Origin of the sequence: Caulobacter sp. UNC279MFTsu5.1 (assembly GCF_900114015.1) — a bacterium.
Taxonomy (GTDB): domain Bacteria; phylum Pseudomonadota; class Alphaproteobacteria; order Caulobacterales; family Caulobacteraceae; genus Caulobacter.
Genome location: NZ_FORN01000005.1, coordinates 1 through 52,954, shown reverse-complemented (window position 1 = coordinate 52,954; position 52,954 = coordinate 1). Strand labels below are relative to the sequence as shown.

At 69.4% G+C, this 52,954-nt stretch carries 62 protein-coding genes; 43 read left to right on the top strand and 19 right to left on the bottom strand.

Annotated features, from left to right (window positions below; genetic code table 11):
* Positions 1-126: 126 nt before the first annotated feature.
* The 3 genes from BM066_RS03925 to queC all read right to left on the bottom strand — a co-directional run bounded on the left by BM066_RS03925 (position 127) and on the right by queC (position 2,120).
* Complete coding sequence (locus BM066_RS03925; RefSeq protein ID WP_018062100.1) at positions 127-492, bottom strand: 6-pyruvoyl trahydropterin synthase family protein; 366 nt, start codon at positions 490-492, stop codon at positions 127-129.
* A gap of 74 nt (positions 493-566) precedes the next feature.
* Positions 567-1,199, bottom strand: coding sequence for a 7-carboxy-7-deazaguanine synthase (gene queE / locus BM066_RS03920; protein WP_018062101.1), 633 nt, complete (start codon positions 1,197-1,199; stop codon positions 567-569).
* 129 nt (positions 1,200-1,328) lie between these two features.
* Complete coding sequence (gene queC / locus BM066_RS03915) at positions 1,329-2,120, bottom strand: 7-cyano-7-deazaguanine synthase QueC (protein ID WP_026176552.1); 792 nt, start codon at positions 2,118-2,120, stop codon at positions 1,329-1,331.
* Positions 2,121-2,599: 479 nt separating this feature from the next.
* Between queC and BM066_RS03910 the strand changes: the two genes are divergently transcribed.
* From BM066_RS03910 to BM066_RS03895, 4 genes are all read left to right on the top strand, one after another.
* Positions 2,600-5,413, top strand: a complete 2,814-nt coding sequence (locus BM066_RS03910) for a TonB-dependent receptor (protein WP_026176553.1) — start codon at positions 2,600-2,602, stop codon at positions 5,411-5,413.
* 301 nt (positions 5,414-5,714) lie between these two features.
* Entirely contained in the window at positions 5,715-6,665 is a 951-nt protein-coding gene (locus BM066_RS03905; RefSeq protein WP_255367465.1) for a sensor histidine kinase, read from the top strand.
* A 150-nt stretch (positions 6,666-6,815) separates the two neighbouring features.
* On the top strand, positions 6,816-7,274 hold the full coding sequence (locus tag BM066_RS03900; RefSeq protein WP_177218371.1) for a response regulator: 459 nt from the start codon (positions 6,816-6,818) through the stop codon (positions 7,272-7,274).
* A gap of 120 nt (positions 7,275-7,394) precedes the next feature.
* On the top strand, positions 7,395-8,924 hold the full coding sequence (locus BM066_RS03895; protein ID WP_018062106.1) for a response regulator: 1,530 nt from the start codon (positions 7,395-7,397) through the stop codon (positions 8,922-8,924).
* On the opposite strand, the gene BM066_RS03890 is transcribed toward BM066_RS03895, so the two are convergent.
* Positions 8,921-10,474: a tetratricopeptide repeat protein gene (locus BM066_RS03890; protein WP_018062107.1), complete on the bottom strand. Its 1,554-nt coding sequence runs from the start codon at positions 10,472-10,474 to the stop codon at positions 8,921-8,923. The two genes, BM066_RS03895 and BM066_RS03890, sit on opposite strands and share 4 nt — an antisense overlap.
* Positions 10,475-10,602: 128 nt before the next feature.
* Here BM066_RS03890 and BM066_RS03885 point away from each other — a divergent pair, with 128 nt between their 5' ends.
* The 4 genes from BM066_RS03885 (at position 10,603) to BM066_RS03870 (ending at position 12,628) form a co-directional block, all read left to right on the top strand.
* The gene (locus BM066_RS03885; protein WP_018062108.1) at positions 10,603-10,971 is read left to right on the top strand and encodes an ArsR/SmtB family transcription factor; all 369 of its coding nucleotides are present in this window, start codon (positions 10,603-10,605) and stop codon (positions 10,969-10,971) included.
* Positions 10,968-11,642, top strand: a complete 675-nt coding sequence (locus BM066_RS03880; protein WP_018062109.1) for an aquaporin — start codon at positions 10,968-10,970, stop codon at positions 11,640-11,642. The genes BM066_RS03885 and BM066_RS03880 overlap by 4 nt, the downstream gene beginning before the upstream one ends.
* Complete coding sequence (gene arsC, locus BM066_RS03875) at positions 11,639-12,058, top strand: arsenate reductase (glutaredoxin) (RefSeq protein ID WP_018062110.1); 420 nt, start codon at positions 11,639-11,641, stop codon at positions 12,056-12,058. The genes BM066_RS03880 and arsC overlap by 4 nt, the downstream gene beginning before the upstream one ends.
* 75 nt (positions 12,059-12,133) lie before the next feature.
* Positions 12,134-12,628, top strand: coding sequence for a CPBP family glutamic-type intramembrane protease (locus tag BM066_RS03870; RefSeq protein WP_018062111.1), 495 nt, complete (start codon positions 12,134-12,136; stop codon positions 12,626-12,628).
* 243 nt (positions 12,629-12,871) lie between these two features.
* Here the strand turns inward: BM066_RS03870 and BM066_RS03865 are convergent, their stop codons facing one another.
* Positions 12,872-14,566: an acyl-CoA dehydrogenase family protein gene (locus tag BM066_RS03865; RefSeq protein ID WP_018062112.1), complete on the bottom strand. Its 1,695-nt coding sequence runs from the start codon at positions 14,564-14,566 to the stop codon at positions 12,872-12,874.
* Positions 14,567-14,670: 104 nt separating this feature from the next.
* Here BM066_RS03865 and BM066_RS03860 point away from each other — a divergent pair, with 104 nt between their 5' ends.
* The 6 genes from BM066_RS03860 to BM066_RS03835 all read left to right on the top strand — a co-directional run bounded on the left by BM066_RS03860 (position 14,671) and on the right by BM066_RS03835 (position 19,570).
* Entirely contained in the window at positions 14,671-15,297 is a 627-nt protein-coding gene (locus BM066_RS03860) for a glutathione S-transferase family protein (protein ID WP_018062113.1), read from the top strand.
* A 123-nt stretch (positions 15,298-15,420) separates the two neighbouring features.
* Positions 15,421-15,975 (top strand): hypothetical protein, encoded by a 555-nt coding sequence (locus BM066_RS03855; protein WP_018062114.1) that lies wholly within the window; start codon positions 15,421-15,423, stop codon positions 15,973-15,975.
* Between the two features lie 396 nt (positions 15,976-16,371).
* Positions 16,372-16,947 (top strand): SH3 domain-containing protein, encoded by a 576-nt coding sequence (locus tag BM066_RS03850; protein WP_018062115.1) that lies wholly within the window; start codon positions 16,372-16,374, stop codon positions 16,945-16,947.
* A gap of 191 nt (positions 16,948-17,138) precedes the next feature.
* Positions 17,139-17,588 carry a heme-copper oxidase family protein gene (locus BM066_RS03845; RefSeq protein ID WP_018062116.1) on the top strand — a complete coding sequence of 150 codons (450 nt, stop codon included), beginning with the start codon at positions 17,139-17,141 and terminating at the stop codon, positions 17,586-17,588.
* Between the two features lie 36 nt (positions 17,589-17,624).
* Positions 17,625-19,247, top strand: a complete 1,623-nt coding sequence (locus BM066_RS03840; RefSeq protein WP_018062117.1) for a serine hydrolase — start codon at positions 17,625-17,627, stop codon at positions 19,245-19,247.
* Positions 19,248-19,315: 68 nt separating this feature from the next.
* Positions 19,316-19,570 (top strand): hypothetical protein, encoded by a 255-nt coding sequence (locus BM066_RS03835; RefSeq protein WP_255367464.1) that lies wholly within the window; start codon positions 19,316-19,318, stop codon positions 19,568-19,570.
* A 175-nt stretch (positions 19,571-19,745) separates the two neighbouring features.
* Here BM066_RS03835 and BM066_RS03830 read toward each other — a convergent pair whose 3' ends face one another.
* From BM066_RS03830 to BM066_RS03820, 3 genes are all read right to left on the bottom strand, one after another.
* Entirely contained in the window at positions 19,746-20,348 is a 603-nt protein-coding gene (locus BM066_RS03830; RefSeq protein WP_018062119.1) for a TetR/AcrR family transcriptional regulator, read from the bottom strand.
* 85 nt (positions 20,349-20,433) lie between these two features.
* A complete protein-coding gene (locus tag BM066_RS03825; RefSeq protein ID WP_018062120.1) occupies positions 20,434-21,081 on the bottom strand; it encodes a TetR/AcrR family transcriptional regulator in 648 nt (215 codons plus the stop codon).
* The gene (locus tag BM066_RS03820; RefSeq protein WP_018062121.1) at positions 21,078-21,305 is read right to left on the bottom strand and encodes a CC0731 family SpdR-regulated protein; all 228 of its coding nucleotides are present in this window, start codon (positions 21,303-21,305) and stop codon (positions 21,078-21,080) included. The genes BM066_RS03825 and BM066_RS03820 overlap by 4 nt, the downstream gene beginning before the upstream one ends.
* Positions 21,306-21,653: 348 nt before the next feature.
* Between BM066_RS03820 and BM066_RS03815 the strand changes: the two genes are divergently transcribed.
* Both BM066_RS03815 and BM066_RS03810 read left to right on the top strand, forming a co-directional pair.
* Positions 21,654-21,851 (top strand): twin transmembrane helix small protein, encoded by a 198-nt coding sequence (locus BM066_RS03815; protein WP_018062122.1) that lies wholly within the window; start codon positions 21,654-21,656, stop codon positions 21,849-21,851.
* Between the two features lie 248 nt (positions 21,852-22,099).
* The gene (locus tag BM066_RS03810) at positions 22,100-22,678 is read left to right on the top strand and encodes a cob(I)yrinic acid a,c-diamide adenosyltransferase (RefSeq protein WP_018062123.1); all 579 of its coding nucleotides are present in this window, start codon (positions 22,100-22,102) and stop codon (positions 22,676-22,678) included.
* A gap of 38 nt (positions 22,679-22,716) precedes the next feature.
* Here BM066_RS03810 and BM066_RS03805 read toward each other — a convergent pair whose 3' ends face one another.
* On the bottom strand, positions 22,717-22,989 hold the full coding sequence (locus tag BM066_RS03805) for a hypothetical protein (protein ID WP_018062124.1): 273 nt from the start codon (positions 22,987-22,989) through the stop codon (positions 22,717-22,719).
* A 245-nt stretch (positions 22,990-23,234) separates the two neighbouring features.
* Between BM066_RS03805 and BM066_RS03800 the strand changes: the two genes are divergently transcribed.
* From BM066_RS03800 to BM066_RS03785, 4 genes are read left to right on the top strand one after another with little or no spacing between them, the layout of a single operon-like run.
* Entirely contained in the window at positions 23,235-23,981 is a 747-nt protein-coding gene (locus BM066_RS03800; protein WP_018062125.1) for an electron transfer flavoprotein subunit beta/FixA family protein, read from the top strand.
* The gene (locus tag BM066_RS03795; RefSeq protein WP_018062126.1) at positions 23,981-24,922 is read left to right on the top strand and encodes an electron transfer flavoprotein subunit alpha/FixB family protein; all 942 of its coding nucleotides are present in this window, start codon (positions 23,981-23,983) and stop codon (positions 24,920-24,922) included. Before BM066_RS03800 ends, BM066_RS03795 begins: the two co-directional genes overlap by 1 nt.
* A 7-nt stretch (positions 24,923-24,929) precedes the next feature.
* The gene (locus BM066_RS03790) at positions 24,930-25,271 is read left to right on the top strand and encodes a DUF6883 domain-containing protein (protein ID WP_026176555.1); all 342 of its coding nucleotides are present in this window, start codon (positions 24,930-24,932) and stop codon (positions 25,269-25,271) included.
* Entirely contained in the window at positions 25,271-25,477 is a 207-nt protein-coding gene (locus BM066_RS03785) for a DUF4926 domain-containing protein (protein ID WP_018062128.1), read from the top strand. The genes BM066_RS03790 and BM066_RS03785 overlap by 1 nt, the downstream gene beginning before the upstream one ends.
* A gap of 194 nt (positions 25,478-25,671) precedes the next feature.
* On the opposite strand, the gene BM066_RS26835 is transcribed toward BM066_RS03785, so the two are convergent.
* Entirely contained in the window at positions 25,672-25,803 is a 132-nt protein-coding gene (locus BM066_RS26835) for a hypothetical protein (RefSeq protein WP_018062129.1), read from the bottom strand.
* A 128-nt stretch (positions 25,804-25,931) separates the two neighbouring features.
* Here BM066_RS26835 and BM066_RS03780 point away from each other — a divergent pair, with 128 nt between their 5' ends.
* Complete coding sequence (locus BM066_RS03780; protein WP_018062130.1) at positions 25,932-26,810, top strand: LysR substrate-binding domain-containing protein; 879 nt, start codon at positions 25,932-25,934, stop codon at positions 26,808-26,810.
* A gap of 26 nt (positions 26,811-26,836) precedes the next feature.
* On the opposite strand, the gene BM066_RS03775 is transcribed toward BM066_RS03780, so the two are convergent.
* Both BM066_RS03775 and BM066_RS03770 read right to left on the bottom strand, forming a co-directional pair.
* Positions 26,837-27,406: a dihydrofolate reductase family protein gene (locus BM066_RS03775; protein ID WP_089924480.1), complete on the bottom strand. Its 570-nt coding sequence runs from the start codon at positions 27,404-27,406 to the stop codon at positions 26,837-26,839.
* Between the two features lie 157 nt (positions 27,407-27,563).
* Positions 27,564-28,013, bottom strand: a complete 450-nt coding sequence (locus BM066_RS03770; protein WP_018062132.1) for a MarR family winged helix-turn-helix transcriptional regulator — start codon at positions 28,011-28,013, stop codon at positions 27,564-27,566.
* Positions 28,014-28,097: 84 nt separating this feature from the next.
* Here BM066_RS03770 and BM066_RS03765 point away from each other — a divergent pair, with 84 nt between their 5' ends.
* Both BM066_RS03765 and BM066_RS03760 read left to right on the top strand, forming a co-directional pair.
* Positions 28,098-29,624, top strand: a complete 1,527-nt coding sequence (locus BM066_RS03765) for an FAD-dependent oxidoreductase (RefSeq protein ID WP_018062133.1) — start codon at positions 28,098-28,100, stop codon at positions 29,622-29,624.
* A 75-nt stretch (positions 29,625-29,699) separates the two neighbouring features.
* A complete protein-coding gene (locus BM066_RS03760; RefSeq protein ID WP_018062134.1) occupies positions 29,700-30,428 on the top strand; it encodes an alpha/beta fold hydrolase in 729 nt (242 codons plus the stop codon).
* 90 nt (positions 30,429-30,518) lie between these two features.
* Here the strand turns inward: BM066_RS03760 and BM066_RS03755 are convergent, their stop codons facing one another.
* A complete protein-coding gene (locus tag BM066_RS03755) occupies positions 30,519-31,901 on the bottom strand; it encodes a glycoside hydrolase family 47 protein (protein WP_018062135.1) in 1,383 nt (460 codons plus the stop codon).
* Positions 31,902-32,041: 140 nt separating this feature from the next.
* Between BM066_RS03755 and BM066_RS03750 the strand changes: the two genes are divergently transcribed.
* On the top strand, positions 32,042-34,147 hold the full coding sequence (locus BM066_RS03750) for a phosphocholine-specific phospholipase C (protein ID WP_089924478.1): 2,106 nt from the start codon (positions 32,042-32,044) through the stop codon (positions 34,145-34,147).
* Positions 34,148-34,288: 141 nt separating this feature from the next.
* Complete coding sequence (locus BM066_RS03745; protein ID WP_018061232.1) at positions 34,289-35,167, top strand: 3-hydroxybutyryl-CoA dehydrogenase; 879 nt, start codon at positions 34,289-34,291, stop codon at positions 35,165-35,167.
* A 284-nt stretch (positions 35,168-35,451) separates the two neighbouring features.
* On the opposite strand, the gene BM066_RS03740 is transcribed toward BM066_RS03745, so the two are convergent.
* A complete protein-coding gene (locus BM066_RS03740; RefSeq protein ID WP_018061231.1) occupies positions 35,452-35,877 on the bottom strand; it encodes a DUF1493 family protein in 426 nt (141 codons plus the stop codon).
* Between the two features lie 214 nt (positions 35,878-36,091).
* Between BM066_RS03740 and BM066_RS03735 the strand changes: the two genes are divergently transcribed.
* Entirely contained in the window at positions 36,092-36,775 is a 684-nt protein-coding gene (locus BM066_RS03735) for a hypothetical protein (RefSeq protein ID WP_018061230.1), read from the top strand.
* A 64-nt stretch (positions 36,776-36,839) separates the two neighbouring features.
* Positions 36,840-37,838, top strand: coding sequence for an alpha/beta fold hydrolase (locus BM066_RS03730; RefSeq protein ID WP_089924477.1), 999 nt, complete (start codon positions 36,840-36,842; stop codon positions 37,836-37,838).
* A 129-nt stretch (positions 37,839-37,967) separates the two neighbouring features.
* On the opposite strand, the gene feoB is transcribed toward BM066_RS03730, so the two are convergent.
* Together feoB and BM066_RS03720 are read right to left on the bottom strand one after the other, a co-directional pair.
* Positions 37,968-39,842: a ferrous iron transport protein B gene (gene feoB, locus BM066_RS03725; RefSeq protein WP_089924474.1), complete on the bottom strand. Its 1,875-nt coding sequence runs from the start codon at positions 39,840-39,842 to the stop codon at positions 37,968-37,970.
* Between the two features lie 4 nt (positions 39,843-39,846).
* On the bottom strand, positions 39,847-40,182 hold the full coding sequence (locus tag BM066_RS03720; RefSeq protein WP_018061218.1) for a FeoA family protein: 336 nt from the start codon (positions 40,180-40,182) through the stop codon (positions 39,847-39,849).
* Between the two features lie 151 nt (positions 40,183-40,333).
* Here BM066_RS03720 and BM066_RS03715 point away from each other — a divergent pair, with 151 nt between their 5' ends.
* The 8 genes from BM066_RS03715 (at position 40,334) to BM066_RS03680 (ending at position 44,516) form a co-directional block, all read left to right on the top strand.
* Positions 40,334-40,510 carry a CopG family transcriptional regulator gene (locus tag BM066_RS03715; RefSeq protein WP_018061219.1) on the top strand — a complete coding sequence of 59 codons (177 nt, stop codon included), beginning with the start codon at positions 40,334-40,336 and terminating at the stop codon, positions 40,508-40,510.
* 168 nt (positions 40,511-40,678) lie between these two features.
* Positions 40,679-40,846: a type II toxin-antitoxin system RelE/ParE family toxin gene (locus tag BM066_RS26830; protein WP_255367463.1), complete on the top strand. Its 168-nt coding sequence runs from the start codon at positions 40,679-40,681 to the stop codon at positions 40,844-40,846.
* Between the two features lie 157 nt (positions 40,847-41,003).
* Positions 41,004-42,263 (top strand): flagella assembly cyclic-di-GMP phosphodiesterase TipF, encoded by a 1,260-nt coding sequence (locus BM066_RS03705; RefSeq protein ID WP_089924472.1) that lies wholly within the window; start codon positions 41,004-41,006, stop codon positions 42,261-42,263.
* A gap of 40 nt (positions 42,264-42,303) precedes the next feature.
* A complete protein-coding gene (locus tag BM066_RS03700; protein ID WP_089924470.1) occupies positions 42,304-42,483 on the top strand; it encodes a CopG family transcriptional regulator in 180 nt (59 codons plus the stop codon).
* Entirely contained in the window at positions 42,471-42,743 is a 273-nt protein-coding gene (locus BM066_RS03695; RefSeq protein ID WP_089924467.1) for a type II toxin-antitoxin system RelE/ParE family toxin, read from the top strand. The genes BM066_RS03700 and BM066_RS03695 overlap by 13 nt, the downstream gene beginning before the upstream one ends.
* A gap of 66 nt (positions 42,744-42,809) precedes the next feature.
* The gene (locus BM066_RS03690; RefSeq protein WP_089924464.1) at positions 42,810-43,334 is read left to right on the top strand and encodes a hypothetical protein; all 525 of its coding nucleotides are present in this window, start codon (positions 42,810-42,812) and stop codon (positions 43,332-43,334) included.
* A 55-nt stretch (positions 43,335-43,389) separates the two neighbouring features.
* The gene (locus BM066_RS03685; RefSeq protein ID WP_089924463.1) at positions 43,390-43,857 is read left to right on the top strand and encodes a GNAT family N-acetyltransferase; all 468 of its coding nucleotides are present in this window, start codon (positions 43,390-43,392) and stop codon (positions 43,855-43,857) included.
* A 272-nt stretch (positions 43,858-44,129) separates the two neighbouring features.
* Positions 44,130-44,516, top strand: coding sequence for a hypothetical protein (locus BM066_RS03680; RefSeq protein ID WP_143093640.1), 387 nt, complete (start codon positions 44,130-44,132; stop codon positions 44,514-44,516).
* 86 nt (positions 44,517-44,602) lie between these two features.
* Here BM066_RS03680 and BM066_RS03675 read toward each other — a convergent pair whose 3' ends face one another.
* Positions 44,603-44,947, bottom strand: a complete 345-nt coding sequence (locus BM066_RS03675) for a CC_3452 family protein (protein WP_089924461.1) — start codon at positions 44,945-44,947, stop codon at positions 44,603-44,605.
* A gap of 102 nt (positions 44,948-45,049) precedes the next feature.
* Entirely contained in the window at positions 45,050-45,673 is a 624-nt protein-coding gene (locus tag BM066_RS03670; RefSeq protein WP_026176388.1) for a glutathione S-transferase C-terminal domain-containing protein, read from the bottom strand.
* Positions 45,674-45,777: 104 nt separating this feature from the next.
* Between BM066_RS03670 and BM066_RS03665 the strand changes: the two genes are divergently transcribed.
* The 4 genes from BM066_RS03665 to BM066_RS03650 all read left to right on the top strand — a co-directional run bounded on the left by BM066_RS03665 (position 45,778) and on the right by BM066_RS03650 (position 48,452).
* Entirely contained in the window at positions 45,778-46,419 is a 642-nt protein-coding gene (locus BM066_RS03665; RefSeq protein ID WP_018061099.1) for a TetR/AcrR family transcriptional regulator, read from the top strand.
* Between the two features lie 51 nt (positions 46,420-46,470).
* Positions 46,471-47,226 carry a methylated-DNA--[protein]-cysteine S-methyltransferase gene (locus BM066_RS03660; RefSeq protein ID WP_089924458.1) on the top strand — a complete coding sequence of 252 codons (756 nt, stop codon included), beginning with the start codon at positions 46,471-46,473 and terminating at the stop codon, positions 47,224-47,226.
* Entirely contained in the window at positions 47,223-47,909 is a 687-nt protein-coding gene (locus BM066_RS03655; protein WP_018061120.1) for a 2OG-Fe(II) oxygenase, read from the top strand. Before BM066_RS03660 ends, BM066_RS03655 begins: the two co-directional genes overlap by 4 nt.
* 102 nt (positions 47,910-48,011) lie before the next feature.
* Entirely contained in the window at positions 48,012-48,452 is a 441-nt protein-coding gene (locus BM066_RS03650) for a cupin domain-containing protein (protein WP_018061119.1), read from the top strand.
* A gap of 13 nt (positions 48,453-48,465) precedes the next feature.
* On the opposite strand, the gene BM066_RS03645 is transcribed toward BM066_RS03650, so the two are convergent.
* Positions 48,466-49,506 carry an NAD(P)-dependent alcohol dehydrogenase gene (locus BM066_RS03645; protein WP_089924456.1) on the bottom strand — a complete coding sequence of 347 codons (1,041 nt, stop codon included), beginning with the start codon at positions 49,504-49,506 and terminating at the stop codon, positions 48,466-48,468.
* A gap of 409 nt (positions 49,507-49,915) precedes the next feature.
* On the opposite strand from BM066_RS03645, the gene BM066_RS03640 reads away from it, so the two are divergent.
* The 4 genes from BM066_RS03640 (at position 49,916) to BM066_RS03625 (ending at position 52,811) form a co-directional block, all read left to right on the top strand.
* Positions 49,916-50,779, top strand: coding sequence for a TIGR01459 family HAD-type hydrolase (locus tag BM066_RS03640; protein ID WP_018061255.1), 864 nt, complete (start codon positions 49,916-49,918; stop codon positions 50,777-50,779).
* 52 nt (positions 50,780-50,831) lie between these two features.
* On the top strand, positions 50,832-51,257 hold the full coding sequence (locus BM066_RS03635) for a MaoC family dehydratase (RefSeq protein WP_018061254.1): 426 nt from the start codon (positions 50,832-50,834) through the stop codon (positions 51,255-51,257).
* 10 nt (positions 51,258-51,267) lie between these two features.
* Positions 51,268-52,209 carry a bifunctional riboflavin kinase/FAD synthetase gene (locus BM066_RS03630; protein ID WP_018061253.1) on the top strand — a complete coding sequence of 314 codons (942 nt, stop codon included), beginning with the start codon at positions 51,268-51,270 and terminating at the stop codon, positions 52,207-52,209.
* Positions 52,210-52,559: 350 nt separating this feature from the next.
* Positions 52,560-52,811 carry a hypothetical protein gene (locus tag BM066_RS03625; protein ID WP_049801037.1) on the top strand — a complete coding sequence of 84 codons (252 nt, stop codon included), beginning with the start codon at positions 52,560-52,562 and terminating at the stop codon, positions 52,809-52,811.
* Positions 52,812-52,954: the final 143 nt, after the last annotated feature.

Sequence of the window (52,954 nt, the reverse complement as noted above, 5' to 3'; positions counted from 1 at the left end):
GCGCCGCGCGCCACCTCCCCCGTTGCACGGGGGAGGAGAAGGCGCGTCCAACTCTCCTCCCCCGCATGGCGGGGGAGGTGGCGCGATGCGGATACGCATCGTGACGGAGGGGGCGTCCCGCGAGGCCTACAGGCTCAGCGCGCAGCTTTCGCCGATCGTCGGGCGCGAGATCACCACGCGCGACAGGCCGGGGAACTGCGGCGCCAGGCGCTCGGCGAAATAGAGGCAGATGCGCTCCAGGGTCGGGCTTTCCAGGCCGGGGCGGTCGTTGAGCAGGCCGTGGTCCAGCTCGGCGGCCACCGCCTTCAGAGCGCCGTCCAGGCTGTCGAGGTCGGCCACCCAGCCGGCGTCCTGCATGGTCCCGCGCACGCTGGCCTCGACCTTGAACGAGTGGCCGTGCAGCTTGCGGTAGCGATGGTCGGCGGGACCTTGCTCGATGTAATGGGCCGCGTCGAAATGCGCGGCCTTCGTGATCTCGAAGACGGGCTTCATCAGGGTACTTCTTTTGACAAGGCCTGGGAGGCTCTAGCGGCTCGACCCTGTCACCAGGTCGAGCGCCTTATCCGTCAGGGCAGGCCGAGATATTTGTGCGTCTGGACGCTTAAACGCCATTGTGGGTGCGAAAGGCAATAGGCGATGGCCAATTGCGTGTTGCGCTCGCGGTCCGGGCCGTCCATCGGCTGCAGGTAGAAACGCTCGAAATCCAGGCTCGCGAAGCGCTCGGGAAGCGCCTTGTCCTGCGGATAGACCAGCTTCAGCTCCTGGCCCCGGACCTGGACGACCGGCGCGTCGGCCTTGGGGCTGACGCAGATCCAGTCGATGCCGTCCGGCGCGACGACGGTGCCGTTGCTTTCCACCGCGATCATGAAGCCCCGGGCGTGCAGGGCGTCGATGGCCGCGGCGTCCAGCTGCAGCAGCGGCTCGCCGCCGGTGCAGACCACCAGGCGGTCGTCGGGACCGCCCGTCCAGGCCGCCTCGACCGCGTCGGCCAGGGCGTCGGCCGTGGCGAACTTGCCGCCGCCCTCGCCGTCGGTGCCGACGAAGTCGGTGTCGCAGAAGGTGCAGACAGCCTTGCGGCGGTCCTGCTCGCGGCCGCTCCACAGGTTGCAGCCGGCGAACCGGCAGAACACCGCCGCCTTGCCCGCCTGGCCGCCCTCGCCCTGCAGGGTGAGGAAGATCTCCTTGACGGCGTAGGTCATGAGCGCCCTCCCCTCTCCCCTTGCGGGAGAGGGTGGCGATCCGAAGGACCGTCGGGTGAGGGGTTGAAAGCTAGGTCCGCCGCGTAGGACGGACCGATCGGGTGCGGCGTCATCGGTTTGAGAGACCCCTCATCCGACGGCTTCGCCGCCACCTTCTCCCGCAAGGGGAGAAGGAAGAGGAGAACGCCCGCCAGCGTCCCAGTCCTCGTACCCCTTCTGGCGCAGCTCGCACGCCGGGCACTCGCCGCAGCCGTGGCCCCAGGCGTGCAGTTCGCCGCGGTCGCCCTGGTAGCAGGTGTGGCTCTCGACCACGATCAGGTCGACCAGCGCCTCGCCGCCCAGGGTCTTGGCCAGGGCCCAGGTCTGGGCCTTGGTCAGGGTCATCAGCGGGGTCTCGACGGCGAAGTCGCGGTCCATGCCCAGGTTCAGGGCCGTCTGCATGGCGTCCAGGGTGTCGCGGCGGCAGTCGGGATAGCCTGAGAAGTCGGTCTCGCACATGCCGCCGACCAGCGCCCCCAGGCCCCGGCGGTCGGCCAGGGCGGCGGCGTAGACCAGGAACACCAGGTTGCGGCCGGGCACGAAGGTCGAGGGCAGGCCGCGCTCGGTCATCTCGATGGCGACGTCGGCGGTCAGGGCCGACTGGGCCACGGCGCCGAAGCCGGTCAGGTCCAGCACGTGGTCCTCGCCCAGGCGGTCGGCCCAGTGCGGGAAGCGCTCGGCCATCTGATGGCGCACGGCCTGGCGGGCCTGCATCTCGACGGCGTGGCGCTGGCCGTAGTCGAAGCCGACGGTCTCGACCCGGGCGTAGCGCTCCAGGGCCCAGGCCAGGCAGACGCTGCTGTCCTGGCCGCCGGAGAACAGCACCAGGGCGGCGTCGGCCCGCGAAACGCCGGACGCGGGGGAAACTTCAGAAATGGACATGGCGTCTCTCTACACGAGGCGCGCGGGCTTGACGACCGGTCGGGACCAGGCGGGCCGCGCCCGACCGTTGCGCGGGCTCACCAGGGGCGAAACAATCGTTTCGAACGCCGATATTTTGGCTGTACCTTCGACGCGAACGGGACACTATGAACCGGGCGTTCCGCTGCGGTGCGCCAAGGTTTCCGGCCTGAAATCACGCGTGACGTAACGTCACGCGCCGGACCGTCTTTTCGAATTTCCGCGAAACCTTGTCCCGTCGAGGAAAATGTGACCCTGAGTAAAGTGAAAACGCGTAACCTATCACTGATTACTTGAACCTTGGCCGGTTGACAGCCCCAGGCCCCAAGTATGCAATCGCCCAATGCTGCGGAGGGTCGGCCGTACGCCCGCGTGGTGTTGAAAAGTACGGCAGCCGAGGAAACAACGCGACGTCCGCAGGGTCCGCCATAAGGAGCCGCGACGTCCAGGGAGGGAATAGAATGTCGCAATCTCTGCGTATGCGGAGCGTGCTGGCCGTGGGCGCGTCCGTCGCCGTGCTGGCCGCCGTCGCCGCCCCCGCCTTCGCCCAGACCACGTCCGCGCCCCAGCAAGGCGGCGGCAACGTGCTCGAGGAGCTGGTCGTCACCGCCCAGAAGAAGGAAGAGGCCCTGCAGGACGTGCCGATCGCGGTGTCGGCCTTCAGCCAGGACAGCCTCAAGGCCCAGAAGATCGACGGCGGCCCGAACCTGCAGCAGGCCATCCCGAACGTCACCTTCGCCAAGAGCAACTTCACCAACACCTTCAACTTCGCGATCCGCGGCATCGGCAACAAGGCCGTCGGCGTCTCGACCGACGGCGGCGTCGGCGTCCACGAGAACAACGCCCCGCTGCAGTCGGGCAACCTGTTCGACGCCGAGTTCTTCGACGTGGAGCGCGTGGAGGTGCTGCGCGGCCCGCAGGGCACGCTGTACGGCCGCAACGCCACCGGCGGCGTGGTCAACATCATCACCGCCAAGCCGGTCGACACCTTCGAGGCCGAGATCACCGGCGAGGTGGGCAACTACAGCACCCAGAAGCTGCGCGGCATGATCAACCTGCCGATCATGGGCGACAAGCTGGCCGTCCGCGTGGCGGGCAACTACCTCAAGCGCGACGGCTTCGTCACCAACACCTACAACAACCACAAGGTCGACGACCGCGACCTGTATTCGACCCGCGTCTCGGTGATGTTCAATCCCGTCGACAACCTGCGCACCAACTTCATGTGGGAGCACTTCAACGAGGACGACAGCCGCGCCCGCGTCGGCAAGCAGCTGTGCACCAAGGACAACGGCCCGGCCACGGTGGGCGGCGTGCCCACCGGCGCGGCCCGCGCGTTCCTCAGCCAGGGCTGCCTGCCCGCCTCGCTGTACGGCGACAGCGCCTACGGCACGGTCAACACCTCGGGCACCCTGACCGGCGAGCTGGGCAATCTGGTGGGCTTCACCAGCGGCGACGCCAACGCCGGCGACACCGCCAGCCGCAACCTGCGTGAGATCGAGTCGCTGTTCGATCCGATCTACCGGTCGAAATCGAACATCTACCAGTTCAACCTGGCCTACGACCTGACCGAGGACCTGACCTTCACGGCCATGACCTCGTACAGCAAGGGCTCGGTCTACACCAAGCTGGACTACAACCGGAACGTCTCGACGGTTCCGTTCAACAACACGCCCTTCACGCCCGGCGGCTTCTTCACCGACCCGCAGGTCGGCCGGACCAATCTGTTCACCACCCTGGACATCTCGGCCGGCACCTCCAAGCAGTGGAGCCAGGAAGTCCGGCTGCAGTCGAACTTCGACGGCCCGCTGAACTTCAACTTCGGCGGCATCTATTTCGACTACAAGACCGTCACCGACTATTACGTGATCGGCAACTCGCTGACCCTGTCGGCCCTGGCTCTGAACTTCCAGAACACCGGCAACCCCAACTGCAACCCGGTGGCCCTGCCGACCAGCTGCATCGGCATCGACACCAACGCCACGCCGGATGGCAGCGGCCACAACTATTATGACAACCGCTCGCCCTATCACCTGAAGTCGAACGCCCTGTTCGGCGAACTGTACTGGCAGGCCAACGAGAAGCTGAAGTTCACCCTGGGCCTGCGCCGCACCCACGACGACAAGCGCCTGGACGTCTACGACACCGTGCTGCTGTCGCCGGGCATCGGCCTGAAGCAGAGCACCACCACCCCGCAGGAGAAGTCGGTCTTCAACGAGCTGACCGGCCGCTTCGGCTTCGACTACAAGCTGACCGACGACAACCTGCTCTACGCCTTCTATTCCAAGGGCTACAAGGGCGGCGGTTCGAACCCGCCGGCGGCGACCGGCTCGGCCAGCGTCAAGCCGCAGTTCGACCCCGAATTCGTCAACGCCTTCGAACTGGGCTCGAAGAACACCCTGGCCGGCGGCAGCCTGATGCTGAACGCCACCGGCTTCTACTACGATTACCAGGGCTACCAGATCTCCAAGATCGTCAACCGCACCTCGGTCAACGAGAACGTCAACGCCACGGTCTACGGCCTGGAGCTGGAATCGGTCTGGTCGCCGGTCCGCAACCTGAAGCTCAACGCCAACCTCGGTTACCTGCACACCAAGATCGGCAGCGGCGTGTCGTCGATCGACACCATGAACCGCACCCAGAGCAACCCGGCCTACACCGTGGTCAAGGCGGGTCCCAGCCTGCCCAACGTGGCGGTCGGCTCCAACTGCGTGCTGACCACCGCCGGCGTGGCCACGATCATCGCCCTGGGCCAGGGGGCGAGCCTGCCGTTCGCCTGCGGCGGCCCCGCCGTCTACCAGGCCTTCCTGCAAAGCCGCGGCGCCAGCCTGGCCCAGGCCCAGGGCCTGGCCTTCGGCACGGGTCTCTACAACTACGGCGCGGGCTACACGATCGAGGGCAAGGCGGCTGACCTGTCGGGCAATCAGCTGCCCAACTCGCCGCACTGGACCGCCTCGGTCGGCGCCCAGTACACCTGGGACTTCGCCGGCGGCTGGTCGGCCACCCTGCGCGGCGACTACTACCGCCAGAGCAAGCAGTACACGCGCGTCTACAACACCGTCTACGACCAGCTGAAGTCGTGGGACAACGCCAACATCACCCTGAAGGTCGAAAAGCCGGAATGGGGCCTGGAGATCGACGCCTACGTCAAGAACCTGGGCAACGACACCCCGATCACCGACGCCTACACCACCGACGACAGCTCGGGCCTGTTCACCAACCTGATCACGCTGGAGCCGCGCCTCTACGGCGTCAGCCTGACCAAGTCGTTCTAGGACGCCGCCTCACAGGCGAACCCCGCGAGGGCGGCGGAGCGATCCGCCGCCCTTTTTTCCGTTTGCAGGTCGTCGACGCCGCCGGATGTCCGACCGCGGACGGACGCCATGCCCGGCTTTCGATTCAGCCGGACGGACCGCGCCCTCCACCGTGAGTCGTATCGAACGCGCCGACGCAACTTCCCGGCTTCCCAGCCGTTAGGGGATGAAGCGAGTCACCTTGTGCGGCCCCATCTGACTTTCGCGATTTCCCGGCTTCTGGCTTTCGCTCCGCGAGCCTCCGGTCTTCCGAAAGCCGACCATGCCCGTTCCGAAACCCAGCCCCGAAGATGTCGCCCTGAGCCTGACCTTGGCCGTCGTGGCCTCCTCGCCCGCGCCGTTGCTGCTCCTGGACGACCAACTGACGATCATCACGGCCAGCACCTCGTTCTGCGACCTCTTCGACGCCCGTCCGGGCGAGCTCGCGGGCCAGCCGCTGTACGCGCTGGACGCCGGCGACTGGGACAGTCCCGCCCTCCGGTCCCTGATGACCGCGACCATCGCCGGCGAAGGGAGCCTGGACGCCTGCGACATCTATCTGAAACCCTCCCGTCGACCGGTTCGCCACCTGGTCGTCCAGGCCAGGCGACTGGACTATCTGGACCTTGAACAGACACGCCTGCTGTTGGCGATGTCCGACGTGACGGACGCGCGCGCCGACGCGGCGCTGCAGGAAAACGCCCTGCGCGAAAGCGGCGTGCTGTTGCGGGAGGTGCGCCACCGGGTCGCCAACAGCCTGCAGATCATCGCCAGCGTCCTGCTGCAGAACGCGCGCACGACCGAATCGGACGAGACGCGCGGTCACCTCAGGGACGCGCACCATCGCGTGATGTCCGTGGCCGCCCTGGAGCGCCTGCTGTCCAGCTCGCAGGATGGCGCCATCGATATCCATGCCTATTTCGCCAAGCTTTGCGAGATCATCCGCGCCTCGATGATCGGCGACCAGGCCCATGTCTCGCTGACAGTGGAGGGCGGCCAAGGCGTCGTGGAAGCCAGGGTCGCGGTAAGCCTGGGCCTGATCGTCACCGAGCTGGTGATCAATGCGCTCAAGCACGCCTTTCCCGATGGCCGGCCCGGGAAGATCACCATCGACTATAATTTCCATGGCCCCAACTGGATCCTCTGCGCGACGACGGCGTCGGCATGCCGATGGCCGCGCCGCCGCGAACAGGCCTGGGCACGAGCATCGTCCAGGCCCTGGCCCGGCAGTTGAACGCCTCCGTCGACACCACGCCGCAGCATCCAGGAACCCAGGTTTCCATTCGGCACACCCAGGTCGCCCTCGTGCGGGACCTGCCGGAGACGGCAAGCGAACGACTCGCCGCCTCCAGCGCCGCGGGCGGTCGATAGGCAGGGAATGATCATGACCGCATGGCGAGACGGCGACACCGGCAAGACCCTGATGATCGTCGAGGACGAAGCCCTCGTGGCGATGGTCCTGAAAGCCGAACTGGAGGACGCCGGATACCGGGTCCTGGATCTCACGGACCGTCACGCCGAGGCGCTCGAGGTCGCCATGGCGTGCAAGCCGGACCTCGCCCTGGTCAATATCCGGCTGGCCGGGCGCGATGACGGCATTGAGCTTGCCGAACATCTCAAGGAGATGGGAATCCCGGTCATGTTCATAAGCGGACAGGTCAGCCGGGCCCGATCGGCCCAGACGGTGGCCATCGCCTCGCTGCCCAAGCCCTACGACGCCGCCGACATGGTGCTGGCCGTCACCTATCTCCTGGCCCGCCTGAGAGGCGACCCGACGCTGCCGAAACCCAGCCGGCTGGAGGTGTTCGACGACAACGGTTTCGATCTCGCGCCGGCGGCTTAGGGCGATCGTCGCAGAGACAACCCGTCGCAGGCCCAGGCCCTCAAACACCTTCGCCATTTACGACTCCGCAACGCCGACAGGCGAAGGTGTGATCCCAACGACGCCTCGCCGAATGGCTGTATGGACACGCTCGCCCGCCTTATCGACCGCCGAGCCCCGATCGACCCCGCCACCGCGTGCGCCGAGGTCAGGGCGCTGTTCGACGTCCTCGCCGAAGCCGCCGCCATCGCCGTGGTCGTGGACGGCAAGCCCGTGGGCCTGGTCTATCGCGACGTGTTCCTGGGCCAGATGGCCGTCGCGCCCCACCTGGCCGCGCGTCCCGTCGCCGAGGTGATGGACGTCCACCCGCGCACGATCGACGCGGACATGCCCGCCGCCGACTTCGTCGAACACATCGCCCACAGCGCCACCCCCATCTTCCGCAGCGCCTATGTCGCCGTCGATAAGGCCGGCGACTATGTCGGGGTCGGCGGGCTGAATTCGCTGCTCACCTCGCACCGCCGCCGCCAGCGCGAGGCCGACGAGGCCATGGCCCTGGTCGAGCGCATGGCCCACGACATCGGCCACCACCTGGAAGGCGTGCTGTCCTTCACCGAGCGGCTGGAGCAGTCGCGGCTGACGCCCGACGCAAGCGCCTATGTCCGCGCCATCGGCGACACCAGCCGCGACATGAACCTCGTGCTAGGCCGCGCCATGGACCTGCGCCGCGCGGCGACCGGCGGCCTGGCCCTGTCGCCCGCCCCCGCCCTGCTGCGCGACCTCAGCGACGCCGTCGAGGCCCGCTGGGCCCCCCGCGCCGCCGAGGGCGGGTCCACCCTGTTGTTCTCCTACGACGGCGATCCCGACGCCGCCGCCCTGATCGACGCCGACCGCGTGATGCAGGTGTTCGACGCCCTGATCGAGAGCGCCCTGGCCAGCGGCCGCGGCGTGATCGAGGCCAGCCTCAAGGCCCGCTCCGTCGAGGGCGGGCTGAAGCTGGACGTCCGGGTGCGCGACAACGCCACGGGCTCGGCCGAGGTCCGCCTGGCCCGGGTGTTCGACCCGCTGGGCGCGGCGTCGATGGAGGACCGCAACGAACTGGCCCTAGGCGTGGGCATGGCCCTGGCCCAGGGCCTGACCCGGGCCATGGGCGCCCCGCTGCGGGCCGAGGCCAACCTGGGCGCCGGCCTGACCCTGCAGTTCACGCTCGTCGCCCCGGAAGCGATCCTGGCGACCGAGACCGACGACGAGCCGATGATGGACGCCCGCTCGGCCCACATCCTGATCGTCGACGACAACGCCACCAACCGCATGGTCGCCGAGGCCCTGTGCGAGATGTTCGACTGCACGTCCGAACAGGTGACCGACGGCGTCGAAGCCGTCGAGGCCGCCCGGTCGGGCCGCTTCGACCTGATCCTGATGGACATCAAGATGCCGCGCATGGACGGCGTCACCGCCACCCGCGCCATCCGCGAGCTGCCCGGCCGGGCCGGCTCGGCGCCGATCGTCGCCCTGACCGCCAACGCCGATCCCAACGACGTGGCCACCTACATCGCCGCCGGCATGCAGGACGTGGTCGAAAAGCCCATCAAGCCCGAGCGCTTGGCCATCGTGCTGTCGGCCCTGCTGGGCGGCGACGACGAGGACGAGGGCGCCGAGGCCGCGGCCTAACCCGCGGCTATGGAGGGGGCCGCCTTGGCCGCCTGGGCCTCCATGCGCGCCAGCAGGGTCCGCAAGCTCTCGCCGCCGCCGTGCGGGTCGTTCGCCAGCGGCCGCAGCAGCACGACCGCCCGCGCATAGTCGCCCCGCATCGCCAAGGCCTGCACCGCCTGCAGCGTCACGTCCGCCACCTGCGGCGCCAACTCAGTGGCCAGCAGCAAGCCCTCCATCACATTGTCGCTGGGATAGCCCGGCGACAGCGAGCGGCTGCGGGCGTAGGCCAGCAGGATCTGGTAGCGGGCGCCGTCGATCCTGAAGGCCTGCCCCAGCACCAGCGAGGCCTGCTTGTAGAGCGCCGGCTGCTGGGCGGGGTCGGCGTCGCCAATCGCCATCAGGGTCAGGGCCTTCAGCTCCAGCGCCTCGACATCGTCCGGCGCGGCGGCCAGGCGCCGATCGATCACCTCCTGGGCGAGGACGAACTCCTCGGCCTGCAGCCGGGCCCGGGCCAGGGCCCGTTCGGCCAGCGGATCGCCCGGATAGCGGGCGGCCCGCGCGCCGATGTCCTCGGCGAAGGCTCTGCGCGCCGCCATGTCGCCGACCGGCGAAATCATTCGGACCGTCTCCAGCAGCAGGTCATCGGCGGAGGCCGGCATCGAGGTCACGGTCACCTCGACCGGGCGGCTGCGCTTGCGGGTGAAGGCGGTGACCCGCAGTTGGGTCCGGGTGTAGTCGCGCAGGTCCTTCTGCAGGGCGGCCAGGGTCTTGCCGGTCGCCGCCTCCATCGCCTGCACCGACGGCGCGCCGCCGCCGACCGCCTTCATATAGGCCTGAAGCTGGGCGTAGCGGGCCGGATCGCTCATCAGATAGTGGGTCAGCAGCCAGGCCTGCGGATAATAGGTGGCCCATTTCGGGTCGCCGACGCGGGGGCCCTCGGTGAGCAGCTTGTCCAGCGGAAGCCAGTCGCCCTGCATCAGCCACGAGGCCCGGTTCGAATTGAACTTGCCGACCACGATGCTGTCGCCGCTGATGTCCGTCGTCATGAAGTACTCGGCATAGCCCTCGACCAGCCATGGCGCGTAGGCGTAGTTGAAGTACTGCTTCATGAAGTGGTGCACGTACTCGTGCAGCATCACGTCGTCGTTCTCGACCTCCTTGGCCCGGCCGACGGTGGCGACGCAGGCGATGCCGGCCGCGCCGGCGACGTAGTAGCCGCGCAGGGTCTCGTCGGCGCTCGGCCTCGCCCGGCGCAGCATGGACTCGCCGCGCACCAGATAGATATCCAGCTTGCGCGGCGGCGCGGCGCTGATCGGCAAGCCGTGCATGGACCGCAGGACCATGTCGAAGTCCTCGAGCCGGACGGCGTAGTCGCGCAGCACGTCCTCGCCGACCGACCCCTGGATCACGAACCGCGAGGTCTCCGCCCGGCGCCAGGACCCGGCCTTCACCGCTTCGGGCCGCGCCGTCTCGGCGCGCGCCGCGTCGCCCGCGCCGGACAGCGCCAGCAATCCCAGCACCACGCTCCGCCGATCGGCGCCGTCGGCCGCCGCGCTCCACCTGACCATGCCCGCCCCCAAAGCCACTCGACCCTAGGTTAGTCCGGGAGCGCGCGGAAACTCAAGCGGCGAACCGGACTGGCGGGTCGGCCCGAAATCGGCGTTGATCCACTCCATATTTCCATCATATTGGAAATATGGAATCGAAAGCCGCCGTCGCCAGCCTGTCCGCCCTCGGTCACGAGGGCCGCCTGACGATCTTCCGCCTGCTGGTCAAGGCCGGGCCGGCCGGGGTGGCGGCGGGCGAGATCGCGCGGCGGCTGGACAGCCTGCCCAACACCCTGTCGGCCAATCTCAACGTGCTGTCGCACGCCGGCCTGATCGTCTCGCGCCGCGAGGGGCGGTCGATCCTCTATTCGGCCGACTTCGCGGCCATGAGCGCCCTGCTCGGCTTCCTGATGGAAGACTGCTGCGACGGCGCGCCGGAGATCTGCGCGCCCCTGGGCGACATCGTCGCCAAGGCCGCCGACTGCGGCCCGGCCTGCCAGCCCGCGCGGCCGTCATGACCGCCTTCTCCCTGCCCCGCCGCCTGGCCGCCGAGGCGCTGGGCTCGGGCCTGCTGCTGGCCGTGGTGGTCGGGTCCGGGCTCATGGGCGAGCGCCTGGCCGGCGGCAATGTCGCCCTGGCCCTGCTGGGCAACACCCTGGCCACCGGCGCGGCCCTGGTCGTGCTGATCACGGTGTTCGGCCCGATCTCGGGCGCGCATTTCAACCCCGCCGTCACCCTGGTGGCGGCGCTGCGGCGCGACCTGTCCTGGCGCGCGGCCCTGGCCTATCCGCCGGCTCAGCTGGCGGGCGCGATCCTGGGCGTCTGGTGCGCCCACGCCATGTTCGGCGAGGCGATCTGGCAGGTTTCGACCAAGGCCCGCCTCGGCCCCGCCCAGGCCTTCGCCGAGTTCGTGGCCACCTTCGGCCTCGTGGCGACCATCCAGGGAACCGTGCGGTTCCGCCCGGACTTCACCGCCGCGGCCGTGGGCCTCTATATCACCGCCGCCTACTGGTTCACGGCCTCGACATCGTTCGCCAATCCGGCGGTGACGATCGCCCGAAGCCTCAGCGACACCTTCGCCGGCATCGCCCCTTCGGGCGTTGCGGCCTTCATCCTGGCCCAGGCGGCCGGCGCGCTGGTCGCGGCGGCCGTGTTCGGCTGGCTTTTGAAAGACGAGCAGACCCCATGACCGACGCCGCCGACTTCCCCGTCACCATCTTTCACAACCCCGCCTGCGGCACCTCGCGCAACGTGGTGGCCATGGTCCGGGCGGCTGGCTACGCGCCCACGGTCGTGGAGTACCTCAAGGCCGGCTGGACGGCGCCGCAGCTGCGCGACCTGGCCGGCCGGGCGGGCCTGGCCGTGCGCGACCTGCTGCGCGAGAAGGGCACGCCGGCCGCCGAACTGGGCCTGCTGGACGAGGCCGTCGGCGAGGACCGCCTGCTGGAGGCCATGGTCGCCCACCCGATCCTGGTCAACCGCCCGCTGGTGGTCACCCCCAAGGGCGTCGGCCTATGCCGGCCGTCCGAAAAGGTGCTCGACCTGCTGGACCGCAAGCCCGCCAGCTTCACCAAGGAGGACGGCGAGGTGGTGAACCTGGGGTGAGGGCTGCCCCTGCGGGGCTTCCGGGATGACAACGGAGAGGTTCGGGGGGCGGACACGGCGCCCTAGAATGCCGCGATGACCCCGCTCCGCCGCCTGAGCCGATCCCTGACCACCCTGCCCGACGCGCGCGGCTGGGCGCTGTGCGGCGCGGTCGCCGCGATCGTCGGGACCATGATGGCCGCCATCGGCTTCTCGACCGGTCTCTACGCCGTGACCCCGGCCGTTCCCGGCCTGCCGCCGCGGCTGCTGGCCGTGCTGTTCGTCCCGGCCCTGGGCGAGGAGATCCCGTTTCGCGGCCTGCTGGTCCCCGGCCGCGACGAGACCCGGAGCCCCTGGCCGGCCGTCGCCGTCTCGACCGCGCTCTATGTCGCCTGGCACCCGCTGGAGACCCTGACCTTCCTGCCCGGGGCGACGATGTTCCTGCGTCCGGACTTCCTGGCCTGCACCGCGATCCTGGGCCTGGGCTGCGCGGTGATGCGCTGGCGAACGGGCTCGCTGTGGCCGGCGGTGATCCTGCACGGCGGCTTCGTCGCGGTCTGGCAGACCTGGCTGGGCGGGGTGCGGCTGTGAGGGCCTGGGATCGATACTCAACTAAGCGGCGGAATTAATTATCCTAAGGATATCAGAAGCCTAGGATCAGTTGTCATCCCGGAAGCCTCGCAGAGGCTGTCCGGGATCCAGGGGACTGGGCTGATGCGGTGCGGTTCACCTGGATCCCGGCTCTACGCTTCGCTTCGGCCGGGATGACAACCGCGGGGGCAATTGAGTCCAGACCCTAAACGGATCGACCTTCAAGGCCGTGCGTACCTCGTCCTAGTTCCCCTCCTCCAGCAGCCGCCGCGCGATCACCTGGGCCTGGATCTCGCCGGCCCCCTCGAAGATGTTGAGGATCCGGGCGTCGGCCAGCAGGCGGCTGGCGGCGTATTCCATGGCGAAGCCGTTGCCGCCGTGGATCTGCAGGGCGTTGTCGGCGGCGGCCCAGGCGACGCGGGCGGCGATCAGCTTGGCCATGCCGGCCTCCAGGTCGCAGCGCTTGCCCTCGTCCTTCTGGCGGGCGGCGAAATAGGTCAGCTGGCGCACGCCCATGATCTCGGCGGCCATCATCGCCAGCTTGTTGTGGACGCGCGGGAACTCGAAGATCGCCTGGCCGAACTGCTGGCGGTCCAGGGCGTAGCCAAGGCCGGTCTCCAGCGCCGCCTGGGCCACGCCGACCGCGCGGGCGGCGGTCTGGATGCGGGCGCTCTCGAAGGTGGCCATCAGCTGCTTGAAGCCCTGGCCCGGGACGCCGCCCAGCAGGTTCCGCGCCGGCACGGCGAAACCGTCGAAGCCCAACTCGTACTCCCTCATGCCGCGATAGCCGATCACCCCGATCTCGCCGCCGCTCATGCCCTCGGCCGGGAAGTCGTCGCCATCGACGCCGCGCGGCTTCTCGGCCAGCAGCATCGACAGACCGCGATAGTCGGTCGTGGCCGGGTCGGTGCGGACCAGCAGGGTCATGACGTCGGCCCGGGCGGCGTGGGTGATCCAGGTCTTGTTCCCGGTCACCACATACTGGTCGCCCCGCAGCTCGGCGCGGGTGCGCAGGGCCCCCAGGTCCGAACCGGTGTTGGGCTCGGTGAAGACGGCGGTCGGCAGGATCGAGGCGTCGGCGATCCTCGGCAGCCAGTATGACTTCTGGGCTTCGGTGCCGCCGGTCAGGATCAACTCGCCGGCGATCTCGGAACGGGTGGCCAGCGAGCCGACGCCGATCCAGGCCCGCGACAGCTCCTCGGACACCACGCACATGGCGGTCTTGCCCAGGCCCGAGCCGCCGTATTCTTCAGGGATGGTCAGGCCGAACACCCCCAGGGCCCCCAGCTCCTCGACCAGGTCGATCGGGATCAGCTGGTCCTTCAGGTGCCAGTCGTGGGCGAAGGGGGTGACCTTTTCCTCGGCGAAGGCGTGGAACTGGTCGCGGATCATCTCGAAGGTCTCGTCCAGACCGGTGTGCTCCAGGGTCGGCCGGCCGCGCGCCTCGGCCAGGCGCCGGGCGATGCGGGTCTTCACCGCCTGGGTCCCGCCCTCGACCACCAGCTTCATGATGCCGTTCGAGAACAGGCGGTTCATCACCGCGCGGTCGGTGACCAGGTGGGCGGGGCGGACGATCTCGCCCTGGTTCATCGGCACGCCGCCGATCAGCTGGGCGGCGTATTCGGAAAACAGCAGCTGGGCCAGCAGGGCCTCGACCTCGCCGAACCGCCCCTCGGCCTCCAGCCGCTCGGCCCAACCGGCCACCTGGTTCATCAGCTCGGCGTAGGCGGCGTACCAGCCGTAGCCGTGCACCTGGTGCTGATGCTCGTCGGCCAGGGCGCGGTCGATCCTGCCGTCGGGACCGGCGATCGCCGTCTTCACCGCCGGTCTGGCCTCGGCCACGAACAGCTGGGCCGCGCCGGCGGCCTCGCGCAACAGGCCGGTCAGCCCGGGCAGGATCAGGGACTGCGAGGTTTCCCGAGCGACCGTGTCGGTCATGGCTTGCTCCCGTGCGCCAAACAGTTGTTTTCTTTCACTGTGGAGCCTTTCGCAGCTGCGAGCAATGTCGCAGCGCAGCATAGCGGCCCATGAAGGGAAGAAACATGCTGGTCGTCCACCACCTCAACGAGTCGCGTTCGCAGCGGATCCTCTGGCTGCTGGAGGAGCTGGCCCTGCCCTACGAGATCCGCTTCTACCAACGCGATCCCCAGACCCGCCTGGCCCCGCCGGCCCTGCTGGACGTCCATCCGCTGGGCAAGTCGCCGGTGCTGACCGACGGGACGGCGACGATCATCGAGAGCGGGGCGATCACCGACTATGTCATCCGCCGCCACGCCGGCGGCCGGCTGGCGCCCGACCCGGCCACCGCCGACTACGACGCCTACCAGCAGTGGCTGCACTATGCCGAGGGCTCGGCCATGCTGCCGATGCTGCTGGGCCTGTATGTCGGCCGGCTGGGCGAAGCCGGCGCGCCGCTGCATCCGCGCATCCAGAGCGAGATGGCCAACCACCTGTCCTATGTGAACGGCGCGCTGGAAGGCCGCGACTTCTTCGTCGGCGACGACCTGACCGGCGCCGACATCCAGATGAGCTTCGTGGCCGAGGTCGCCAAGGCGCACGGCAAACTGGCCGACCATCCCAACCTGGAGGCCTGGATCGGGCGGATGCACGCGCGGCCGGCGTGGAAGGCGGCGCTGGCGAAGAGCGGGCCTTACAAGCTGGGGGAATGACGGCCCCATCACCGCGCCCTCGCGTCAAAGTTACGCACAGCCGCATGCTCACCCGCGCTTCACAAGCTTGACAATATCGGGTTAGGTGACCCCGCGGGCTGGGGTCCCGCGGGGGAGAGACCTTTGAAACTGTTTTATAAGACCGCCGCCGCGGCGCTGTTCGCCATGGCCGCGACAACCGTCCACGCCCAGACCGTCAAGGTGCCGGAAGGCACCGAGGTGGTGATCAGCGTCGACGACAAGCTGTCGTCCGACACCAGCCACGAAGGCGATCGCTTCACGATCAGCCTGGCCGACGACGTCGTCCTGGCCGACGGCGGCAAGCTGCCGGCCGGCCTGAAGGGCGCGGGCGAGGTCACCCACGCCAAGAAGAAGGGCATGATGGGCAAGCCGGGCGAGCTGAACGTCCGCTTCGACTATCTCAAGGTCGGCGACGCCAAGATCAAGCTGCGCGGCCAGAAGGGCGCCGAGGGCGACGCCCGCTATGGCACCACCATCACCCTGACCGTGCTGTTCGGCCCGCTGGGCCTGATCAAGCACGGCAAGGACGTCGAGATCAAACCCGGCCAGAAGATGACCATCTATACCGACGCCGACGCCTCGGTGGAGCTGTCGGGCGCCTCGATGACCGCGGCGGCTCCCGCCGCGGCCGCTGCGCCGACGGGCACGGCCAACTAGGCTTTCGCAACAAAGCCCCTTCCTACGGAGGCAGGGCCATCGCGTATGGATCGACCGCGAAAGAAGCTGTCATCCCGGACAAGCCCGGCGAAGCCGGGCGCCGATCCGGGACCGCCGGAAGCGCCGCGCTCAGGCGTCGGTCCCGGATCTTCGCGCTGCGCGCTCGTCCGGGATGACAACCGTTTCTGGAACTATGCGAAGCCCCCTCCCGCGGAGGGGGCTTTTTCTTTTCCGCTCTCCCGGCGGGACAGGGATCGGCGCCTGAATCGTCAAAAAAACGTACATGAACGAATTCTGTCGATCGACCTGACGGCGCCGTTCAGCTTCGCCTTGGCATGGTGCGTCTCACGGGGCCGACGGCTCCGGAGCAATCAAGGGACGAAGGACTAGAAGACCATGACCATCATCACCGCCACCAAGAAGATCGCCCTGGGCCTGGCCATGACCGCCACCGCCCTGACCATGGCCACGGCGCCCACCACCGCCAGCGCCATGTCGCAGAAGCTGGGCGGCGTCGTCGGCTGCAACGCCTCGGGCGGCAAGCAGGAAGTCGGCGCCGTGATCGGCGGCGTCCTGGGCGCCGTCGCCGGCAACAAGCTGGCCAAGCACGACCGCGGCACGGGCACCGCCATCGGCGCCGTGGTCGGCGCGGGCGCCGGCTCCTATGCCGGCTGCCAGATGCAGAAGAGCCGCGCGGCGGAAAACGCCGGCGGGGCCTACACCAGCAACGGCATCCGCGTCGCCAACGCGGTCGAGGCCGCTCCGATGACCAAGATCAAGGGCAAGTACGTCGCCCGCTCGACCCTGAACCTGCGCGCCTCGGCCTCGACCCGCGGCGAGCGGATCGGCTCGGTCCAGGCCGGCGAGACCTTCCAGGCCCTGGGCCGCACCGGCGACGGCAAGTGGATCCTGGTCGGCCAGGACGGCGTCGGCGTCGGCTACGTCTCCAGCGCCTACGTCTACCGCGCCTAGGCCCCGATCGGACGGGGACATGCCCAAGGGCATGTCCCCACCCCGGCCAAGCCCGCCTGCCTCACCCCCCCGGCAGGCGGGCTTGTTGCTGTCTGGCGTCGGGGTCGCGCGGTGGTAGATTGATCCAACGCGGCGCGCACCGGGGTTCGAAGATGGTCGAGCATGAGGGGAGGTCTTGGGCCCGGTTCGCGATGCCGGTCCTCTGGCTGTCGGCGGCCGGCGTCGTGCGCCTGGCGGGCTCTCCCTTGCGAACCACCATGCACAGCCTGCCGGTCCCGGGGGCCGTCGGCGCCGAGGTCTTCTATGTGAGGACAGGCTTCCACTATTCCCTCAGCCTGGCGGGAATGCTGGCGATCTTCGCGATCGTGTACGGCGTCCTGGCCATGGTGCGCGTGCGCTATCGTCGCTGGATGGGCTACGCGCATCTGGCGCTGTCGGCCGGCGGTGCGCTGCTGATCCTGTCGCCGGCCCAGTTCGTGGCCATGACGGCCGACGCTTCGCTCGATCCCCTGGCCGCCTTCGATATCTGGAACCGCGTCTCCGCCGTCGGCTACGCCATGACCCTGGGGGGAATGGCGATGTTCGTCGCGGTGCTGGTCGACGCCTGGCGTCGCCGCGTCTTGCCCCGACTCCACGGCTAGGCTTCAGTGCGCGCCTGACCTTTCCGGGACGCCTCCATGATCGCCACGACCCGCCGCGCCGCCCTGCTGTCGGCCTTCGCCACCGTCGGGACCGCGGCGCTGGCCAGGCCGGCCTTCGCCCGGCAAGGGGGCGCCCGACAAGGGGGCAAGGCGGGCGCGGCCGTCGACCAGTTCGCCCAGGAGGTCATGGCCGCCTTCCCCGACGAGCCGGGCCTGGGGATCTGCGTGGTCGAGGACGGCGAGATCACCCTGGCCAAGGGCTATGGCGTGCGTCGCCTGGGCGGGACCGACAGGGTCACCGACTCCACCCTGTTCGGCGTGGCCTCCAACACCAAGGCGTTCACCGCCGCCGCCCTGGCCATGCTGGTCGAGGAGGGCAAGCTGGCCTGGGACGACCCGGTCACCAAGCACCTGCCCGCCTTCGAGATGAGCGACCCGATCGTCACCCGGCTGATGACCGTGCGCGACCTGCTGTGCCACCGCTCGGGCCTGACCCTGGGGGCCGGCGACCTGATGATCTGGCCCAACCCCACCCACACGCGGGCCGAGATCGTGGCCGGCTTGAAGTACCTGCCGATCGGCGGCCAGTTCCGAGGCGGCTACGCCTATGACAACGTGCTGTACGTGGCGGCCGGCGAGGTGATCGCCGCGATCACCGGCGCGCCGTGGGAGGCGTTCATCCAGACGCGGATCCTGGACCCGCTGAAGATGACCGACAGCGTGCCCCTGCCCTCGTTGATCGGAAACCGGCCGCGGGCCGAGCCGCACGCGCGGATGGGGCCGCCGGTGCGGGGCCTGGGACCGCAGCGGGTGCTGCCGTTCGATGGCAGCTTCGACTCGGCCGGCGCGGCCGGCGGCCTCAACGCCAGCCCGCGCGACATCGGCAAGTGGATGCAGGTCCAGCTTGGCCTGGGGACCGCGCCGGGCGGGGTCAAGCTGTGGACCGAGGCCTCCGGCCGCGAGATGTGGAAGCCCCAGACCATCACCGCCTGGTCCGACGGCCCGATCGCCGACAATCCCGTGCGCGCCTCGCTGCAGGCCTACGCCCTGGGCTGGTTCGTCAACGACCATCGCGGCGAGAAGATCGTCTGGCACACCGGCGGCCTGGCTGGCTTCGTCTCCTATACCGGCCTGCTGCCGGGCCGGAAGTCGGGGATCATGGTGATGACCAACGCCGAGGAGACGCCGGTCTTCCGGTCCCTGCGCTATGGCGGCCCCGACCGGCTGCAGGGGCGCAGCGACTTCGACTGGATCGCCTCGAGCAAGAAGGTCCAGGCCCAGGCCGACGCCAAGCTGGTCAAGGACGCGGCCGAGGCCATGACCCCCAAGGGCGGCGGTGTGGCCCCCACCCTGCCGCTGGCCGCCTATGCCGGGACCTATCGCGATCCCTGGTATGGTGCGGTGACGGTGTCGGTTTCGGGCAAAGGCAAGAAGACCGCCCTGAAGATCAGCTTCGACAAGACCCCGGCGCTGAAGGGGGCCCTGGAGACCTTCGACGGCGACACCTTCAAGACCCGCTTCGACGACCGCGCGCAGGAGGACGCCTTCGTGGTGTTCGCGGTGAAGGACGGGGCGGTGACCGGGGCCACGATGCGGGCCGTCTCGCCGCTGGCGGATTTCTCCTATGACTATCAGGACCTGAAGCTGGTGCGGTTGTAGGGTCCCCACCTCCGCCAAGTACTAACCGTCATCCTCGGACATGTTCCGAGGATGACGGGCGTTGGGAGTTGGACGACAAACAGCACACCTATTGCAGGTTGCGCGGCGTCAGTCCCGAAAGAGCACACGCCATGCCGCCCAGCCGTCGCCGCCCCCTTCGCGCCTTCGCCGAGACCGAGACCGGCGGGGCGGCGGTCGAGAACGCGCTGATCCTGAGCCTGACCGCGGTGATGATCTACACCGTCAAGGCCGCCAGCGGCGCGGCGACGCTGCTCAAGCCCTTCCAGCAGGCGATGGCGAGCCTTTTGCGCGCGCTGGGCTAGGGCCTTGCGGCGCCCTAGAGGAACCGCTTTGCGTCCTTCGAGGCCTCCTGCGGAGGCGCCTCAGGATGAGGATGTCGGCAAAGCTGCCTCATCCTGAGGTGCGAGCCGAAGGCGAGCCTCGAAGGACGCACGGCGTACGCCGAAAACCGCCTTCAATCTCTACTGTCCGCGGCGCCTAAACCGGCCGCCAGCCCTCGGCGATGAACAGGATCTGCCGGTCCATCATCGCCGACAGCTCGGCCGCCGACGCTTCGCGGCAGGCGGCCAGGCGGTAGTTCCAGGCATAGGCGGCCTTGAGCACGTCGATGGCCAGCTGCGGGTCGAGGTCCGCTCGCACGTCGCCGCGCTCGATCCCCTCCTCCAGCACCTCGCGCAGCATCTGGATCAGGCGCTCGTTGCGGCCGTACGGCGTGACGCCGGGATCCTGGCTGGGGCTGTAGGAAGCGGCGATGTGAGCCAGGAACAGCTTCACCCGCCGGGTCTCGAACTCGTAATGGATGGCGAAGATCGAGCACAGCCGATCCGCCGTCGAGCCGCGCAGGAACGGCACGACCCGGTCGAACTCGGCATAGAGCTCGCCCAGGCGCTTATCCATGACATGGCTGAGCACCTCCGCCTTGGAGGCGAAGGTGGTGAACACGCTGCCGACCGAGACCCCCGCCCGTTCGGCGATCGCCCGAATGGTGGTCTCTTCGTAGCCCGTCTCGTTGAACAGGTCGCGCGCCGCTTCGAGAACCTTCTCGCGCGTCGCCTGTTTCTGCTCGTCCCTAACCCCCACGCACCGTCCCCCCGGATAGTCTGCGTCGCTTTATTGATCCGGGGGCGAACGCTCCGGCGAAGAGCGTCCGCCCCCGGCCGAAATCTTATGCGCGCGCGCCCGCCAGGATGACCTTCAGTTGATCCGAAAGTCGCGACAGCAGGGCCTCGACCGACCAAGCGTCGAAAATCGCCCGGCGATAGTTGGCGACATACACGTCCCAGATGATCTCGGCGAGCAGCTTAACGTCCGCGTCGGTTTTCAGTTCACCGCGCTCGACGCCGCGGGTCAGAACGCCATTCAGCAGGGCGAAGATGTGCTTGAGATGCCCGCGATTGCGGCGCTCGGCGGTCTCCGAGCGGGTCCACGACACCGCGATGCTAGCCTGCAGCAGCGGCAGTTGCTCGACATGGAAGCCGTAGGCGACGGCGAACATGCCGATGACGCCCTCTTCCACCGTGGCGGCGTCGACGCCGGCCTGCTTCATCTGGGCGTAGATGACCTCGTAGTCGGCGGTCAGGATCTCGTCGAACAGCTCGCTCTTGTCCGAGAAGCTGGCGAACACCGCGCCGGTCGACATGCCGGCGGCCTGGGCGATGTCGCGGATGGTCGCGCCTTCATAGCCGCGCTCGGTGAACAGGCGGCGGGCGGCCGAGAGGACGCGCTCGCGGGTGCGCTGCTTGGCCAGGGCGCGACGCGTCAGCTTGACGGGGGCGTCGGTCGGCGACTCGATGTTCAGCGATACAAAGCTCATTCCACGGTCTCCAGGCGAGCAAGCGCGGCTTCGGCGCGCTTCTCGAATTCGAGGCAATATTCATCGACGACGCTGGTCAGGACGTCGGCGTAGCGGCGCGCCAGGGCGCGTCCGTCCTGCGCGGCGTCGCGCAGGTCGGTGATCAGTTGGCGGACTTCAGCCATGGCGTCTTCCCGCTCGGACGCGGAGAAGTCGGCGACGGCGATGCGAGCGCCCCGGGCCATTCTGTTTTCTCCTGCCTCCCCGCCGAAAAAGGGCGCTGACATGACCTGCGGTGAGGGGATGATCATGTTCAACGAACGCACACCGGAATTGGAAGGTGGCGCGTTTATCCCGTGCCACAAGGGCGCGCAACCAGAAAACGAACCGATAATCAACGAACGGCTACATTTGTCGCATATATGTTATCGATAGCACCCCGTCACTGCGACAAATGCGCTCAACGAACAGGATCGGCGAATCGCGATATGGCACTCTGCGGTCAGGCGGGTGGCGGGATTGGGGCGCGCCCTGGCCCGGTCTGTGGCCAAGTCTCTGGCCAAGCCCGGGGCGAGCGCCTATTTTCCGCCGCCATGAGCCACTTGTTCGACTTCCTGATCCCGATCGTGCTGGGCGCGGTCCTGATCACGCTTTGCGTCGGCATCTACGCCCTGTTCCGGGGCGGCGATTTCGGACGCTCCTACTCCAACAAGCTGATGCGCCTGCGCGTGGCGCTGCAGTTCCTGGCCGTGCTGGTGCTGGTCGCCGCCTTCTGGTGGCGAAATCACTGAAGCGGACGATCGGTCCGGGTCTCAGAGGGGGGAAGGAGCCTGGATGACCATCACGCTTCAGCGATCGACACGAACGCCACTGAACGCCTGGCCGCTGAACTTCACGCGTTCGGACCGGCCGGCGGTCGAGGAGCAAAGAACACTCTCCCTGGAAGCGAGTTGACCACGACGGCGCAGCGATTGCGCTAGGGCAAGTTGACCCAGGACATTTTGGCAGAGGGGGACATTCTGGTGGAAAGGCCTGGCCGATGGTGACGCTGAACCGCATCTATACCCGCACCGGCGACAAGGGCCTGACGCGGCTTTCGACCGGCCAGCCGGTCAGCAAGGCCTCCCTGCGCGTCGAGGCCTATGGCGGCGTCGACGAGACCAACGCCTTCATCGGCGCGGCGCGCCAGCACACCAAGGGCGACGCCGAACTCGACGCCCTGCTCGAGCGCATCCAGAACGACCTGTTCGACCTGGGCGCCGACCTGGCCACTCCCGAGCAGAACGGCAAGCCGGACTGGGAGCCGCTGCGGGTGGTCGACAGCCAGGTCGAGCGGCTGGAGCGCGAGATCGACGCCATGAACGAACGGCTCTCGCCCCTGACCTCGTTCGTCCTGCCGGCCGGCAGCCCCGCCGCCGCGGCCCTGCATGTGGCCCGCACGGTCTGCCGCCGGGCCGAGCGCAAGGTGGTCGAGTTGATCGGGACCGAGGGCGAGATCGTCGGCGCGCCGGCCTTGCGCTACCTCAATCGCCTGTCGGACCTTCTGTTCGTCGCCGCCCGCCGGGCCAACGACGACGGCGCGGCCGACGTGCTGTGGAAGCCGGGGGCCACGCGGTGACTTAGGACCCTCTCCCTCTGGGAGAGGGGAACAAGGTGCTATTTCTTCGCCGAATGCTCGGCCCGGGGGCCTTCCATCTTCGCCGGATCGGTGTTGATCGGCGGCACGTTGAGCGGCCGGCGGGTCAGGGTCTCGATCGAATAGAGCTTGGCGCACTTCATCCAGCGCCCGGCCCAGGCGTAGTCCGGCCCGCGCGCGACGCAGCGGTCCCGCGGCCAGACGTAGAAGTAGTGGAAGCAGAAGACGCTGAGGGTCGCGCCGAGGAACACGGCGAAGAAGATCTTCTGCAGGCGGGGGATGGTGCTCTTCATGGGCCGCCTCATACTGGCCCGCCGCGGGGCTGGCCAGAGGGTTCTGCGCGCGTCCGCGCCGCCGTTCGCCCCTGCGCTGAAGTGTGCGGCGCGGCAGACGCGCGGCCGGAAGTATCGTACGATTGTTTGAACGTAACGATCGCGAATGCATTACGTTTACGTCAGGGGAAACTTGCAAACCTGGACGGACGCGCTAATCCCGTCGGCGCAGGCAGGAAAAACTAGCCAGGAGGCGGCGTAGACCGATGAAGGTTCTGGTCCCGGTCAAACGGGTTATCGATTACAATGTGAAGGTCCGGGTGAAGCCCGATCAGACCGGCGTCGACCTGGCGAACGTCAAGATGTCGATGAACCCCTTCTGCGAGATCGCGGTCGAGGAAGCCGTGCGCCTGAAGGAAAAGGGCGCCGCCGACGAGGTCGTGATCGTCTCCATCGGCCCGCAGCAGGCCCAGGAAACCATCCGCACGGCCCTGGCCATGGGCGGCGACCGCGGCATCCTGATCACCACCGACGCCGACCCCGAGCCGCTGGCCGTGGCCAAGCTGCTGGCCGCCGTGGTCGCCGAGGAGCAACCGAACCTGGTGCTGATGGGCAAGCAGGCCATCGACGGCGACAACAACGCCGTGGGCCAGATGCTGTCGGCCCTGCTGGGCTGGCCGCAGGCCACCTACGCCTCGGCGATCGAGGTGTCGGGCGCGACCGCCAAGGTCACCCGCGAAGTCGACGGAGGCCTCCAGACCCTGGACGTCGACCTGCCGGCCGTCGTCACCGCCGACCTGCGCCTGAACGAGCCGCGCTACGCGTCCCTGCCCAACATCATGAAGGCCAAGAAGAAGGAGATCGCGGCCAAGACCGTCGCCGACTACGGCGTCGACGTCGCCCCGCGCCTCAAGGTCGTCAAGGTCGCCGAACCGGCCAAGCGCTCGGCCGGCGTCAAGCTCGAGTCCGCCACGGACCTCGTCTCCAAGCTCAAAACCGCGGGGGTGCTGTAATGGCCGTTCTCGTCGTCGCCGATAACGACAACGCGCACCTGCGCGACGGCACCCACAAGACCGTCACCGCCGCCCTGAAGCTGTCGGGCGAGGTGGACGTGCTGGTGCTGGGCCAGGGCGTCTCGGGCGTCGCCGCCGAGGCCGCCAAGATCGCCGGCGTCCGCAAGGTGCTGGTCTCGGAAAGCGAGGCCCTGGGCCATGGGATCGCCGAAGCGGAAGCCGACGCGGTGCTGGCCGTGGCCGGCGCCTATGACGCCATCCTGGTGCCGGCCACCTCGGGCGGCAAGAACTTCGCCCCGCGCGTCGCCGCCAAGCTGGACGTCGCCCCGATCAGCGACATCGTCGAGGTCGTCTCGGCCGACACCTTCACGCGCCCGATTTACGCCGGCAACGCGCTGGAGACCGTCCAGACCTCGGACGCCAAGAAGGTGATCACCGTGCGCCCCACCGCCTTCGCGGCGGCCGGCGAAGGCGGCTCGGCCCCGATCGAGACCGTCGGCGGCGCCGATGCGGCTAAGACCCGCTTCGTCAGCGAGGAGATGGTCAAGTCCGACCGTCCGGAACTGGCCGCGGCCAAGATCGTCGTCTCGGGCGGCCGCGCCATGGGCTCGGCCGAGGAGTTCAGCGCGGTGATCGAGCCCCTGGCCGACAAGCTGGGCGCCGCCGTCGGCGCCTCGCGCGCGGCGGTCGACGCGGGCTACGCCCCCAACGACTACCAGGTCGGCCAGACCGGCAAGGTGGTCGCGCCGTCGCTGTACATCGCCATCGGCATCTCGGGCGCCATCCAGCACCTGGCCGGCATGAAGGACAGCAAGATCATCGTCGCGATCAACAAGGACGCCGACGCCCCGATCTTCCAGATCGCCGACTACGGCCTGGTGGCCGACTACAAGTCCGCCGTGCCCGACCTGATGAACGCCCTGACGGCGGCCGGGAAGTAAGCAAGACTTGAAACTGCCGGGCGGTGACAATGTGAAGATCGACCAGCGCAAGCTGAGCGACTACGCCTTGTCGCCGACCCACCCGGTGGGCAAGCACAAGGCGCGACTGTTCGCGCAAAAACTTGGCCTGACGCGCGACGATGCGCCGGTGCTGATCGAAGCTCTCCGCTTGGCGGCGGCTTCCGAAGACGTGGTCGCCACGGAACACGATGCGTGGGGCCAGCGCTACTCCATCGACTTCCTATTCCGCTTTGGTCAACGTTCTGCGATGATCACCAGCGGCTGGATCGTTCCCGCCGATGGCTCACGCACTCATCTGACGTCGGTCTATATCGCGCGAGAAAAGTGATGCTGGACGAACTTGATGTCGTCGCCCTGCTGGTCGATCGCCCCGATCTGGGCCTCAGCAAAGGTCAAACGGGCACGATCGTCTGCGTCTACGGCAAGCGCGAGGCCTTCGAGGTGGAGTTCGTCGACGACGACGGTTTCACCTACGGCCTTGAGACCTTCCGCCCCGAAGAGCTCCTCAAGCTGCACTTCACCAAGGCCGCTTAACCGCAGCGCCGCAACAAAAAGCCCGGGAGCGATCCCGGGCCTTTTTCCTTTCCTCCTCCCCCGCATCGCGGGGGAGGTAGCGCGATGCGGATACGCATCGTGACGGAGGGGGCGTCACGGCGGCGGCTGCGGACGCCCCCTCCGTCCGCTTCGCGGCCCCCTCCCCCGTTTCACGGGGGAGGGGGAGGAGATCCTCACCGCGGGCTGTGGATCGGCGTGGTGGCGTCCCAGGCCGGCGCGGCGTTGGAGGTCGGGGCCGAGAGCTTGTCGACCGAGGCGAACAGGAAGGTCAGCACGGCGACGCCGGAGATCAGAAGCAGTTTCATCGGAGCACCTGTGAGCATGGGTTTCGGCCGCGACGGCCTTACCCCGCTAAGATGCCCCGTCGGAGCAGGCTTTACGAACGATGGTATCTGCGCGAACTTGTCAGTCAGACTAACAAGCTGAAGCCGCCATGCGCCTGCCGCCGTTCCTGACCCTGACCGCCCTGGAGGCCGCCGCCCGCCATCGCAGCTACAGCCGCGCGGCTCGCGAGCTGTTCGTGACCCATGGCGCGGTCAGCCAGCAGATCCGCAAGCTGGAGGACGAGCTGGGGACCAAGCTGTTCGTCCGCCAGGGCAACGCCATGGTCCCCACCGCCACCGGCCAGCGCCTGGCCGACCAGGTGACGGCGGCGCTGACCACCCTGCACGCCGGCGTCGACGAGGCCCGGCAGGCGGCGCGCGGCCCGCTGGTGATCAGCAGCGGCGTCGCCTTCGCCAGCCGCTGGCTGGTCGGTCGCCTGGCCCGGATGGCGGCCGAAACCGGCGAGCCCGACCTGATCGTCCGGACCGACGACCGGGTGGCCGACCTGACCACCGACGGCGTCGACATCGCCCTGCGGTTCGGCCTCGGGTCGTGGCCCGGCGTGGAGTCCAGCGTGCTGATGATCGACCGGATCTACCCGGTCTGCAGCCCCGAATTCCTGGCCCGCCACCCGCTGCGCACGCCGCGCGACCTGCTGGACGTCCCGCTGCTGCGCCACGTCGGCCGGCCCTGGAGCGTGTGGCTGACGGCGATGGGCGTGGACGAGGCGCCGCGCGGCGAGGGCCTGGCCTTCGAGGACACCGCCCTGATGCTGGACACCGCCGCCCACGGCGCGGGCGTGGCCCTGGCCCGCAGCGGCCTGGCCGAGCGCGACCTGCGCGAGGGCCGCCTGGTGCGCCCGTTCACCGGCGAGCTCGGCGTCGACACCGGCAACCACTTCGTCTGGCGCGCCGACAGCCCCAAGCTGGCCCGGATCCTGAAGCTGCGCGACTGGTTCCTGGCCGAGACGGCGGGGCTGCGGGGGTAGGCGGGATCGAGATTCACCCCCTGGGCTCAGCGGCGGACGCGGTAGCGGATGTGCGTGGCCTCGGGCGTATCGATCACCCGAACGATCTCCAACTCGACGCGCGACGGCAAGACGTCGAACAATCGGCGGCCACGTCCGAACAGGACTGGAATCTGGTGTATTTGCAGTTCGTCGAGCACGCCGGCTTCCAGCGCCCGTTGCGCCGTATACGCGCCAAGCACCAACACGTCCCGGTCCCCGGCGGCGGCCTTCGCCCGCGCCATTGCGCTCACGATCCCGTCGCCCACGTACTTGACCAACGGATAATTGGCGACGGATGGCCCGGGCGGCCTGTGACTGGGTACGAAGATCGCGACACCCTGATTGTCACCGCCCCAGTGATCGACCTGCTCCACGGTTCGCCGACCCGCCAGAATCGCACCTGGCGCGTTCCATTCGTCCCACAACTGTCCCACCGGTCCGGTCGGCCGGGAAAAATCCCCGTACCACTCGTGCAACCGCATAAAGTCGTCGCCGCCGGGATTGCCCACTTCATCGTTGGGCCCCGCGATATACCCGTCCAGCGACATGGACATGAAGAGCACGGATGCAGACACCTTTATCTCCTGTGGTCTTTCCAAACTGGGGCGGTGGGAATTCGCTCCGCAGGGGGGCGATTGATGTTCCCAAGGACGCTCGAGCAACGCCGACGCCGACATCCCGACAAAGCCGGCGTTAGCTTGAGGATTTCCAGGTGAAACGAGGGCGCTCGCCCTACCCCGCCTCCGTCACCTCGCCCATCCCGTCGGCGAACTTGCGCATCAGCCGCACCAGCTCGTCGAAATCGTGCTGGCTCCAGTCGCCGAACAGCTGGAGCGCCATGCGCCCGCGCGCCGCGTCGACCGCGTCGGTGGCCGTCTTGCCCCGGGGGGTGATCACCGCCTCGCGGACCCGGCGGTCGGCCTGGCCGGCGCGGCGCTCGACCAGGCCCAGCTCCTCCAGCCGGGCGACCTGGCGGCTGACGGTGGTGTGGTCGCGCCCGACCCGCCCGGCCAGGTCGACCACCCCGATCGGCCCCAGCCGCTCGACCAGCACCAGCAGCGGGAACAGCGCCCGCTCCAGCGCCAGCCCGGCCTTTTCCAGCATGGCCGCGTCGTTCTCGGGCCGGTTCAGGGCGCTGGCGATGTCGATCAGCGACCGGTGCAGGGCGGGCAGGGACCGCAAGATGTGTGTATCATGCACGTTTTTCGTTGACATGGATCCCACCGCCTCGATATGTGTGCGCAATACACACATATCGAGGCGGCCATGAACACGCAAGCTTCCACCGAAGTCCTGATCTGCGGCGCCGGCGCGGCCGGGCTCACCCTGGCCATCGACCTGGCGCGGCGCGGCGTCCCGGCGCGGCTGATCGACAAGCTGCCGGCCCCGTTCGCCGGCTCGCGCGGCAAGGGGATCCAGCCCCGCACCCAGGAGGTGTTCGAGGACCTGGGCGTCCTCGACCGCATGGTCGCCGCCGGCGGCCTCTATCCGCCGCAACGCCTGCACGGCGCCGACGGAACCCAGGCCGACGCCCAGGAGATCGCGCTCGCCCCGCCGACGGCCGAGGAGCCCTATCGCACGCCCCTGATGGTCCCGCAGTTCCGCACCGAGGCGGTGCTGCGCGAACGTCTGGCCGAGCTGGGCGGCGTGGTCGAGTACGGGCGCGAGCTGACCGGCTTCGACCAGGACGCCGAGGGCGTCACGGCCACGATGGCCGGGCCGGACGGGATCGAGACGATCCGCTGCCGTTACCTGGCGGGCGGCGACGGCGGCCGTTCGTTCGTGCGCCGCGCCCTCGGGATCGGCTTCCCCGGCCAGACCCTGGGCGTGCGGGCCATCGTCGCCGACATCCAGCTGGACGGCCTGTCGCGCGACGCCTGGCATCGGTCCGGCGAGGGCGACATGAGCCGGCAGATCGGCTTCTGCCCCCTGCCCCGCACCGACCTGTTCCAGCTGCAGGCTCCCATCCCCCTCGAGGGCGAGGTCGACCTGTCGGCGGCCGGCCTGCAGGCCTTCGTCGACGACCGCTGGCCGGCCGGCGGCCTGACGGTGCGCGGCGTCGCCTGGGCCTCGGCCTACCGCATGAACGCACGCCTGGCCGATCGCTACCGCGTGGGCCGCGTGCTGCTGATGGGCGACGCCGCCCACATCCATCCGCCCACCGGCGGCCAGGGACTGAACACCAGCCTGCAGGACGCCTACAATCTGGGCTGGAAGCTGGCGGCGGTGCTGTCGGGCGCGCCCGACGCCCTGCTCGACACCTACGAGGCGGAGCGCCGCCCGATCGCCGCCGGCATGCTGGGCCTGGCCGCCGGCCTGCTGGACAAGGCCCGACGGGGCGACGTGAAGCGCGGCCGCGAGGTGCACCAGCTGGACCTGGGCTACCGGTTCTCGTCGCTCAGCCTGCCCGCGGAACGGCCGGAGGACGCCCTGCAGCCGGGCGACCGCGCGCCCGATGGCCTGCTGCGCGGCGCGAACGGACGTCCCGTCCGCCTGTTCGACCTGTTCGCCGGCCCGCACTGGACGCTGATCGCCCGGGCGGTCGACCCGGCCCGCCTGCCGGCGCCGCGTCCAGGACTGCGCCTCCACGGGGTCGGGGCCGACGGCGCGTTCCAGGATCCCGGCGGCGCCCTGGGCGCGACCTACGGCCTGGCCGACGGCGAGCTGGTTCTGGTTCGCCCCGACGGCCATGTCGCCGCCCTCGTGGCCGCCACGGACGGCGCGCGGCTGGAAGCCTACCTGGCCGGGGTGGGCCTGGCGCCGATCCAGGCTCCCCGGGCGCGGGCGGCCTGAATTTTGCGATGGTTCGGCGAGTGATCCTGCGCTAGCGGTCCAGCTCGACCATCCGTCCCGCGCCCAGGAGCCGCCATGCCGTTCGTCACCCATCGCGGCCAGCGCCTCCACTACACCGTCGAGGGCGAGGGTCCGCTGGTGGTGCTGCAGCACGGCCTGTTCATGGACGCCGCCAGCTGGAAGGCCAACGGCGTGGTCGACGCCCTGGTCGCCCGCGGTCGTCGCGTCGCCTGCGTCGACTCCCTGGGCCATGGGCTCAGCGACAAGCCCGCCGATCCGGCCCTCTACGCCCAGGACCAGCGGGCCGGCGACCTGGCGGCGGTGATCGACGCCCTGGGCGGCGAGAAGGCCGCCGTGCTGGGCTATTCGATGGGCGCCTGGATGGCCGTGGGCCTGGCCAGGCGCCACCCCGACAAGGTCTCGCGCCTGGTCGTCGGCGGCTGGGACCTGGTGAACGGGGTCCCGCAAACCCCCAACGGGCCGCTGACCTTCGACCTGTTCTGGGCCTTCGCCCGCGCCACGGCCCCTGCCCTGGTGGCCTGGGTGACGCCCGAGATCGAGCCGGCCATGCGCGCCTGTTTCGAGGCCCTGTCTCAGCTGGACGGCGCGCCCGAGGCGGTGCTGGGCGGCGGTTTCCCGGTGCTGCTGTGGAACGGCGACCAGGACCCCTACGCCGCGCCGATGCAAGCCTTCGCCGCCGCCGAGGGCCTGCCGTTCCTGTCCAGCCCCGGCGGCCACGTCCCAGCGATCGAGACGCCGGGGGCGGAGACGTTGGCGGCCCTGGCGGGGTTTTTGGGGGCGTAGAGGGGCGGCGGCCCGGACGCTTCATGGAAGCGGGGGTGATATCCGCAGCAAGGCCGAGGTTCGATGGTCGCTCCGCGCCACCTTCGCCCCCTACCCCTTCCGGAACCCCCGCAGCACATTGGCCTCGGTGCTCAGCTGCAGCTGTCCGTAGTCGATGCGCGGCGTGTCGGAGAACAGCAGGTAGTAGTACTTCATCTGCTCGGACCACCAGTAGCCGGGGCAGTTGTCGCCCTGGGTCATCGGCCGGGTGGTGATGTCCTTCAGGGCCGTGTAGCCGAAGGCGGCGCGGCTGGTGGCCTTCATTTCACGATAATGGATGGCGGCCAGCTTGCGGTAGCGCTCGTCGCGGCCCTCCAGCCACAGGTTCAGGCAGGCGTCGGGATATTCCGGGCGCAGGCCGGTCGCCTTGCGGCGCGGCTGGCGGGTGGCGACGTCAATCGATTCCGGGATCACGCCGAACGTCGCCTGCAGCTCGGTGAACGAGGCCAGGTAGTCGTCGCCCTGGGCCTTGCGGCCGACCTGGCCCAGCAGGCCGGCATAGTAGGCGGCCAGCTCGCTCTGGGCCGTGGAGGTGACCGCCCCGGTCTCGAAGTCGACCATCGGGAACCACAGCCGGCCCTCATAGCGCCTGGCCTGGTGGGCCAGCTGGGCGTCGACGCACTCGACCGCCCAACGCTTGCAGTCTTCGTCGCCGAACAGCGCCCAGGCGTCCCACAGATATTCGTAGAAGCTGTCGGCATAGACGTCGATGCTGGCGTTTCGGCTGGTGAACGCGCCGGTCACGGCGTGGAGGTTGGCGGCCATCAGGCCGATCTTCGAGCGGCGGTCCAGGGCGTGGCGCATGGCCCGCTTGGCCATGTCGAAATACTTGCGGTCGCCGGTCAGCTGGCTCAGCACGCCGAACTCCGACAGGTAGGTGCCGATCTCGGCCAGGTTGGTCTCCGGATCGCTGACCGCCCCGGTGCGCAGGTTCACATAGCGCCAGGGCAGGCCGTGGGGCGAGGCCTCGAAGGCCTTGGCCAGGCGGTCGGCCAGGTCGCGGGCCTTCTTCAGCAGCGCGGGGTCGCCGCTGGCCAGGTGGGCCGACAGCAGGCCGCCGACCAGGCGGATGTTGGTCTCGAAGACCTGGGCGTTTCCATCGACGTCGAAGTCGAGGCTGGTCTTGACCCAGTCGACCCCGGCCTGGAACTCGGCGTCCAGCCCCATGATCCACAGGGTGTCCAGCGCCTCGACCAGCGACAGGCCCAGGTCGTGGCCCTCGACGAAGAACGACGACGACGTGCCGCTGACCGGATTGATCTCGTCCTTGCCCCAGGCCTTGGCGACATAGCCGCGCCAGGCCCACTGGAATTCGGAGCGGACGTCGGCGGCCAGGGCCTTCCAGTCTTCGGAAGGGGCGGCGGCGAAGGCCGGGGCGGCGGCGGCCGAGGCGGCCAGGGCCAGGGCGTGGCGGCGGGAAAGGCGCGGGGTCATGCCGCGAGCTTAGGCGAAGACCGGCGCGAACCGCCAGGGCCGCCCCGCGCTCTTGCGGTCGGCCGCGACTGTCGCTCGACTGCCATATGCTCCCGCTAAGGAGCATCGCCCGTCCCCTTCCCGTTTCCGGAATCGCGCCCATGCCTTCCCTCGACCGCCGCGGTTTCCTGCTCAGCGCCGCCGCCGCCCTGTCCCTGCCGCCGGCCCTGGCCAAGGCGGCCGCCATCGACGCCGACGTCCGCGCCGGCACGCTGGCCGACGTCGAGCACGTGGTGATCTTCATGCAGGAGAACCGCTCGTTCGATCACTATTTCGGGGCGATGAACGGGGTGCGCGGCTTCGCCGACCGCTTCCCGATCCCGCTGCCGGGCGACGATCGCAGGACGGTGTGGATCCAGGGTAACGACGCCGCCAAGGGCGGCCCGGCCCAGCTGACGCCGTTCCCGCTGAACACGGTCCAGACCTTCGCCCACATGCGGGTGGAGGGCACGCCGCACAACTGGTTCGACGCCCAGGCCGCCTGGGACCTGGGCCGGATGAGCCGCTGGCCGGCCGCCAAGACCGAGCGCGCCATGGGCTACTACCGCCAGGAGGACATCCCCTTCCAGTACGCCCTGGCCGACGCCTTCACGCTCTGCGACGCCTATCACTGCTCGGTCCAGACCGGCACCAACACCAACCGCCTGTTCCTGTGGACCGGGACCAACGACCCGTCGGGCCGGTTCGGCGGGCCGTCGATCTCCAACTCCCACGACCGGTTCGTGGCCCAGGGCGGGGCCGCCGACTCCTACCGCTGGACCACCTATGCCGAGCGGCTGCTGGCGGCCGGCGTCACCTGGCGCATCTACCAGGACATGGCCGACAACTTCACCGACAACCCCACGGCCGGGTTCAAGACCTTCCGCGACAGTCACGACGGCCTGCCCGGTTCGGACCCGCGCCTGGCCGCCCTGGCCCTGTCGACCCGCAAGCTGGACGGCCTGCGCGAGGACGTGCTGGCCGGGACCCTGCCGCAGGTGTCGTACATCGTCGCCCCGGCCGCCGATTCCGAGCACCCGATCCCGTCCAGCCCGGCCCAGGGCGCCGACTACACCGCGCGGGTGATCGACGCCCTGACCGCCGATCCCAAGGTCTGGGCCCGCACCGTGCTGCTGGTGATGTTCGACGAGAACGACGGCTTCTTCGACCACGTGCCGCCGCCGGCCCCGCCCGCCCGCGGCCCCGACGGCCAGCTCCTGGGCGCCTCGACGGTCGACACGACCGGCGAACACCACCTGGTGCGCAACCCGACCGAGGCCAAGGCCGAGCGCGACGACTTCATGGGCCGGCCCTACGGCCTGGGGCCGCGCGTGCCGCTGTACGTGCTGTCGCCCTGGAGCCGGGGCGGCTGGGTCAATTCCCAGGTGTTCGACCACACCTCGGTGATCCGCTTCCTGGAGAAACGGTTCGGGGTGATGGAGCCCAACATCTCGCCGTGGCGGCGGGCGGTGTGCGGCGACCTGACCAGCGCCTTCGACTTCAAGACGCCCAACGACGCCCCGTTCGCCCGGGCCCTGCCCGACACCAAGCCGCTGGCCGCCCGCGCCGCCGCCCTGAAGGGCCGCACGACGCCGCCGACGCCCACGGCGCCGGCCGCGCCGGTCCAGGCCGCCGGAGCGCGTCCGTCGCGCGCCCTGCCTTACGCCCTGCGGGTCGACGAGGGGGCCGAGGCCGGCCGCCTGCGCCTGACCTTCGCCAACGACGGCGCGGCCGCGGCGGTGTTCCACGTCTACGACCGGGCCCGCCTGGACCTGCCGCCGCGCCGCTACACCGTCGAGCCCGGCAAGCGCGCCGACGAGGTCTGGCCGGCCGGGGCCTACGACCTGTGGGTGCTGGGCCCCAACGGCTTCCACCGCCACTTCATCGGCCAGGCGCCGGGCGCCGATCCGGTGCTGCGGGCCCTGGCCGCCGGCGGGGCCGGCGTGCTGAGCCTGACCCTGCGCAATCCCGGCGAGACGGCCCGCAGGCTGTCGGCCACGCCCAACGCCTACAAGGACCGCTTCCGGCCCTGGAGTCTGGCGCTGGCCCCGGGGCGCGAGGCCCGCAAGGACCTGGGCGTGCGGGCCAGCGGCGGCTGGTACGACGTCTCGATCCAGGCCGACGGCTATCTGCGCCGCCTGGCCGGGCGGCTGGAACTGGGCGGCGACTCGATCAGCGACCCGGCCATGGCGGGCCCCGCGATCCTGGCCCAGCCGTTCCGGATCTGATCGAAAGCCTTGCAGGGATCGGTTTCCGCTGCGTCGCAGCAAAGCCTTGGCGACTGTGGGGTTGCTCGTGCTAGAAAAGCGGGCATGAACTCCGGGCCGGGCGCGTGGCGCCTGGCCCCGCCTCGAACAAGGCTAGTCTGAATGACGGATATCAAGACGGTCGGCGTGATCGGCGCCGGCCAGATGGGGTCAGGGATCGCGCATGTCGTCGCCCTGGCAGGTTATGACGTGCGCCTGCACGACGTCTCGCGCGAGCGCATCGACGCCGGCCTGGCCCTGATCGAGAAGAACCTGGCCCGCCAGGTGCATCGCGGCATCATCGACGAGGCGGCCATGTCCGCCGCCCTGGCCCGGATCTCCGCCGCAGAGGACCTGGCCCTGGTCGGCGCGACCGATCTGGCGATCGAGGCGGCGACCGAGAACGAGGAGATCAAGAAGTCGATCTTCCGCGGCCTGCAGCCCCACCTGGGCGCCGACACCCTGCTGGCCTCCAACACCTCGTCGATCTCGATCACCCGCCTGGCCAGCGCCACCGACCGCCCCGAGCGGTTCATCGGCCTGCACTTCATGAACCCCGTCCCGCTGATGAAGCTGGTCGAGATCATCCGCGGCATCGCCACCGACGTGCCGACCTACGAACGCGCCGTGGCCTTCGCCAAGTCGCTGGGCAAGATCACCAGCAACGCCGAGGACTTCCCGGCCTTCATCGTCAACCGCGTGCTGGTGCCGATGATCAACGAGGCGATCTACACCCTGTACGAGGGCGTGGGCACGGTCGACGCCATCGACACCGCCATGAAGCTGGGCGCCAACCATCCGATGGGCCCGCTGGAGCTGGGCGACTTCATCGGCCTGGACACCGTGCTGTCGATCATGAACGTGCTGTACGAGGGCCTGGCCGACAGCAAGTACCGCCCCTGCCCGCTGCTGGTGAAGTATGTCGAGGCCGGCTGGCTGGGCAAGAAGGCCGGCCGCGGCTTCTACGACTACCGCGGCGAGCACCCGGTCCCGACCCGGTAGGGACGGGGCTCGCCAGAGCGTCGGGACCCGCCCGATCGACACCGGCGTTCGTCGGTTGGCGGTCGGACGTGGTCAGGTCGAAACGCCTGTGTCGGCCAACTTGGAACCGGCCCAAAACCAGCTCAAAGCTGGCAGCGGTGCGAGGCGTTCGCGCCATCGGACAGCCCGACAGCTGACCTTGTGACGGGGCGTTATGGGTCCATCATCGCCCTTAGGCCCGGGCCCGACAGCGGACGTTGAGCGGGTCCGCATCATGTGCAGGCGCCAAGTTCGCTCTTCGACCCTTAGCCGACAAAACGCCGCCAAACCCAGAGCGCCAGCAGGAATAGCGGCACGACAATGAGCGCTTGGTTCAGCCGGATATCCCACCGCACACTCGGCAGTCTGTGGGTCGGGTATTGCAGCGGCCAGTGCTTCGTTCGTATGGCTTCACACAAGATGTCGGGCGTGATCGCGATGCGCTCTACCCTCTGGTCGGGTGATCGGAAGAACAAGCTGCCGGTATTCACTCCCTCCTCGGCGTGGTGGAAGTACCAACGGTAACCGCTCATATCGACGGCAAATCGATTGGCGAACGCCTCGATGAATTCGAAGGCATCGTCTCCCTCGATGCCAAGCTGGCCAAAGACATTAGCGTCGTCTGGTAGGCAGCGATCTTCATTCCAGAAGGCTTGGAAGAAGGCATCGAGTTCTGAACGGTTGGGGCTCACGCGGCGAAGCTATCGCAAATCCACCGAGCTGCAACGTCTGCTACCCCCCGTTTCGGACCTCCAAATCGTCCGACGGCGCCCCGGCATGGCGCATATCGGCAACCCAGCCCGTGCCCTGCTCACCCAAGCCGCAACCGGGCGCGGCGCCCCGCCTTCCTATCGCCCCATCCGCGAACCCGTGTTACGCAAAGCCTCCACCTCGGGGGAGCTGGCCTTGCGCAATCTCTATCTCGCCTTCCTGCTGGCGTTCGCCGTCACGATGTTCGGGTTCTGGCCCAGCTTCACGGGCGGGGTGGGGCCGCTGGATCCGATCCGCGTCGTCCACGGCGCCCTGGCCACGACCTGGATGATCCTGCTGGTGGTCCAGAGCTGGCTGATCGGCCACGGCCACAACCGCTTCCACCGCTGGATCGGCCGCGCCTCGCTGGTGATCGCCCCGAGCCTGGTGATCAGCGCCCTCGTCGTGGTCCACGACATGCTGGGCCCCCGGTCGCACTTCGACGTGCCGCTGCGGCTGACCCTGGCCTGGATCGACCTCTGGTCGCTGGCGCTGTTCAGCCTGCTCTACGGCCTGGCCATCGCCCACCGGCGGACGCGGTTCCTGCACGCGCGGTTCATGGCCTCGACCGTGTTCGTCGCCCTGCCGCCGGCCCTGGGCCGGGCCTACGGCATGAACATCCCGTCGCTGAACGGCCTGGCCAGCGCCTTGCCGCCCAGTTTCTGGACCGTGGAGGCGGTGCTGGTCGGGCTGATCCTCTGGGACGGCTTCAAGGGGCGCTGGCGCACGCCCTGGTGGCTGCCCCTGGGCGCGATGCTGGCCATCCACCTGACCATGTTCCAGGCTCCGACCTGGCCGGGTTTCGTGGCCCTGGCGCGCCTGATCGGACTGCCGGGCTAGCCATCGAGACTCCCCGCCCCCGTTCGCGCTAGGGTCGCACGGGGGCAAACCGGGAGACGGCGACATGGCCGCGTTCATGATTTCGCTTCGCGCCAAAACCGACGACAGCAAGATCGGCCCCGTCCGCTATCTGCGGATCGCCGACAACGGGACCCAGACCGCGCTCAGCCCCACGGCCTGGCGCAAGGCGGTGCTGGACAGCTTCACCGAGAAGACCCCGCAGGGCCTGCCCCGCGGCGACCTGCTGTTCTACGTCCACGGCTTCAACACCAGCTTCAAGGACGCCCTGAAGGGCGACGCCGAGAACCGCGCCAGGCTGGCGGCGCACGGCTGGACCGGCGTCTATGTCAGCTACGACTGGCCGTCCCTGGGCGAGACCCTGGGCTACTACGCCGACCGCAGCAACGCCCGGGCCAGCGCCAACGCCCTGATCGACTCGGCCCTGACGATGTTCGTCGCCGCCCTGGTCCCCGACTGCCAGGTGCGGGTCAGCATCATGGCCCATTCGATGGGGGCCTTCGTGGTGCGCCAGGCGTTCAGCTGGGCCTACCAGGACGTCAAGACCAACGCCAAGGCCTGGTCGATCTCGCAGCTGCTGCTGGTGGCCGGCGACGTCTCGCAGGGCAGCCTGTCGGCCGACCAGGACGGCGGCCGCTGGTTCAACAAGTACGTCGGCCGCACCACGATCTATTCGAACCGCTTCGACAGCGTGCTGAAGATCTCGGACCTCAAGAACGGCGAGCCGACGCCGCGCGCCGGCCGGGTGGGCCTGCCGGCCGAGGCCCCGGCCTCGTTCTGCGACATCGACTGCAGCGCCCTGTTCAACAGTCTGGACCTGAGCCTTCCCGAACGGGTCAATCCATCGACGGCCCACTGCTTCTATTTCGACCAGGACGCCTTCTGGCGCGACGCGGTGCTGACCCTGGAGGGCGGCATCGACCGCCACGTGATCCCGACCCGCGCCCTGCTGGGAACGACGGACAACCGCTTCACCCTGAAGGTGGAGGCGATCAGCGCGGCGGCGTACCAGGCGGCGCTGCAATTGGCGCAGGCGGGGAACTGACCTCACGCCTGTCATCCCGGACAAGGCCCGCAGGGCCGCCGATCCGGGACCGCCGGAAGCGCATGCGCTCAGGCCCCGGTCCCGGATCTTCGCGCTGCGCGCTACGTCCGGGATGACAACGAGGGGCGGTTACCCCGCCCCCATCGCCACGGCCACGTGATAGACCGTGAACGAGGCCAGGTAGGCCAGGCCGGTCATGTAGAGGAACATCACGCTCGGCCACAGCCAGCCGTTGGTCTCGCGCTTGACCACGCCCAGGGTCGCCGCGCACTGCGGGGCGAAGACGTACCAGGCCAGGAACGACAGGGCCGTGGCCAGCGACCACTGGTGCGACAGCAGGGTGCTCAGCGCGTCGTGGCTGTCGGCGTCGCCGCCCACGGCGTAGACGGTGCCCAGGGCCGCCACCGCCACCTCGCGCGCCGCGAAGCCAGGGATCAGGGCCACCGTCATCTGCCAGTTGAAGCCGATGGGCTGCATGACGGGCGCGATCAGATGGCCCAGCCGGCCGGCGAAGCTGTAGTCGATGGCCGGCCCCGTCGCGCCCTCCGGCGGATAGGGGAAGGTCGACAGCACCCAGACCAGCACCATCAGCGGCAGGATGATGCGGCCGGCCCGCTCGATGAAGATCCGGGCCCGGGTCCACAGGTTCATCAGCACGTTGCGCGGCTCGGGCCAGCGATAGGTCGGCAGCTCCATCATGAACGGCTCGACCGTGCCGCGCCAAAAGATCTTGCGGATCACGAACGACACCAGCAGGGCGCTGACGATGCCGCTGGCGTAGAGGCCGAACATCACCAGGCCGGGCAGGCTGAGCACGCCCCAGACCTTGGAGTCGGGAATGAAGGCGGCGATGATCAGGGTGTAGACCGGGATCCGCGCCGAGCAGGTCATCAGCGGCGCGACCAGGATGGTGGTCAGCCGGTCGTGCTTGTTGTCGATCACCCGCGTCGACATGATCCCGGGGATGGCGCAGGCGAAGCTCGACAGCAGCGGGATGAACGCCCGGCCGTGCAAGCCCGCCCCGCCCATGATCTTGTCCATCAGGAAGGCCGCGCGGGTCATGTAGCCGCTGTCTTCCAGCACCAGGATGAAGAAGAACAGGATCAGGATCTGCGGCAGGAACACCAGCACGCTGCCGACCCCGGCGATCAGGCCGTCGGTGACGAAGCTGCGCAGGAGCCCTTCGGGCAGGACGGCGCCGATCAGCAGCCCCGCATGCTCGAAGCCCAGGTTGATCAGGTCCATGACCGGCTTGGCCCAGGTGAACACCGCCTGGAACATCACGAACAGCAGGGCGAACAGGATCAGCAGGCCGGCGGCCGGGTGCAGCAGCACCGCGTCGACCTTGCCGGTCACCGTGTCCGGACGCTCGGGCGGGCGGACGCAGGCCTTGACGATGCGCTGGGCCTCGCGGTGGGCGGCGCGGATCTCGGCGGCGGTCGGCTCGCGCCAGACGTTGTCGTGTTCGCCCTCATGGCTGATCGCCAGGGCGTCGGCCTTGGCGACCAGCTCTTCCAGGCCGCGCTTGCGGGTGGCCACGGTGGTGACGATCGGCGCGCCGATCTCGGCCGACAGCCGCTCCAGGTCGATGCGCAGGCCCTGGCGCTGGGCGATGTCGAACATGTTCAGGGCCAGCACGAACGGTCGGCCCACCTGCTTCAGCTCCAGCACCAGCCGCAGCACCAGCCGCAGGTTGGTGGCGTCGGCCACGCAGATCAGCACGTCGGGCGCCTGTTCGCCCGACAAGCGGCCTAGCACCGCGTCGCGGGTGACCACCTCGTCGGGGCTGCGGGCCCGCAGGGAATAGGTGCCTGGCAGGTCCAGCACGTGGGCGCCGCGGCCGCCGGGCAGGGTCAGCACGCCTTCCTTGCGCTCGACGGTGACGCCGGCGTAGTTGGCCACCTTCTGGCGGCTGCCGGTCAGGGCGTTGAACAGGGCGGTCTTGCCGGAATTGGGATTGCCGACCAGCGCCAGGCGCGCGGGACGGAGAGCGGCGTCGGTCAAGGCGTCAGGCCTCTTCGAACTGGACGGTGACGGCGGCGGCCTCGCGGCGGCGCAGGGCCACGCGCATGTCGTCGATGCGCACGGCGATCGGGTCGCGGCCGAACAGCCCCTCGTGCAACACCTCGAACACCGCGCCCTCGACGAAGCCCATCTCCAGCAGGCGGCGCTCCAGTTCCTCGGGATCGATCGACTCCGACCGCCCGGTCTCGCCGCCGACCCGCACGATCACGCCGCGCTGGCCCTTGCGGGCCTTGCTGAGCGGGCTTTCGGCGCCCCGATCCGCTTGGGGAGCGGCGGGGATGGCGGTGAAGTCTGGGGCTAGGCTGAGGACGTCGGACATGATCGCACCGGAAAAACTTGCGAACGATTATCAGTCCAAGGTCACGCTGTCATGTGGCGATTGGGTGGCGGAGCGCCGCAGGGTCCAGCGCTCCGCCCCGTTCAGGCGCCGGCGGGCTGCCCGAGGCCTCTTTCCGTGCTAGGCTCGGGGCATGAAGCTCGAACCCGCGATCTTTGACGATATCGATGAAGCCCACGACGCGGCGGCGATCGCCGAAGCGCGCGCCGAGATCGCGGCGGGCGAGTTCGTCAGCCATGAAGCCGCCAAGGCCTGGCTTCTGTCGTGGGGAACCCCGAACGAGCTTCCGCCGCCGAAGGTCGGCGAATAGCCCCGGAACCTCTCGCCAACGGCTCCGAGAGCCTCCCGCTCCCAGGCCTGGACATGACAGACGCCGCCTCCGTTCGGGTCATTTGGTCCGCAAGGGCCATCCTCTCGCCGGCATTCGCGCCTATATCGGCCAGTTCGCCCCGCTCGCGGCGCAACGGTTCACGGGCGCTTGGTCACGGTCGTCGAGAGTCTGGCCCAGCATCCGGACAGAGGTCGGCCGCTTGGCGACAACCTGCGGGAACTGACCGTCGTCCGCCCTTATCTGGTGCTCTACGAGGTCAAGGCTGGGAGCGTCCATGTGCTCCACATCCGGCATGGCGCCCCGCAACCCGATTGACGACGGAGGGAACCTGATCCCGCCAACCTTCCCCACGCGTTCACGAAGAGCTGATTTGTGGTTAAGGCGCGGCGTAATGGCTCAGAGTCGTTAATCTGTTCGACTCACGGCTAGCGCGACTCGCATACTGAGCTTGACGATTCGTAGGAACCCTCGAATGCGAAGGCTGATGCTGGCGCTGCTGACCGGCGCCTATCTCTGTCTGGCCTTGGTGGTCTCCCTCGCCCTCTGGCGGATGGGAGCGGCGCCGGCCGTCGGCCTGGCCGCCTTCATCGGCGCCATGGGCCTATGCTTCGCCGTCCACGGCGTGATCGCGGGCGTCCTGCAGGGCGCGGCCCTGCGCGTCGACATCGAGACCATCCGCGAGGCCCACGGCATCCTGCTGGAGCAGGTCGAGAAGGTCGACGCCCGCATCACCGGCCTGCTGGAGACCGTCGCCGACGACGCCCAGCGCCGCTCGGCCGAGCTGACCACCGAGGTTCACCAGCTGGAGGACCTGGTCGTACGCATGAGCGAGCGGCTGGAGCACCAGCTGAGCTACCAGGTCGAGGTGGCCCGCGCCGAGCCGCGCGGCCGCTCGCCCCAGTCCAACGCCCTGATCGAGGTGGTGCAGGACGCCCTGGCCGAGAACCGGGTCGACCTCTACCTGCAGCCGGTGGTCAGCCTGCCCCAGCGCCGGACCGTGTTCTACGAGAGCTTCTCGCGGCTGCGCGACGACACCGGCCGCATCATGATGCCGGCCGAGTACCTGGCCGTGGCCGAGCCCGAGGGCCTGACGGCCGCGATCGACAACCTGCTGCTGTTCCGCTGCGTGCAGATCGTCCGCCGCCTGGCCAAGCAGGACCGCAAGGTCGGGATCTTCTGCAACATCTCGCTGGCCAGCCTGGCCGACGAGGCGTTCTTCGCCCAGTTCCTGGAGTTTCTGCAGGTCAACAAGGACCTGCACGGCGCGCTGATCTTCGAGCTGGGCCAGCAGGCGTTCAACGACCGCGGCCCGGTCGAGGCCCGCCACATGGCCCGCCTGGCCAGCCTGGGCTTCCGCTTCAGCCTGGACAAGGTCACCGACCTGGACCTCGACTTCCAGGACCTGGCCCGCGCCGACGTCAAGTTCCTGAAGATCGGCGCCCAGATGATGCTGGACCAGCTGGAGGAGCAGGACGGCAAGCTGGTCATCGCCTCGCTGCCCGACCTGAACGCCGAGGACTTCGCCGGCCTGACCCGCCGCTACGGCATCGAGGTGATCGCCGAAAAGGTCGAGCACGAGCGCCAGGTGGTCGACGTACTGGAGCTCGACATCGGCTACGGCCAGGGCCACCTGTTCGGCGAGCCCCGGGCCATCCGCGACTCGATCATCGCCGAGGCCGATCCGCCCCAGGACTTCATGCGCGGCGCCCTGCGCCGGCGGGCCGGGCGGTAGAGACCTCCCTGGACGGCCGAGATCGTGGTAGGTTGAACCTATGTCGAAGCCCGAACCCTCCCTTTTCGACGAGATCGACGACGACGCTGAAGCGGCGGCGGACGCTCGCGCCGACGCCGATATCGCGGCGGGCCGGGTCATCAGCCATGAGGCCATGAAGCGCTGGCTGCTTTCCTGGGGCGCGCCCGACGAAAGCCCCGCCCCGAAGTGCGGCGAGTAGTCTGGACGGAAGAGGCGCGCGCCAACCTTCTGGCGATCCGAAGCTATATCGCTCAGTTCAGTCCGCTGGCGGCTCAGCGATTTTCCTTGAAGTTGGTCGCCGCCGCCGAGGACCTGGCTGAAAATCCCGATAGAGGCCGCAGCGTCGGAAATGGCCGCAGAGAGCTCGCGCTCATTCGCCCTTATCTGATCCGCTACCGCGTGAAAGCCGATGCCGTCTTTGTCCTGCGGATCCGGCACGCCGCCCGAAGACCGGACTAGCCGCGCCGTTTGACGCTGGACCAACCTCCACCCTAAGGTTGTTTCACGATCAAGGGGGACCTCGTCATGCAAGCCGGACCACCGCCCGCCTCGCCGCCGCCCGTGGTCGCCCAGCCCAGCACCGTCAAGGGCGCCAGCGCCACCATGACGGTCGCCGCCAGCGACCTGCGGCTGGTCCTGACCAAGGCCCGGCGGGCGGAAAGCGCCATGGTCCGCCACCAGGTGTTCCTGCGCTACGACGTCGATCGCAAGGTCCCCGACGGCGTCGACCAGCGGGCCGTGCAATGCGGCTGGCGGCTGCGGGCCTATCTGCAGCGGTCGATCTGCTTCTCGTCGATGACCGGCCTGCTCGGCTGCACCGACCCGATCTCGGAGGAACTGCCCACGGGCGAGAGCGGCGCGGCCGACCCGGGTCAGGATCCGGCGACCAGCGCCTGCGACCTCAATTTCGCCCCCGCCCGCGAGGCCCGCGACCGCGTGGCCGACGCCGTCAAGGCCGACGCCCAGGCCCGGTTCGACGAGGACTACGCCCTGAACGTCAAGCCGCAGCTGCTGGCCTCGGGCGTGAAGATCACGCGGCCGAAATCCTGAGTCGTGGTCCGTCGTCCGGGATGACAGGCGTAGGGAACGCGGCGATACATCCGCCATGCTGATCGAAGCCACCGACGCCCATTTCGCCGCCCTGATCGCGGGCGAGTCCCCCGACGGCCTGGCCGTCGCCGAGGGCGGGGTCGAGGCGCCGGAGGTGCTGGCCCTGCTGCGCGGCCTGGCGGCCGAGGTCGGCGAGAGCTTTCACCCCAACGCCTGGCTGATCGTCGAGGACGGCGAGGTGGTGGGCCTGACCTCGCTGGTCCGCCCGCCCTATGTCGGCGACACGGTGATGATCGGCTACGGCGTCGCCGCCTCGCGTCGCCGGCGCGGCGTCGCCCGGCGGGCCGTGGCCGACCTGCTGGCCTGGGCCCGGGCCGACCACCGCGTCGCCACCGTCACTGCCGAGACCTCGATCCACAACGCCGCCTCGCAGCGGGTGCTGGAGGCCAACGGCTTCCGGCGCACCGGCGAGCGGACGGACGAGGAGGACGGCGAGCTGTTCTGCTGGTCGGTGGGGGTTTAGGGACCGAACCCCATTGATCGGCGAAGTATCCCGAGGCTTATCAGAAGCCCAGAATCGGTTGTCATCCCGGAAGCCTCGCAGAGGCTGTCCGGGATTCAGGGGCCGGCGCATTACAGCGGCCCCTGGATCCCGGCTCTACGCTTCGCTTCGGCCGGGATGACAACGGAGGTTGCATCTGAAGCCGCCCCTTGGCTTTCAAGCCGCCTCGCACCGCTTCCCAGCGGACGTCCGATCGGTAGTCTGCGCCGGGGCGGGACAATTTGGAGAGGACGATGAAGCTTGCACCCCATGGCGTGATCCTGGCGGCGATCCTGGCCGTTCCCGCCGTCGCGGCCAGCGCGCCCGACGCCACGACCTTTCCCGCCCAGGCCGCCATACCGGCCCGGTTGACCCTGCTGCCGGCCAACGGCCCGATCGGCCGCGAGAACCCGTTCTACAGGGGCTATCGACCAACCTTCGTCTTTCCTGGCGTCCGGGACGAGATGATGTGCGCCATCGAGCTACCGGGCGACCGCGAAAAGGTCGATCCGGGCGAGACCGTCGACGTCGCCTTGCGCTGCGGCGACCCAGTCGCGGTCAAGCCGGACGCGCCGGCCTTCCTCTTCAAGGAGGGCGGCCGCAAGATCGGCGAAGGCGAGATCGGCCTCGGCGGCCGCTGACCGGTCGGTCCGGCCCGGGCCCTTTCGGAAAAAGCCGGGGACGGGCGCAGGCGCCCGCCCCCAAGTTCCTCCTCCGAGGTCGGAGCTCAATGGGCGGCGGCGACTTCGGCCGTCGGCGCGGTCTTGGCCACCTGCACCGGGTTGCACTGGGCCAGGTCGGCCTCCGACAGGGTCACGCCGCGATAGCCGAAGCCAGTGATCGGCCCCAGCTCGCGGGCCAGGCGCTTGCAGCTCCGCAGGGGCGGCAGCGACTTGACCTGGGTCGAGCGGCAGACGTCGGCCTTGCAGCGCCAGACCGCGCCGTCGAACACGATGTGGTCCTGGGTGGTGGGGGCGCTGAGCGTCAGCCAGCCGTTCTGAACCTTGGTTTCGGCCATGGCGGGGCCGCCCGTCGCGGCCAGGGCCGCGACGGCGATGATGAAACTACGCATGGGTCGGTCTCCTGGGGAGATGGAGCGGCGACGGGGGACACAAACAGATCCCGCCGCCGGGTTTAGGAGGCGCGAGCCCGCGCCTCCGTTCAGGTCACGGCGTCAGGCCGCGGCCTTGAACAGGGTGAATTCCTCGTCGAAGGCCCGGGCCACCGACGGCCGGGTCTGCAGGCGGTCGCGATAGGCCGAAAGGGCCGGATAGGGCGAAAAGTCGATCGACAGGTAGCGGGCCCAGGTCAGCATCACGAACAGATAGGCGTCGGCGACGCTGAACTTGCCCTGCAGGAACTCGCGGCCCTGCAGGTGGGCGTCGAGATAGGCCAGGCGCTCGGCCAGCAGTTCGCGGGCGAAGGCCTTGGCGCCCTCCGGCGCGGTCTTGCTCAGCAGGGGGATGAAGGCCCCGGTGTGCAGCTCCGAGCTGACGAAGCTGAGCCAGCTCTGCACCTTGCGGCGCTCGGCCCCCTCGGCGGGGATCAGGCCGGCGGCCGGGAAGCGGTCGGCGACGTATTGCAGGATCACCGCGTTCTCGACGATCAGCTCGCCGTCGTCGGCGCGCAGCACGGGCACCTGGCCCATGGCGTTGACGGTCAGGAACTCGGTCCCGTCCTCCACCCGCTTGGGCCGGGCCTTGGTGTCGACTTTCAGGAAGCGGATGTCCGCGCCCGCCTCGTAGGCCGCGATCCGCGTCGCCATCGAGCAGGCCATCGGCGAGAAGTAGAGATCCATCGAACCCTCCATTGCTTTTTCATACTGTTTCGCATAAAAATAACACCGGTCAAGGAATAAACTGCGAAACGGTACAAAAAGCAGAATCAGGCCAGGAGAGTCAGATGACTGAGACGCCTGCGAAGCGCAGGGGCAGACCCCGCGCCTATGACCCCGACCTCGCCCTGGCCAAGGCCACGGAGATCTTCTGGGCTCAGGGCTTCGCCGGCGCCTCGCTGGACGACCTGAGCGCCGCCACGGGCATGAACCGGCCCAGCCTGTATGGGGCGTTCGGCGACAAGCAGACGCTCTTCAAGTCGGCGCTGGATCGCTACATGGACAGGTCGCGCGCGGCGATGATCGAGGCGTTCCGCGGCGGCGGTTCGCTGCGCGAAGTCCTGACGCGAATCTATCACACGGCCCTGAGCTTCTATCTGTCGGAGGACTTCGGCGGGCGAGGCTGTTTCCTGGCCAGCGCGGGCCTGGGCCAGGCGTTGGTCGACGACGAGGTGCGCCAGACCGTCGCCGACGGCATGCACGAGCTGGACCGGGGGATCGAGGGCCTGCTGCAACGCCGCCAGGCCCGGGGCGAACTGCCGCCGACCGTCGATCCCATCGCCCTGGGCCGCGTGGCCAGCATGATGATGAACGCCCTGTCGGTGCGCGCCCGGGCCGGCGAGACGCGCGAGCAGCTGGAGGCCACGATCCCGGTCATGGTCGGCCTGATCTGCGGATCGCCCGTTCCGGAACCGCAAGCATCGGAATGACGCCCCGGATCATGGCGCGCATGCTCCTTCCCACGAAAGGAGACCGACCCCATGACGACTTTAGGGACCGCTTCTCAATATCCCACCACCGACGACGCGCGCTGGGAGGCCATGCGCCGCCGCGACCGCGACCTGGACGGCGCCTTCTTCATCGCCGTGCGCACCACCGGCGTCTACTGCCTGGCCAGCTGCGCCGGGCGGCCGCTGCGCAAGAACGTCGAGTTCCACGACACGCGGGAGAGCGCCCGCGCCGCCGGGTTCCGGGCCTGCCTGCGCTGCCAGCCCGACCAGCCGCGCGAGACCCTGCGCTGGGCCACGGCGCCCACCAGCCTGGGCCTAGCCCTGGTGGCCCGCTCGGACGCCGGCCTGCGGCTGGTGACCTTGGGCGACGATCGGGCCGCCCTGGTCCGCGACCTGGAGCGCCGCTTCCGCGCGGCCCGGCTGGTCGAGGACGCCCCGGGCCTGAAGGCCGACCTCCAGGCCGTGGCCGCCGAGATCGACGGCCGGGGCGCGGCCCTCGACCTGCCGCTCGACGCCCAGGGCACGCCGCTGCAGCAGGCCGTCTGGGCGGCGCTGCGGGCCATCCCGGCCGGGACCACCGTGTCCTACGCCGAGGTCGCCAAAGCCATCGGCCGCCCCGCCGCCGCCCGGGCCGTGGCCCAGGCCTGCGGGGCCAATCCACTGGCGGTGATCACCCCCTGCCATCGGGTGGTGCGGGCCGACGGCGGCCTGTCGGGCTATCGCTGGGGCGTCGAGCGCAAGGCCGCCCTGCTGGCCCGGGAAGCGCGGGTCCGCGAGGCCGCATGAGCCTGGACTGGTCCCGCATCGCCGCCGAGCTCGACGCCCAGGGCTGGGCCCTGACCGGGCCGCTGCTGAAGCCCGAAACCTGCCAGCGGATCGCCGGCCTCTACGACCAGGAGGCCGGCTTTCGCAGCCGGGTGGTGATGGCCCGTCACGGCTTCGGCCAGGGCGAGTACAAGTATTTCGGCTATCCTCTGCCCGACCCGGTGCAGCGGCTGCGCCAGGGCCTGTACGGCCCGCTGGCCGCCGTCGCCAACCGCTGGGCGGAGACCCTGGGCGAGGACCGGCGCTTTCCGGAGGACCTGGACGACATGCTGGCCCGCTGCCACGCGGCGGGCCAGGCCCGGCCCACGCCCCTGCTACTGACCTACGGCCCGGGCGACTACAACTGCCTGCACCAGGACCTCTACGGCGAGCACGTCTTCCCGCTGCAGGCCGCCTTCCTGCTGGACGAGCCGGGCCGCGACTTCGAGGGCGGCGAGTTCGTGCTGGTCGAGCAACGCCCGCGCCAGCAGTCGCGGCCGCAGGTCGTGCCGCTGAGGCAGGGCGAGGGCGTGATCTTCGCGGTCCGCGAACGGCCGGCGACGGGGACGCGCGGCGTCCACCGCCGGGTGCTGCGCCACGGGGTCAGCACGGTCCGCGCGGGGCGGCGGCGGGTGCTGGGGGTGATCTTCCACGACGCGACGTGAGGCGGCCGCCGCCGCTCATGCCCGTGCGCGTCATCCTCAAATGACAGGGTGGCCCCGCCGAAGGCGTGGTAGTCGCCCGCCCGGCAAACCCGGAGAACCGCCATGTTGAAGACAGTCGCGTTCTGTGTCGGCCTTGCGTTCGCCGCCGCCGCCCAGGCGCAGATGAACACCCAAGACCTGAAATGGGCCCCCGCCCCGGCCATGTTCCCGAAGGGCGCGACGATCGCGGTGCTGTCGGGCGACCCGGCCAAGGCGGGCCTGACGACGGTGCGGATGATCATGCCCCCCGGCTACCAGATTCCAGCCCATCACCATCCGAGCATCGAATATGTGACGGTGATTTCCGGCGACCTTCATCTGGGCATGGGCGACAAGCTGGACATGACCAAGGCCGCCGCCCTGACCGCCGGCGGCTTCGTCGAGGCGCCGGCGGGCATGAATCACTACGCCTGGAGCCAGGGCGGCGCGGTGGTGCAGGTGCACGCTCAGGGCCCGCTGGAGATCGTCTACGTCAACCCCGCAGACGATCCCCGCAAGAAATGACGTCCCTCGCGCCCTACAGCGTCGCCATGTCGATCACGAACCGATACCGCACGTCGCTCTTCAGCATGCGCGCGTAGGCCTCGTTGATCTGGTCGATGGCGATGGTCTCGATGTCGGCGACGATGCCGTGCCGGCCGCAGAAGTCGAGCATCTCCTGGGTCTCCTTGATCGAGCCGATCATCGAGCCGGCCAGGGTGCGGCGGCCGGGGATCAGGGCGAAGGCGTTCAGCGGCACGGGCTCTTCCGGCGCGCCGACCAGCACCATGGTCCCGTCCACCTTCAGCAGGCCAAGGTACGCGCCCCAGTCGATCCCGGCCGAGACCGTGCAGATCAGCAGGTCGAACGTGCCGGCCAGGGTCTCGAAGGTCGCCGCGTCGCGGGTGGCGTAATAGTGGTCCGCGCCCATGGCCAGGCCGTCGGCCTGCTTGGACAGGGTCTGGCTCAGCACCGTCACCTCCGCGCCCATGGCGTGGGCGATCTTGACGCCCATGTGGCCCAGGCCCCCCAGGCCGAGGATGGCCACCGACTTGCCGGGGCCGGCGTTCCAGTGGCGCAGCGGCGAATAGAGGGTGATCCCGGCGCACAGCAGCGGCGCGGCGGCGTCCAGGGCCAGGTTGTCGGGGATCGACAGGACGTAGCCTTCCTTGACCACCATGTGGTCGGAATAGCCGCCGTAGGTGGGCAGGTCGGCGCCCGGCTCGAAGCCGCTGTAGGTCAGGACCAGGCCGGGCATGTACTGCTCGCGGTCCAGGTCGCGGGCGGCGCAGATGGTGCAGCTGTCGACGAAGCAGCCGACGCCGACCCGGTCGCCCTCCTTGAAGCGGCTGACCTTGGCGCCGACGGCGGTGACCACGCCGGTGATCTCGTGGCCGGGCACGATCGGATAGACGCTCTGCCCCCAGCCGTTGTCGACCATGTGGATGTCGGAGTGGCAGACGCCGCAGTGCTTGATGGCGATGACGACGTCGTCGTCGTTGGGTTCGCGGCGGTCGAAGGTGAAGGGCGCGAGCGGTGCGGACGCGGTCGCGGCCGCGTAGCCCTTTGCGATGGCCATCGGATAGTCCTCGGGTTCTGGGGAGATGAACGGGCCGCGACATGCCACGAGGGCGCGGGGCGCGGGTAGGCCGATCCTGTCGACTTGATGCACGATCCTGCCGATGAGGTGCGGGGCGCGGACTTGCCGACGGGGCGTTTGCCGCTCCACTCTCGGTGTCATCCCGGAAAGCGCGCAGCGCCTGTCCGGGATCCAGGACCGCCGCACCGCCTTCGCCCAGTCCCCTGGGTCCGGACAGCCCCTGCGGGGCTTCCGGGATGACAACGAGAGTGGGGCGAAAACCTCATCCTGCGCCTGTCGGAGGACGAGGACCACGCACGGCCTTGCCCCTCGCCTGGCCCTCGCGCCTCCGCGCCCCTACATGCGCTGGCGTTGACGCGTCCGTCTCCGCCCGGTACCGCCCCTGTCCATGACCGATTTGCCGACTGGCCTCTCCGCCCTCGCCGACCGCTACGACGTGCTGCTGTGCGACGTCTGGGGCGTCATCCACAACGGGGTCGAGAGCTTCCCGCAGGCCTGCCAGGCCCTGGTCGAGTGGCGGGCCCACCATGGGCCGGTGATCCTGATCTCCAACTCGCCGCGCCCTTCCGAGCACGTGGTCGAGCAGCTGGACCGCCTGGGCGTGCCGCGCGAGGCGTGGAGCGCCTTCGTCACCTCGGGCGACGCCACCCGCACCCTGCTGGCCGCCCGCGCCCCCGGCCCGGCCTGGATCGTCGGCCCCGACCGCGACATGCCGCTGTACGACGGCCTGGGCCTGGAGGCCGCCGCCGGCCCCGGTGACGCGGCCTTCGTCGCCGTCACCGGCATGGTCGACGACGAGACCGAGGCCCCCGACGACTATCGCGACCGCCTGGCGGTCGCCGCCGAGCGCGGCCTGACCCTGATCTGCGCCAATCCCGACCGGGTGGTGCAGCGCGGCTCGCGGCTGATCTATTGCGGCGGCGCGCTGGCCGACCTCTACGAGGCCCTGGGGGGCCCGGTGCTGATGGCCGGCAAGCCCTACGGGCCGATCTACGACCTGGCCCTGGCCGAAGCCGAGGCCCTGAAGGGCGGGCCGGTCGACCGGTCGCGGGTGCTGTGCATCGGCGACGGGGTGATCACCGACGTCAAGGGCGCCCACGACCAGGGCCTGGCCTGCCTGTTCATCGCCAAGGGCATTCATGGCGAGCACGCCGTCGGACCCGACGGCAAGCTGGATCCGGCCAGGGTCGAGGGCCTGCTGGCCGCCGAGCGGGTGGGCGCGACCCACGCCATGGGCGACCTGGTCTGGTAGAGCAAGGCGCGGCGCCCGGTCCGGCGCCGCCAGAAGAACAAGAGGGGGCGTCATGCCGGGACTGTTTCTCGAGGATCTCAGCGTCGGCCAGTCGGCCGAGCTGGTCCGCGTCGTGGGCGAGGCCGACATCGTCGCCTTCGCCCAGGTGACCGGCGACACCAACCCCGTGCACCTGGACGCCGACTACGCCGCCGCCACCAGCTTCGGCGAGCGCATCGCCCACGGCATGCTGTCGGCCGGCTACATCTCGGCGGTGCTGGGCACGGCCCTGCCCGGCCCCGGCGCGGTCTATCTGTCGCAGTCCCTGGCCTTCAAGCGGCCGGTGCGGATCGGCGACGAGGTCACGGCCAGCGCCACGGTCACGGCCATCGACGCGGCCAAGGCCCGGGTGACCCTGGCCACCGCCTGCCGGGTGCGCGGCAAGGTCGTGGTCGACGGCGAGGCCGTGGTCCTGGTTCCACGCCGACCGGCCGCGTAAGAGGTATTCGATGCGCCTGAAGACCATCCATGGCTGGAAGAACCTGCCCGACGGCGAGCGCGGCGCGTGCGTGGCCCTGGGCAATTTCGACGGCGTGCATCGCGGCCACCAGCAGGTGATCGCCCAGGCGGCGAAGGCCGCCCAGGCCGCCAAGGCCCCGCTGGGCGTGGTCACCTTCGACCCGCACCCGCGCCGGCTGTTCCGCCCCACCGAGCCGGCCTTCAAGCTGATGACCCACAACCAGCAGGCCCGGGCCCTGGAGGCCCTGGGCGTGGACCTGCTGTATCTGCTGCCGTTCGACTTCGAGATGGCCAGCTTCGGCGACCGCGAGTTCGTCGAGAAGGTGCTGGTCCACGGCCTGGGCGTGAAGCACGTGGCGGTCGGCTTCGACATCTCGTTCGGCCGGGGCCGCACCGGCAGCGCCCAGCTGATGAAGGCCTATGGCGCCAAGTACGGCTTCTCGGTCTCGGTGGCCGAGCCGGTCGCCAACCGCGACGGCGAGAAGTTCTCGTCGACCGGCGTGCGCGACGCCCTGCGCGACGGCCGTCCCGAGGGCGCGGCCCGGATCCTGGGCCGGCCGTTCGCCATCGAGGGCGTGGTCCGCCGCGGCCAGCAACTGGGCCGCCAGCTGGGCTTCCCCACGGCCAATGTCGAGGTCGAGGACTATGTGGTGCCCAAGCTGGGCGTCTACGCCACCCGCACCCGTCTGCCCGACGGCCGCGAGGTGCCCGGCGTGGCCAATCTCGGCAACAATCCCACCACCGGCGAGGTCGAGACGCGGCTGGAAGTCTGGCTGTTCGACTTCGACGAGGACCTCTACGGCCAGGTCATCGAGACCGACCTGATCGCCTTCCTGCGCCCCGAACTGAAGTTCGACAGCATCGAGCTGCTGGTCCAGCAGGTGCTGCGCGACGAGGTGGCGGCCCGGGCGATCGTGGCGCCGGCGTTCTAGCGACGGGACGCCCCCTCGTCCCCTGCGAAGCACAGGGCGATCGCATATGAATTGGCCGCCAGAAGAGCTGTCATCCCGGATCTTCGCGCTGCGCGCCCTCCCGCCGTAAGGCGGGCCGCTTGCGCGCCCCGAGGCCAGGAGGACAACCGTTTTTGAGCCGTCGGGAGAGCGAGCAACGGCAACGATGACCTCAAACCATCACAAACGCGGTTAACACTGTCGGCCACGCGCCGCGATTTGGCACACTCGCACCCAAAATCGCGGAAATACGGATAACGCCGATTTTTCCCCATGGACGCAACTCGCGGCCACGTCTACACTTTTAGCGTCAGTAATGGGGGAGACTGCTGATGCGGACCGAGGTTCGAGCGAAACGTGTGTGGCGATCGGCCCGGCGCGCGACCCGCCTGCTCCTGCCCCCCAAGCCGACCCTGCCCTCGCTGGAGGGCAAGCTCCTGGCCTCCGCCTGGACCCTGATGGCTCTGACCACCCTCAGCGTCGCCCTGGCCCAGGGCCTGCGCATGTTCCTGCTCTCGGCCCTGGCCGTCCTGTTCGGCACCCTGGCGGCCCTGTGGATGCTGGACGGCCAGGCCCGGCGGTAGGGGGTCACCTCCCTAAAAGCTCCCTAAAAGGTTGTCATCCCGGAAGCCCCGCAGGGGCTGTCCGGGATCCAGGGGACCGGGCCAAGGCGGTGCAGCCGCCCCTGGATCCCGGACAAGCGCTGCGCGCTTTCCGGGATGACAAC

Bases quoted from the DNA above. Each gene is read 5' to 3' on its own strand.
- BM066_RS03925 (WP_018062100.1), bottom strand. From the start codon at position 492: ATGAAGCCCGTCTTCGAGATCACGAAGGCCGCGCATTTCGACGCGGCC.
- queE (WP_018062101.1), bottom strand. From the start codon at position 1,199: ATGACCTACGCCGTCAAGGAGATCTTCCTCACCCTGCAGGGCGAGGGC.
- queC (WP_026176552.1), bottom strand. From the start codon at position 2,120: ATGTCCATTTCTGAAGTTTCCCCCGCGTCCGGCGTTTCGCGGGCCGAC.
- BM066_RS03910 (WP_026176553.1), top strand. From the start codon at position 2,600: ATGTCGCAATCTCTGCGTATGCGGAGCGTGCTGGCCGTGGGCGCGTCC.
- BM066_RS03905 (WP_255367465.1), top strand. From the start codon at position 5,715: ATGCCCGTTCCGAAACCCAGCCCCGAAGATGTCGCCCTGAGCCTGACC.
- BM066_RS03900 (WP_177218371.1), top strand. From the start codon at position 6,816: ATGACCGCATGGCGAGACGGCGACACCGGCAAGACCCTGATGATCGTC.
- BM066_RS03895 (WP_018062106.1), top strand. From the start codon at position 7,395: ATGGACACGCTCGCCCGCCTTATCGACCGCCGAGCCCCGATCGACCCC.
- BM066_RS03890 (WP_018062107.1), bottom strand. From the start codon at position 10,474: ATGGTCAGGTGGAGCGCGGCGGCCGACGGCGCCGATCGGCGGAGCGTG.
- BM066_RS03885 (WP_018062108.1), top strand. From the start codon at position 10,603: ATGGAATCGAAAGCCGCCGTCGCCAGCCTGTCCGCCCTCGGTCACGAG.
- BM066_RS03880 (WP_018062109.1), top strand. From the start codon at position 10,968: ATGACCGCCTTCTCCCTGCCCCGCCGCCTGGCCGCCGAGGCGCTGGGC.
- arsC (WP_018062110.1), top strand. From the start codon at position 11,639: ATGACCGACGCCGCCGACTTCCCCGTCACCATCTTTCACAACCCCGCC.
- BM066_RS03870 (WP_018062111.1), top strand. From the start codon at position 12,134: ATGACCCCGCTCCGCCGCCTGAGCCGATCCCTGACCACCCTGCCCGAC.
- BM066_RS03865 (WP_018062112.1), bottom strand. From the start codon at position 14,566: ATGACCGACACGGTCGCTCGGGAAACCTCGCAGTCCCTGATCCTGCCC.
- BM066_RS03860 (WP_018062113.1), top strand. From the start codon at position 14,671: ATGCTGGTCGTCCACCACCTCAACGAGTCGCGTTCGCAGCGGATCCTC.
- BM066_RS03850 (WP_018062115.1), top strand. From the start codon at position 16,372: ATGACCATCATCACCGCCACCAAGAAGATCGCCCTGGGCCTGGCCATG.
- BM066_RS03845 (WP_018062116.1), top strand. From the start codon at position 17,139: ATGCCGGTCCTCTGGCTGTCGGCGGCCGGCGTCGTGCGCCTGGCGGGC.
- BM066_RS03840 (WP_018062117.1), top strand. From the start codon at position 17,625: ATGATCGCCACGACCCGCCGCGCCGCCCTGCTGTCGGCCTTCGCCACC.
- BM066_RS03825 (WP_018062120.1), bottom strand. From the start codon at position 21,081: ATGAGCTTTGTATCGCTGAACATCGAGTCGCCGACCGACGCCCCCGTC.
- BM066_RS03820 (WP_018062121.1), bottom strand. From the start codon at position 21,305: ATGGCCCGGGGCGCTCGCATCGCCGTCGCCGACTTCTCCGCGTCCGAG.
- BM066_RS03815 (WP_018062122.1), top strand. From the start codon at position 21,654: ATGAGCCACTTGTTCGACTTCCTGATCCCGATCGTGCTGGGCGCGGTC.
- BM066_RS03810 (WP_018062123.1), top strand. From the start codon at position 22,100: ATGGTGACGCTGAACCGCATCTATACCCGCACCGGCGACAAGGGCCTG.
- BM066_RS03805 (WP_018062124.1), bottom strand. From the start codon at position 22,989: ATGAAGAGCACCATCCCCCGCCTGCAGAAGATCTTCTTCGCCGTGTTC.
- BM066_RS03800 (WP_018062125.1), top strand. From the start codon at position 23,235: ATGAAGGTTCTGGTCCCGGTCAAACGGGTTATCGATTACAATGTGAAG.
- BM066_RS03795 (WP_018062126.1), top strand. From the start codon at position 23,981: ATGGCCGTTCTCGTCGTCGCCGATAACGACAACGCGCACCTGCGCGAC.
- BM066_RS03785 (WP_018062128.1), top strand. From the start codon at position 25,271: ATGCTGGACGAACTTGATGTCGTCGCCCTGCTGGTCGATCGCCCCGAT.
- BM066_RS26835 (WP_018062129.1), bottom strand. From the start codon at position 25,803: ATGAAACTGCTTCTGATCTCCGGCGTCGCCGTGCTGACCTTCCTGTTC.
- BM066_RS03780 (WP_018062130.1), top strand. From the start codon at position 25,932: ATGCGCCTGCCGCCGTTCCTGACCCTGACCGCCCTGGAGGCCGCCGCC.
- BM066_RS03765 (WP_018062133.1), top strand. From the start codon at position 28,098: ATGAACACGCAAGCTTCCACCGAAGTCCTGATCTGCGGCGCCGGCGCG.
- BM066_RS03760 (WP_018062134.1), top strand. From the start codon at position 29,700: ATGCCGTTCGTCACCCATCGCGGCCAGCGCCTCCACTACACCGTCGAG.
- BM066_RS03755 (WP_018062135.1), bottom strand. From the start codon at position 31,901: ATGACCCCGCGCCTTTCCCGCCGCCACGCCCTGGCCCTGGCCGCCTCG.
- BM066_RS03750 (WP_089924478.1), top strand. From the start codon at position 32,042: ATGCCTTCCCTCGACCGCCGCGGTTTCCTGCTCAGCGCCGCCGCCGCC.
- BM066_RS03745 (WP_018061232.1), top strand. From the start codon at position 34,289: ATGACGGATATCAAGACGGTCGGCGTGATCGGCGCCGGCCAGATGGGG.
- BM066_RS03730 (WP_089924477.1), top strand. From the start codon at position 36,840: ATGGCCGCGTTCATGATTTCGCTTCGCGCCAAAACCGACGACAGCAAG.
- BM066_RS03720 (WP_018061218.1), bottom strand. From the start codon at position 40,182: ATGTCCGACGTCCTCAGCCTAGCCCCAGACTTCACCGCCATCCCCGCC.
- BM066_RS03715 (WP_018061219.1), top strand. From the start codon at position 40,334: ATGAAGCTCGAACCCGCGATCTTTGACGATATCGATGAAGCCCACGAC.
- BM066_RS03705 (WP_089924472.1), top strand. From the start codon at position 41,004: ATGCGAAGGCTGATGCTGGCGCTGCTGACCGGCGCCTATCTCTGTCTG.
- BM066_RS03700 (WP_089924470.1), top strand. From the start codon at position 42,304: ATGTCGAAGCCCGAACCCTCCCTTTTCGACGAGATCGACGACGACGCT.
- BM066_RS03690 (WP_089924464.1), top strand. From the start codon at position 42,810: ATGCAAGCCGGACCACCGCCCGCCTCGCCGCCGCCCGTGGTCGCCCAG.
- BM066_RS03685 (WP_089924463.1), top strand. From the start codon at position 43,390: ATGCTGATCGAAGCCACCGACGCCCATTTCGCCGCCCTGATCGCGGGC.
- BM066_RS03680 (WP_143093640.1), top strand. From the start codon at position 44,130: ATGAAGCTTGCACCCCATGGCGTGATCCTGGCGGCGATCCTGGCCGTT.
- BM066_RS03675 (WP_089924461.1), bottom strand. From the start codon at position 44,947: ATGCGTAGTTTCATCATCGCCGTCGCGGCCCTGGCCGCGACGGGCGGC.
- BM066_RS03670 (WP_026176388.1), bottom strand. From the start codon at position 45,673: ATGGATCTCTACTTCTCGCCGATGGCCTGCTCGATGGCGACGCGGATC.
- BM066_RS03665 (WP_018061099.1), top strand. From the start codon at position 45,778: ATGACTGAGACGCCTGCGAAGCGCAGGGGCAGACCCCGCGCCTATGAC.
- BM066_RS03660 (WP_089924458.1), top strand. From the start codon at position 46,471: ATGACGACTTTAGGGACCGCTTCTCAATATCCCACCACCGACGACGCG.
- BM066_RS03655 (WP_018061120.1), top strand. From the start codon at position 47,223: ATGAGCCTGGACTGGTCCCGCATCGCCGCCGAGCTCGACGCCCAGGGC.
- BM066_RS03650 (WP_018061119.1), top strand. From the start codon at position 48,012: ATGTTGAAGACAGTCGCGTTCTGTGTCGGCCTTGCGTTCGCCGCCGCC.
- BM066_RS03645 (WP_089924456.1), bottom strand. From the start codon at position 49,506: ATGGCCATCGCAAAGGGCTACGCGGCCGCGACCGCGTCCGCACCGCTC.
- BM066_RS03640 (WP_018061255.1), top strand. From the start codon at position 49,916: ATGACCGATTTGCCGACTGGCCTCTCCGCCCTCGCCGACCGCTACGAC.
- BM066_RS03635 (WP_018061254.1), top strand. From the start codon at position 50,832: ATGCCGGGACTGTTTCTCGAGGATCTCAGCGTCGGCCAGTCGGCCGAG.
- BM066_RS03630 (WP_018061253.1), top strand. From the start codon at position 51,268: ATGCGCCTGAAGACCATCCATGGCTGGAAGAACCTGCCCGACGGCGAG.
- BM066_RS03625 (WP_049801037.1), top strand. From the start codon at position 52,560: ATGCGGACCGAGGTTCGAGCGAAACGTGTGTGGCGATCGGCCCGGCGC.